The following is a 55,071-nucleotide window of genomic DNA, read 5'->3' as shown; positions in this document are numbered from 1 at the left end:
ATCCCCGATCCTGCCCAGCGTGACGGTCTCGACAGGGACTGCAGGGGCCGGTTCGGCCGACGCTACCGAGGCATCATTTGCCGGCACATTGGTCCGCATCCCCAGCCGCGCGAAGGCGCGCGCACCCGAAACGGTGTTGACCGGATGCGAGCTGTCGGTGAGGCTGGTCATGGATGTTAAGAACTCGTTACCTAAAACTGGCCTAGTGTCGGGGCGTTATAGTACCAGCGCCCTCCGGATGCTTCGGGAATGGGCTTTCTTGGTAAATCCCTCGCCACAAGCCACCCGCGAAAGGGCTTGCCCTCGTGAGCTACTCCGCCGCCGGACCTGAACGTCGGGAAGCGGGCGAGGACCGGCGGCACAATGCCATCTCGGTGGTGCTGACCCTCGCGGTGATCACCGCCTTCGTCATCCGCGTCTTCGTCAACGACGAGATGATGAACAGTGTCTGGCAGTACACGACCGAATACGGCGCGTTCTACGAGAAGATCCATCTCGGCACCTATCTCACGCTGCTGCTCGTCCCCGTCGTCCTGTTCAACCGGCCCTTCTATCTCGAGGGCGACGACATCGGGCGGTTCAAGGACCTGCTGCGGTTCAGCCTCCTGATCCTGCTGCTCATCGCCGTGCTGATCCTGCTTGGCCCCATGAGTGCGGGCGGGCTGTTTATCGACACCTATCTCGTCGCCGGGGCAGCGGGCCTCCTGATGCTGGCGCTGGCGCGCGACGGCCGGCGCGTCATCGGCGATACGATCCTGGTGTTCAGCCTGCTGAGCGCCATGGTCGGCATCATGGAATTTGCGACGCGAAGCCGGTTCCTGCCGAGCCAGCTTGTTGAGCTGACCTTCCGCCCCAACGGCCTCGCCGGCCACCCCCTCAACCTCGGCATGATCTCCGCCGCCTCGCTCGCCTTCGTAGCCCTGACCACCTGGAAGCCCTGGGTGAAGGTGCTCGCCATGGTCATCTTCCTCGTCGGCACTGCCGCATCGGGCGCCCGCTTCGCGCTGGTGCTGGCGGTGCTCGAAGTGCTGGCGCTCATCCTGTTCGTCCCGTGGGGCATGGAGCGCCGGAACGAGCGCAAGGCCAAGCTTGGCGTGCTCCTACTGGCGCTGGTCGGCGGCACCGGACTGTTCGCGGTGCTCGCGGCGGGCGGCGCGCTGGAGCGCTTCCAGGGCGGCATCGTCGACCAGAACTTCTTTGCCCGCACCGATATCTATTCGATCTTCTCGATGGTCGGCTGGCAGGACATCGTCTTCGGCGCCGACATGGACGCGATCATGAAGATCGTGAACGAGAAGCTGAACTTGCCCTTCATCGAGAGCTCGCCGGTCTACTTCACCTTCCTGCTCGGCGCACCGCTGGCCGCCGCTGTCTTCGTGCTGCTGTTCTGGCTCTACTGGCGGCTGCTGCGCCACGTGCCGCGACCGGCCTGGATCGGCGTCGCGGTGTTCCTGATCGCTGCACTCTCCAACAATACGCTGTCGTCGAAGACGCCGGTGATCGCGCTGTTCGTGATCCTGATCCTCGCCTACGCCCCGAGGCGAGGCGCGACACCTTCCGCCCGAGCGGTCTGAGGCTCCTTTGCCGCCACGACGGACTTGACCCGTCGCGCGCCAGGACCACGGCTGGCGCTGTCGATCGCCTCGAGCCGGCCAGCGCGGGTGAGCGTGTGTACGGCATGGCCGGGCCACGCCTCGCCTTCGCCGATCGGCGTGACGGGACCGAAGCGAACTTCGTCGTCGTTCAGCACCAGCAGCGCGGCGAGGCCGAGGCCGCCGCCATAGCTCGCCGACCCGTCCTGGAACGGCAGCAGCAGCTTGCCGTCCCGCTCGATGAAGCGGCCACCAGGCCGGGCCGCGCTGTGATCGATGCGAATGGGGTTCAGCCGGTGCGGCGCCCACGGACCGGTGATGGCAGGGGCCGACCAGGCGACCATGGTGTCCGATGCACTCCCCCGGCCAACCTGCTCGGTGCCGATAAGCCACAGCCGGCCATCGTGTTCGAGGAGGGTCATGTCGTTGAGCCGGCGACCGCTGACCAGCACCGCCGCACGCTCCCATTTGTGGGGAAAGGCGACAGCTCGGTACAGCACCAGCTCGCGGGCGGCGCTTGCTTCGGGGATCAGGTAGATCTCGTCGTCGCGCGCGAAGACCTGCGGATAAGAAAGATGGTGCGGCTCCGCGATCACCGGCACCGGCGTGCCGAAGCGGCCGTCCGGCCCAAGTTCGGCGACCGAGATGATCCCCTTGCCCTGGGCGTAGGGATACTCCTCGACGAACAGGTAGGGTTTCGCCTCGTGCTCGAAGGCAAAGGGATCGGCGTAAAACCGCGCGCCGTCATCCTTGAGTTCGATGAAGGCAGCGCCGCCGATCTGTCCCGTCTCGGCAATTCCGGGACCGTCGATGAAGCGGTAGGCCGTGCGCCAGTAGAACGGACGGCGTCGGGTCAGCTTGCGCCAGGTCCGGCGCCCGAGCGCGAACACCAGATGCCGCGCATAGCGTGAACCGAGCTCGCCGGCCTTGATGCCGCAATCGGGCTGCGGCTCGGCGATGGGCACGAGCAGGCCGGCGGCAAAGCGCTGGACGCACATTTCGATAAACGTGGCGACACCCGCCAGCATGCCGGAGGCGGCGCGGCCGAGCCAGACGCGATCGTCCAGCATCGGGCGGGCTATGGCCACTGCCTTGCGGTCCAGCCGGGCAACCAGCTGCGTGTCTGCTCCGCCGCCGAGCATGACGCTCAGCCCGGCAGTGAGATCGGGCTGGCCATTGAAATCGATAGTCAGATGCGGCGTGCTGCCCGCTTCGGCCCCGCCAACCAGATCGAGAACCAGATCGGGTTCGCCGGCAACGAGCTCGACCGGGGCGATGTCGCGGCGGGCGAGGGATTCCGCCGAGCGCCGGCCCTCGAGCCGGAGAATGGCATCAAGGGCACGGGTGTCGGCGTTCGCACGATGGTAGCGCACGGCGATCGCATAACCCGCGCGCATCAACCGTCGTAGTAGTTCTGATTGCCAGCTCCGCCAGTCATCTGGATTGCAGATGATTAAAATTGTAATCAAGTTGCAGACCACCCCTCAACGTCCAGTGGTGTTGGATATTGAGGAACGCGGATACCCACAACGACTGAATGTAGTCTGGGTAAATGCCCGTTCGGAATTAATCATATCTTAAGTGTCCGGGCGACACCCGTCGATTTTGGGCTAGAAAGTAACACAGGACGCGCCTGCGAAGCGCGAGACACTTGCGGTGTTTGCGACATGAACTTCGTCTCCCCCATTCCTCGGCCGAACCGGCAGAGGTTGCTGATCGTTTTCGGCACGCGCCCGGAGGCACTGAAGTGCTTCCCGGTGGCGCAGGCGGCGCTTCGCAGCCCGCATTTTGACACCCAAATCTGCGTAACCGCCCAGCATCGTGAGATGGTGGATCAGGTCATCGCACTGACCGGCATGCCGGTCGACTACGACCTCGACGTGATGTCGCCGGGCCAGAGCCTGTTCGACGTGACCGCCAAGGTGCTGAAAGGCATGGAGCGGGTACTTGATGAGGCCAAGCCCGATATCGTCATGGTGCAGGGCGACACGACCACGGCGATGACCGCCGCGCTCGCTGCCTTTTACAAGCGCATCCCCGTTGCCCATATCGAGGCTGGGCTTCGCAGCCACAATATCGACAGCCCCTTCCCCGAGGAGCTGAACCGGCTGATCGCCGGGAATATCGCCACCTGGCATTTCGCCCCGACCATCGAGGCCAAGCAGAACCTCGTCGCCGAGGGCAAGGATGCGGCGCGCATCTATGTCACCGGCAATACGGTGATCGACACGCTGCTGCACTTCTCGACGACGCTCGACGAGGACAAGTTGCTGAGCGCCGAACTGGGCGCCCGCTTCCCATTCCTCGATCAGAGCAAGAAGCTGATCCTCGTGACGGGCCACCGGCGCGAGAATTTCGATGGTGGGATCGATCGCATCTGTACTGCGCTCAAGGTGCTGGCGACGCGCGGCGACGTGCAAATCGTCTATCCCGTTCACCCGAACCCGAACGTGCGCAGCGTCGTCGAAGCGCAGCTCGGCGGCGTGCCGAACATCCACCTGATCGGACCGCAGGACTACCTGCCGTTCCTTTATCTGCAGAAGCGCAGCCACCTGGTGCTGACCGACAGCGGCGGCGTGCAGGAAGAGGCGCCCTCACTCGGCAAGCCCGTGCTCGTGATGCGCGAGAACACCGAGCGTCCCGAGGGCGTCGCCGCCGGCACCGCACGGCTGGTCGGCACCGATATTGAACAGATCACTTCCAACGCAATTCGTTTGCTGGACGACCCGGCCGCCTATCGCGGCATGGCCGAAACGCACAACCCATATGGCGACGGCCGGGCCAGCGCCCGTATCGTCGAGGAGCTCGCACGCCATGTCTGACCTGACCACCGTTTCCGTTATCGGCATGGGCTATATCGGCCTGCCCACCTGCGCCATGTTCGCAAGCAGGGGCATGGACGTGATCGGCATCGACGTGAACCCGGCGGTGGTCGAGAAGGTCAACCGCGGCGAGATCCACATCGTCGAACCCGATCTCGACGGCCTGATCCACAAGGTGGTGGCCAACGGTAATCTCCGCGCCTTCACTACGCCGCAGCCGGCCGATGCGTTCATCATCGCCGTGCCGACTCCGTTCGTTGCCAACCACAGGCCCGACGTCAGCTACGTGATGGCCGCCGCCCGGTCGATCGCGCCGGTGCTGAAGCGCGGCGACGTGGTGGTGCTGGAATCGACCTCGCCGGTCGGCACGACCCGCCAGATGACGGAAGAGCTGGCCCGCGTGCGCCCGGACCTCACCTTCCCGCTCGAAGCGGGCGAGGATGCCGACGTCATGGTGGCCTATAGCCCCGAGCGCGTGCTGCCGGGCAAGGTGCTGAGCGAGCTGATCAACAACCACCGTTCGATCGGCGGGCTGTCGAAGGCCTCGTCGGAACGCGCCGTGGCGCTCTATTCCAAGATCATCGTCGGCGACCTCTACATCACCACGGCCGAAAGCGCCGAGCTGGTGAAGCTGACCGAGAACGCCTTCCGCGACGTCAACATCGCTTTCGCCAACGAGCTGGCGACGGTGTGCCAGGAGCTATCGCTGAACGTTTGGGAAGTGATCGAGCTCGCCAACAAACACCCGCGCGTCAACATCCTGCAGCCGGGTCCGGGCGTCGGCGGTCACTGCATCGCGGTCGACCCCTATTTCATCATCGACGCGGTGCCCGAGCACACCCAGCTGATGCAGGCAGCGCGCCGGATCAACAACGCCCGCCCGCATACGGTGGTCGACGAGATCGTGTCGCTGCTCGAACCGGGCCGCCTGAATACGGTTGCGTGCCTCGGCCTCAGCTTCAAGCCCAACATCGACGACGTGCGCGAGAGCCCGGCTGTCGATGTGGTCAAGGCGCTGGCCGATGTCCCCAACATCCGGCTGATCGCGGCCGAGCCGCATATCGATGCGCTACCGCATGAGCTCGAGGGCAAGGGCATCATCTTTACCGATGCGCTGAGCGCTATCGATCGGGCGGAGATCGTGGTGCTGCTGGTCGACCATCGCCAGCTCGGCCTGATCGATCCCAAGGCACTGGAAGACAAGAAGCTGGTCGATACCCGCGGCCTGTGGACCTGGAAGAAGGCGCAGAAGCCCGACGCCCGCATCGAGGGCAAGAAGGCCCGCGAGGATCGCGAACGCGGCCATCCGCTGCGCCGCGCCTCCGATCGCCAGGCAGCCTGACCATGTCCGCCTGGTCCACCCACCTGCTGCTTACCGAGCGACGCCGGGAGTTTCTCGGCTCGCCCATGCATGTGTTGACCATGCCGGAGACGCTTGCCCTCGCCAACGAGGCGATGGTCGAGCGGAAGCCGCTGCACCACACGGTGATCAACGTCAGCAAGCTCGTGAACATGCGCAAGAACGCCGAGCTGATGGAAGACGTGGCGACCGCCGACGTGATCAATATCGATGGCGCCGGCGTCGTCTGGGGCGCGCGCCTGTTCGGGATCGACGTGCCGGAGCGCGTGGCCGGCGTCGACATCATGACCAACCTGTTCGAGCACTGCGCGCGGAACGGCTTCCGGCCGTACCTGCTGGGGGCCGAGCAATCCGTATTGGAGGCGGTCAGCGAGCGGCTGGCGAGGGAACATCCGCGGCTCGGGGTCGCCGGGATGCGCGATGGCTATTTCAAGCCCGAAGACGAGGCAGCAGTCATCGAGGCGATTAATGCCTCGGGCGCCGATTGCCTGTTCGTCGCCATGCCGACGCCGCGCAAGGAGCGCTTCCTCAAGAAGTATCGCGGCCGGCTGAAGCCGAACTTCGTCATGGGCGTCGGGGGCAGCTTCGATGTCTATGGCGGCAAGGTCGCGCGGGCCCCTGCGCTGGTGCAGAAGCTCGGGCTCGAGTGGCTGTTCCGCGTCGTGCAGGAGCCGGGGCGGCTGTGGCGCCGGTACTACGAGACCAACACGGCCTATGCCGGCCTGCTGTGGCGAGAATACTGGAACCGCCGACGCTCGGCGTGACGGACTCTGGGAGGAGGAGCAAGGGGCCCTGCGCGAGCGGGGCCTTTTGTTTTTTGGGTTACGCCATCCCGAGCTTGGATCGGACCTGGCCGATGATGGCGCGGGTCTCGGCCGGGTGCAGCAGGGACTGGAGGCCGAGGAAGACGAGGCCACCGGCTATGCTGCCGGCAGCGAGCTTGAACACCACCCACGCATCGCCCGTCAGCGCGGCTGCAACCCAGGCCGCGACGCCGGTGGCGACGGCCGTGCCGAGCGCAATGCCCAGCTCGCGATAGGGCAGCGGGATTGGCGTTAGCAGGCGACTGAGCAACATGCTGGCGAGGAGGCTCGCCAAGGCTCCGCCCAGCAGGGCCAGCGCGGCGCCGACCTCCGCCAGGTTCGGGATCAGAACGATCGACAGAACAATGGTCAGCGCCGAAGCCGGCAGCATGGCGACGATCAGCAGCCACGGCTTCTTGTGCGCGTGGAACATGTTCTCGAAGCCGAAGGACGAGAAGTTCGTGGCCAGCACGCCGAGAGCGATGATCGGGAACAGCTCGCCTACATGGGCATGATACTCGGCCGGCAGAAGCAGCACGCCGATCTCGTGGCTGAGCGCGATCAGCATGGCGACGATGGGGAAACACAGCCGCGCCATGAGGGCCATCTGGTGGCTGATGAACTCGGCCGCGGCGTGCTGGCCGTGGCTATCGAAGCGAGCCACCATTTCGGGGAAGGCGCCCATGTTGATAGCATTGGCAACGGTATCGATGGGCTGGCGCGCCAGCGCGTAAGTGGCGGCGAATACGGCGACCGCGCCGGCATCGTAGTAGAGCTTCAGCAGCACGCGTTCGGCATTGTTGATGCCGAAACCGACGACCGCCATGGCCATGAGCGGGATGCCGAGGGCAAAAAGCTCGCGATAGGTGAAGCGCGGTGGGCCCGCCACGACCCGGCCTGAAGCATACCAGAGGGCCACGACGCCGGCGCACAGGGTCGCGACGCTCGAGGCCAGCGACACCATGAGGAAGCTGTCATGGAAGATGGCGATCGCCGCGACCGGCAGGATCAGCTGCAAGATGGCGCGGAGGAATTCGAGCATCGAGTAGACGCTGTGCCGCTGCTGCATCTGCAACAGCGTCAGCCCGAAGCGGCTGACGGCGCCAACCGCCAGATAGACGCCGACCGCGATGGCGAAATCGACCCAGCGCTCGGGGACGATCAGGCCGGCAGCAACGGACGCAAGAACGAGGCCGGCAAGCGTGGTGACGAGAAGCACGCGGGCCGCCAGCATCACGCTGCCACGACTGATGTCGCCCTTGCCGCCCAACCGCAGCAGCGCAATCCGCAGCCAGTTGGTAACGGCGGAATCGGTGAGCTCGCCGACCGTGACGACGAGCGTGAGCAGGCCATACTCGGTGGTATCGATCAGCCGCGTGGCGATGACCAGCAGCAGGAGCGCCGACAGGCGCGTCAGCAGGATCGCCGGGGCATAGATAAGAGTGGAGCGCAGCAGCAAAGTGGATAGTCCGCGAGGCACTTGAGAGGCGTGCGTGGAGCCTTCCTTAGTCTTCGCGCGACCACGGCTCCAGCGCTATGCGCCGAGAGGGTAAATCGACGCAATTTTAGTAACCGAACGTTGCCGTAAACCTTTTCGGCAGGCTGTGCTTGGCCGCTTGGCCGAGCGCCGCTATGCGTCGTCTATGCTGCACAATCCCCAGTCGGCCAGAACGCTGAATGTCCTTGTCGCGACGCCCTCGGGCGGTGGCGGCCAAGGGGGTATCGACCGCATCATGACCTCGCTGCGCGACGAGCTCGAGCGGCAGGACAGCGGCGCGCTGCAGGCGACTTTCGCCGCAACGCGCGGGCCGGGACACGTCGCGCTCTCGCCGCTTTATCTCGGCGCGTTCCTGCTGCGCATGCTCGGTGGGCGGCTGGGCGGGCGCGTCGACCTCGTGCACATCAACCTCGCCAGCGAGGGCAGCACCTATCGGAAGCTCCAGATCGCGCGACTCGCGCGCTGGCTCGGCATCCCCTACGTCCTGCATCTGCACGGCGCCAACTATGCCGAGTTCTGGACGGGCGACGACAGCCACCTGAGCCGCTCCATCCGCGAGATGTTCGCGGGCGCGGCGCGGATCATCGTCCTCGGCCGGACATGGCGCGACCTGGTGATGCGCCGCGCCCCGGAGGCGGCGGACCGTATCGCCATCGTGCCCAATGCGACGCCACAACCCACCCTGCCGCATCGCGGTGGCGGTGACGTTCCGCACATCTTGTTCCTCGGCCGTATCGGCGATCGCAAGGGCACCCCGCAGCTGGGCGAAGCGCTCCATCGCATGCGCGACCTGCCCAACTGGCGCGCTACCATTGCCGGCGACGGCAACGTGGAGGCCGCACGGGCCAAGGCGATCGAGCTGGGGCTCGCCGATCGCGTCGACATTCCCGGCTGGGTCGGCCCCCAACAGGTCGCCGAGCTCATCGCATCCGCTGATGTGCTGGTGCTGCCCTCGTTCGCCGAGAACCTGCCGCTCTCGATCATCGAGGGCATGGCCTCGGGCCTCGCCATCGTCGCAACGCCCGTCGGCGCGGTGGGCGACATCATCTCGGACGGGAAAACCGGCCTGCTGGTCGAGCCCGGCGATGTCGACGGCCTGACAGAGGCGCTGACCCACACTGTCACCGATCCTGAGTTGCGCCGGCGGCTCGGCGCCGCGGCACAGGCTTTCCATCGCGAAAAACTCGACGTTGCCCCGTTCACGGCCGCCGTCGAACGCGTCTGGCTCGAGGCCGCGCGTTAACACTAAGGTAACCTTTCGGTACCCAGTCTCGCCGCCCGGTTCTAGGAAGAACATGAGGTGCTCGGGCGACTCCGACGCCGCAGGACGCAGGCGATGAGCATCGAAGCCACCAGTGCCAATACCGCTGTGCCAGCTCTTGTGGGCGGGCTCGCGGTTGGCGTGATCGGGCTGCGCTTCGTGACCGACAAGGCCGAATGGGATCGGCTCGTCGCGCTGGCTCCCACACCGCATCTGCCGCAGGATTTCGCCTATGGCGCCGGCAAGGCTGCGACGGGCTGGACGGTGACGCGCGTTGTCTTCGAGGCCTCTGGCCGCGCCATCGCCTTTGCCACTGTGCTGCATCTCCGCCGCTTCGGCGTGACGCTGCTCAACCGCATCAATCGCGGACCGGTGTTTCTCATTGAGCCTGCGGACGAGCAGGTACTGGCCGTCTACCGCGCCATCCGCAACCGCTGGGGCCGCATCTGGACCGCGCCGCTCTCGATCGCCCCTGCCCTTCCCACCGGGGAACAGAGCGACGCACTGCTGCGTCGCGCCGGCTACCTGCTGCGCCATCGGCAATCCTGGCAATCGGGCCGCATCGACCTGACTGTCGGCGAGGACGCACTGTGGAGCCGCATGGCCTCGACTTTCCGCAACCGCACGCGCCAGGCCGAAAAGGCCGGCGCGGAACTGCGCATCGCCGGCGATGCCGCAACGTTCGAATGGATGATCGCGCGGCATATCGAGAACATGGCCGAAAAAGGATTCGATGCAGCCAGCCCAGTGCTGCTCCGGACGCTCCGTGAGACGTCGCCAGACAACGTCACCGTGTTTCAGCTGATGCAGGCGGGCGAGGCCGTGGCGGGGATGTCGGTTGTCCGCTTCGGTAACCATGCCGAGTACCACATCGGTTGGTTCGGGCCGGAAGGCCGTAAGTTGAACGCGGGCAACTTCCTGATGTGGAACGTGATGCGCGAACTGAAGCGGCGCGGCGTCGCGATCTTCGACGTCGGCGGGCTGAAGCCGGGCGACGGCTATACGCGCTTCAAGCGCACGATGAAGCCGGACGAATACCAGCTCGCCGGCGAGTGGATGAGTTTCTAGGGCAGTTTTTGATGGTCGCGCCTCCGAACGCAAGGTTCGTAGAGCGCATCGTTGGCGGAGAGGGACCGATGAGCCTGATGGATGTGGCGCGTGGCGCCTATGTGCGAAGCCCCACTTTCCTGCGCCGCGGGCTGGCGCCGCTGGTATCGCTGGTGCCGACCGGGCTGAAATTCGGCCGGACCTACAAGCACTGGCGCAAGCGCATCGCGCGCGCCCACGCCGACAACTCCTGGGCCGCGGCCGAGCATCTCACCGCGCTTCGCGAGTCAGTGCAGCGCGCCCACGCCTCGAGCCCGTTCTATCGCGACATGCTCGACAAGGCCCTGGGTGCCGGCTTCGATCTGTCGAGGTTCGAACTGGCCGACCTCGAACGCCTGCCGATCCTTCGCAAGGAAGAAATGCGGGCCGCCGGCGATGGTGCATTGACCGTGCCCCGCGCTACGGCCGACCGCGGCGACACCAGTGGTTCGAATGGCGAAAAGCCGTTCTCGTTCTACCTCGACAAGGACCGCAGCGCCCGCGAGATGGCCTTTGTCTACGACAACTGGAGCCGGGTGGGCTTCACCGAGTCGACGCCCAAGGCCGTGCTGCGCGGCTTCGGCCTCGATCCCAAGGGCATGTACATCACCGAATGGGAGCCGGCCCTGCGTGAGCTGCGCCTGTCGGTGTTTCCGATGTCGCCCGAGGATGTCGGGCACTATCTCGACCTGATCGACCAGCACAAGATCCGGTATCTTTACGGTTATCCCTCGGCGATGGAGCTGATGGCCCGGCATATGTGCCGCATCGGGCGCCAGCCCAAGCTGCCGCTCAAAGGGATCATGCCGATCTCCGAGCCGCTCTACCCGCACCAGCGACGCTGTATCACCGAGGTGTTCGGGCCGGTGCCGTTCGCCAATTTCTACGGCCTGAGCGAAAAGGTCCTCTTCGCTCGCGAGATCGACAACGAGGGTCGCTACGAATTCGAGCCGCTCTACGGCGTCGCTGAACTCGTGGACGAAGACGGGATCCGTATCACCGAGCCGGGCCGCGAAGGCCGTCTGATCGGCACCAGCCTGACCAGCAAGGCCATGCCGTTCTTCCGCTACGACACCGAGGATCGCGCGACGCTCGTCGCCCTGCCCTCGGACGCCAACGGCCAGCGGCTGCGCGTCGAGCGACTGATCCCCCGCCGCAAGCCGGATTTCCTCGTTTCGGCAACAGGCAATCGCGTCGTGACCATCGACTTCACGCCGGAAAACCCGCGCTACTTCCAGGGTATCGAGGAATACCAGTTCTACCAGGATCGCCCGGGCTACTGCACCATTCGCTACATCCCGACCGAAGACGGCACCGAGCAGGATGCACTGCGTGTGGCGACTGGCCTCGGCGAGCGCGCCCACAGCCAGATCATCTTCAACGCTGTCAAGGTCGACCGGCTCGCCGGTGGCCGCGCCGGAAAGCGCGCCTTCATCGACCAGCGGCTGGACATTTCGAAGTACTAGCGCGACGGGGGCAAAGTCCCGTCGCGCATTACATCCCGAGCGCCTTCAGCATCTTCGCATCCGGTACCGCCGGCCCGGTCGGCAGAATGACCGTCATCCCGTAAGGGTTGGAATACTCCCAGATCGCCCAGGGGATGTCGTGGCGCTCGGCGTCGGTGCGCAGTGCCGCGAGGTATCGCCGCCGGTCCGCATCGAAGGCACCCATCCGGCCATCGGCGGACATGAGGATGGCACCGAACTCGCCCATGAACAGCCGGGAGGTCGGGATGGAATTCACCTTGGCCCAGGCAACGGCCTCGCCGACCCGTGCCACCATTTGCGCTTCGCCCCACCCCTCGGCAAAATACTCGGCGATAAAGGGCGCCACCGCCTGGAGGTTGCGCGCCTGTTCGGCGGGATCGAGCCCGGCAATGTCCATCTGCGTTTCCAGCATGGTCACCACCGAGTCCGGCGTGCCTTCGCTGGCCGGCCACGGCAGGCCGGAGGCGAAGCCACCCTCGGTCTCCGAGCGCTGATGGGTGAATGAATGCGGCTCGTACATATGGAAGCTATAGAGCAGGTTCGGATCGTCGAACGAGGGGACAAGGTCGGTCAGCCCGGTGATGCTGCCTCCGCAGGCGCCGGTGACGACAATGCTGATCTCGGCGCTGATGGCGCGGATCGTCGCCACCGTCTCAGCCATGATGGTCTGCCAGTCATCGCTGCCGCTTGCATCGCAGGGGTAGTGCGCCGGCTCGTTATAGGGCTCGAAGATCACCCGGTCGGTTCCCAGCGGCAGCAGCATCTTCGCTACGTCGGCGGTCATCGCGACATAGCGCGCGCTCTCGGGCGTGTCGGCGGGGGCATTGATCACGTCGACGCCATACTGCGCGACCTGCGTGACCGAGTGGAGGTTGAACACCACCGTGAGGTCGGCCGCGAGGAGCTTCTTCGTCGCCTCCGAAAGCACCGCCAGCGCCTCCTGTCGGCGCTCGCCGTCAGTCGCGAGCAGCGGGCCGGGATCGACTGTCAATCGGACGAAGTCGAAGCCGAGGGCCTTGATCGCCGCGAACGGATCACCGGCGGGCCAATCGGTCGCCGGACGATCGTTTGCCAGCCACTCGTCGACCGTCCGGTACGGCGGCCAGCGATAGCTGCCATCAGTCGCGAGCGGCGACCAGTTGAGCCACTGGTGCAGCCCGACACCGCGATGCAGCACCGGCGGAGTCGAGACCGCGGCGGTGACGCTCAGCAACAGGGCGACGAGTGTGGCGGCTAGGCGCAGCATCGGAATCTCCATCTCAGGCTCCGATGTTAACCGCCTGATGCAAAAGGCAGGTTTCACCGTCGGCAGAAATCGGCGGCATGGTGTATCAGAGGTCAAAAGCGGATCGTGGAATGAAGCTCGGCTGGTATATCAACCGCCTGCGCAGCATGGAGCCGGCCGAAGTGGCGCACCGCTTCGTCGAGGCGGCGAAGAAGCGCGCCTCGCGCGGCCGCCACGAGGGCTGGGAGCGCTACCCTGCCCCGCTCCGCATCGTGCCCATACCGGGTGTGCGCGAGCGCATTCGCGGGGCCGGTCCAGATCACCGGGCGGCGATCGGCGCGGCTGCGGCAGACATCCTAGCCGGACGCTTCGGCGCCCTCGGCCGCCAATGGCCGGATCGTTCGCCGGACAACCTGTTCCCCCCGGAGTTGTGGCGGCTCGATCCCGTGACCGGCGGGCTGTGGCCGGGGCCGAACGCTTACGCGTTCGACATCGATTTCCGCCACGACGGCAGCCTCGGCGACATCAAGTATGTGTGGGAGATCAACCGGCTGCAGTTCCTTGTTGCCCTGGCGGCTGAGGCCATGCTGACCGAGCGACGCGAGCCGATCGTCGCCATCGAGGCCGCGATTGCCAGCTGGCATGCCGCCAATCCACCCTTCCGCGGTGTCGGCTGGGCCTCGGGCATCGAGGTCGCACTGCGCGCCATCAGCCTGATCCTCGTCGCCGGCATTGCCGGCCCGCAAGTGTCGCGCCAATGCACCCGGCAGATCGGCGAGATTCTTGCCGCGAGTGCGTTCTGGCTGCCCCGCTACCCTTCGAAATACTCCTCCGCCAACAATCACCTCGTCGCCGAGCTGACCGGCGAATACCTGCTGGCACACACCCTCGACCACAGCACAAGGCATGCCGGGGCCAAGCTCGTCGCCGAGACGTTCCGCCAGATCCTGCCCGATGGCACGCCCGCCGAGCAGACCCCGACCTATGGCGCCTTCACCGCCGAGATGATCCTCCTCGCCGCCTCGATCGGCGGCACCACCGGCCATCCCTTCCCGCGCGCCCCTCTCGATCGGCTTGGGGCCTTCGCCGATTTCGTCGTCGCGCTGGGGCAACCGACGCCCGGCTATGGCGACGATGACGAAGGCCGCGTGCTGACCCTCGGCCCGGAGCCGGATTATGCCGCCTCAGTGGCGTCGGCCATCGCCGTTCTCCTCGGCCGGCCCGGCCCAGCCCCGCGCCCCGGCGACCTCCGGGCGCTGATCTTCGGCGCGCCACCGCTGGTCGCCAGCCGCCGCAAGGGCCTGACCACCTTCCCGGATGGCGGGCTCAGCGTCTGGCATGGTCGCACGAACGGCCGAGACGCCCGGCTGGTGCTCGATCATGGTCCGCTCGGCTACCTCTCGATCGCCGCCCATGGCCATGCCGACGCGCTGTCGCTGACCCTCAGCCTCGACGGCGAGCCGGTGCTGGTCGATCCCGGCACCTATCTCTACGGCTCAGGTGGCGCATGGCGCAGCTGGTTCCGCTCAACCCCGGCGCACAATACGCTGAACCTCGAGGGCCAGAGCCAGAGCACGATGTCGGGCGCCTTCAACTGGTCGCACAAGGCCATAGCCCGGCTTGATGAATCGGGGAATGAACCTAACACTTGGCTGCGGATGAGCCACGACGGCTACCTCAAGCGCTTCGGCCGCCGCCATCAGCGCACCATCGAAATCCATCCCGGCCGGATCGCGGTGACCGACCAGCTGCTCGGCGGCCCGCCCCTCGACGCGGAAATCGTGTTCCAGCTGGCGCCCGGACTGGTAGCCGAGGCGGACGGCAGCTCGGTGCTGGTGCGCCGCAACGAAGACCGCCTGCTGCGGCTCGATTTCCCCAGCTCGCACATCGCAATCGCCATTGGCGAGGACCGTCCCGATGGCGGCTGGGGCTCGCCGCGCTTCGGGCAAAAGCTCCCGGCCGCCCGGCTGAGCTGGCGCGGCCCGGTCGGCGAAGGCGCCGTCACCACCTGGCTCACCCCGCTCGCCCCTTCCGCGCTTGACACCCACCCCACCCAAACCTAATAAGGCCGCGCGCCACGCGCCGCCGGCCGGTCCTCAACCCGCCCGCAACCGGGGCGGAGTAGCTCAGTTGGTTAGAGCAGCGGAATCATAATCCGTGTGTCGGGGGTTCAAATCCCTCCTCCGCTACCATCATAAAAGCCGACACATCCAAGCCCATGAGGCTGGACAGGTGTCCGCGGGTCTTCACTTCATACTCTTCTCCTGCCTTTCTTGGGCGCACTACAACGCTTTCGACCAGTGACCGGAAGGTGCCGGCAATCTCCAGATCGGCAGCGCTTCCTTGTTGGCGATGATCGCGGCCAATGCCTCCAAGTTGTCAGCGAACCGCTGGACGGCCTGCGGATGCAGCTCGACAACGTTGGTCACGGTGTCGGCGGTGGCCAGTTCCGCTTCTATACGGTTCTTCTCTTTACGGGCCGGCACTAGGATAGCAGCGGCCTCCGCATCTGAGATGAGGCCTCTTGCGATTGATGCCACGGTGCGGGCGATCTCGGTGTTCGCAGTTGCCATACATACCGATCTGCACGGTATCCATGCGTCCGCCATTGACGCAGTTCATTTCGATGCCGCGAAACTCAAGCATCTTGCGGATGCCCGGCTCGATCAGCGATGTCGCGCGAGATGCAATCGGGGGACTCGGCGATCAAAACGTCGAAGCCATGGCCACGCTTAGCCGTAGCGGATACGGCGCCAGCGATGTGGTCGCTGTCCAGCGTCGCAATACGCAGCTGATTGTGTACGTGTTCTGACAACGACGGAGCTGGAACGAAAGCCTGAGCTCCAACGTTCCCAACGTGACCTTTCTGGTCCACAGACCCCATGCCCTCGGGGACCTGTCGCCGCTCCGCCACCCGCGGGGCGGCTTTCTTCCTTGTGGGGGTCTAGGAACATGCAAATGAGCACTGAAAGTCTGTTGATCATACTCCTCGTCGGCCTGATCGCTGGGTGGCTGGCCGGCCTGATCGTGAAGGGTTCTGGACTTGGCTTAATCGGCGACATGGCCGTCGGTATTGTCGGGGCATTGATCGGTAGCTGGCTGCTCCCGCAACTTGGCATCGCCTTAGGATCCGGCGTGGTCGCGGCCATAGTGAGTGCGACTATCGGTGCAGTCATCCTTCTCGTCATCATCGGCCTCGTGCGGCGCGGCGGTGGCGGTGGACTGTTTCGACGACGTTAGCCTTGTGGGTTCGCAACGTCCGCTTTGGCCAAGGCCGTCACTCATCAATCTCTAGTCGGCGGCGGATTCCTCGACCTTGTCCAAGTCACTCATCGACAGGCCGGCACGCTTGAGACCTTGATGCAGGCCAAGCGCCTGTAGCCTTCGTCTCAGTCCCTCAGAGCGTCTCCGCTTCTCGAGCGCACGCCGCAAAACGTACCCGGTTGACGCCGTCATTCTACGCGTGCCCCCTATTGACGGGCATAAGTCTCGAGCGGGTATTTGCTACCGAGCGCGTAACGATGCGTGGGGCAATTTGATGCCAGAATAGTGCTCTCGACTTCGGAACAGGCGCCTATGACCCCGATCTGGCATGCCCTAGCTACCAATCTCGCAGTAGCCGCTCTTTTCTTTGCCTTGTGGGCTCTTGCCCAGCCCCTACTCGAAGATCAGCGGCGGCCGGCGAGACACCTCGCTTTGGGTGTCAGTATGGGAATCGGAGCGGTCACCTCGATGCTTTTGTCGGTGGAGCTGCAGCCGGGCATGTTCGTCGATCTTCGCTCCTCGATGATAGCGGTCGCAGGGTTCTTCGGTGGCCCCGTAGCCGCGCTGGTGGCAGGCGCCATGGCCGCACTCTACCGAGTGTCGGTGGGAGGACCAGGAGCAGTTGCTGGTCTCACTGTCATCGGGCTGGCGGCGCTGATCGGCATCGCGGGCTCGCTGCTTCGCCGTGGCAAGCCGGTGACGGCAGGCGGTATCCTTGCGCTGGGAGCGGCGGTCTCAATCATCAACTTTGTCGCCATCTCGTCCTTACCAATCGCGGCAGAGGTCGTGTCCCGGTTCGGCATCTCCTTGTCGCTGTTGGCCTTCGTTGCGACGGTCGTCGCCGGGCTGTTCATCCATGTAGGGAGCAGGCTGGCCAGAGACCGTGTGCTGCTGCGCGCTGCCCTCACTCAGGCTCCCGACTTCCACTACTTGAAGGACCCGGCCAGTCGGTTTACCGCAGTGAACCAGAGCGTGACGACCTTCAATGGTTATGCCCGACCCGCCGACATGATCGGCAAGACCGACTTCGACCTGACCGACGCCGAAAGGGCCGAGCGGCTCTATGCAAAGGAACAGGAGATCATGCGGACCGGTCGGCCGCAGCTCGATCTTGAAGAAAGACTAGTCGACGACGAAGGCACTGAGCAGTGGTTTTCCACCTCGAAGGTGCCGTTGCGGGACGCTGATGGCGAAATCATCGGGCTGGCTGGCGTCACGCGGGACATTACTGCCCGTCGGCGCCTGGAGGCGGAGCTAACAGATAGCCGGAACCTGTTGTCGTACGCCGTGTCGGAGATGTCGGACGGTCTGGCGATGTTCGATCGCGCGGGACACCTAGTCTACTGCAATGACCGCTACCGCTCGATGTTTCCGCTCACTTCGGAGGAGCGAAGGTTGGGCTCCAACATCCGCGATATTCTCAAAGCGGTGGTCGAAAAGGGCGAGCAGTTGAACCTCGGCGACCCCGACAAGTGGATTAATGACGTGATCACCTCCATGCAGGTCAACGGTGAAGAGCAGGTGAGCTTGCTCGATGGCCGCTGGTTGCAGGTCCGAACGCGACCGACCCTTGACGGAGCGTCCTTGGTGGTCGTGTCCGACGTGACGAGCATGAAGAAGGCGGAAGCCGAGCTGATGACGCTCACCGGCCAGCTCCAGGTCCTTGCTAGCACTGATGCGCTGACCGGGCTGATGAACCGGCGCGCCTTTGACGCGGCAATCGGCGAGGAAGTGGAGCGTAGCGAGCGCAACCGCAGGCCTCTCAGCTTAGTCCTCTGCGACGTGGACCGCTTCAAGACATATAATGACGACTACGGGCACCAGGCGGGGGACGAGTGTCTGAGGGCTGTTGCGCGCTGTCTCAAGGGGGCGCTGCTTCGTCACGACGATATGGCTGTTCGCTATGGCGGCGAGGAATTCGCTGCCCTGCTGCCCAACACTGACGAGGACAGCGCCAACATCATCGCGGAGCGTGTCCGCAGCTCCTTGTTCGATCTCGGGCTGCAGCACACCAGAAGCGAGCATGGCGTCGTCACAGTCAGTGCGGGCATCTCGACCTACCCAGGCCGAGCTCGTCGCCGAAGTGCAGAGCAGTTGGTCGCCCGGGCGGACGTCGCACTCTACGATGCCAAGGCCGCAGGACGGAACCGGGTAACCGGGTGGCGGCCGACCCCCGAAGCAAGGAGGGCCCGACTCTCGGGATAGGAGGGGTTTGGCGATGGCTGCCTTACGCTAGAACCGGTGCCCGACCAGGGCGCGCTGTTCTAGTAACAACAGTTAGTACCCGGATGGGACCACGTGGAAAGGCGCTAATCGACCATCCGGACGCCCGTGCCTAGCGGAGAAGCCCGTCTCGTTCGAATTCGGCCCAGCCGAGGAGCTTGAAGCGATCCTCTTCATCCTGACCTTCAGGGGGTGGTGTGCCCGCAGTGTCAGCCTTCTCGGCTCGCGTGACCTGTGCCTTCCACGCTGCGCGTCGTCTGTTTTCTCGCGCAGCCTTCGCGTCATCCTCGCGCCATTGCTCGATCAAGGCTCGGTCCAGAATGTCCTCCACCACCCGAGGGTCGAAAACATGGAATGTAACCTTTCTGGCGCGGCCGCGGAGTTTAACTGTTCGTGTGCCGGCGCTGGGCAAGCGGCCATCCTTGAGCCACCGGTGCCTCTCGGTCGATTTGATCGACAGGATGTCCTCAACTTCGCGCGGGAGGACGGGCTTTTTCTCAACGCCCTCCAGCACCTTCGCGACTATAGCCGATGCTTCTTCGAACTCGCGCCCCCTTTCCTCGGGCATGACAAGCGTCAATTCCCGTGACCGAACCGACAGTGCTTTCTTTGCAGAGTTGGGAAGCCGGGCGCGGACCTCGAGAAAGACCCCCTTAGACCTGACCGAGGAGCCCATCGTCGCCGCATAGGACAAAGGCCAACAATTCTGAAGTTGGTTGGTCGCGTCGCTCTTCGCTCTCTGCTTCATGGGTATGTGAGGGGGGTGGGCCGAGTTATCTAGTCGTTGGCCGCGGTGAGAGGAGGCTTGTCTGTCCTCTCGCGAGCAGCGAGCTGTTCTTCGAGGGCCCGAAACCAATAGTCCTTCTCGCGTCCAAAGGGCCGACCGTCTCGCTCCCAAAGGTGGTAGGCCACCCGCCGCACGCTTTGCTCGAAGTCGAGATCAACGAATTTGTCGGTATCGTGGTACATGGTTTGGCTCCACTTCTGAACGGACTTTGCATGAACGATCCGCCAGAGTGTTCGCAGCCGCTAGTCGAACCGATTGGCGGCCGGTGGATCGCTGGCCGGAAACGACTCGTCTGAGGCCTCGTCGAGCGCCGTCCATGGCCGTTTTGGGCGGTCCCGCATTGCTTCGGGGCCGGCAGCCCGGACCTGGACGTCGCTTTCGCGGGTCCCGACGGCCTTCGCGTCACGGAAGGCGGCTTTGGGTTTCTTGTCGGGAGGAACGGTGAGAAGCATGCTGCGACCATTGTTGTTGAGACAAATCAATGAAACGTGCGGCGAAAAGGTTGCTGTCGGCCGCTAGCGCCCCCTGCAAACCGATAGGCGTCTAACTTTCGTCGTCAGCCGCAACGCCTGGCCGCCGCCGTTGTCTACGGAACCCGTTGGCTTCGACGAGGTTACGCTTGTGAGTGTCGAGACGCGTCACCCGGACGTGGTGGTATGGCGAGCCTTGTGGTTTTTCGGTTCCCCCTGGGGTCAACAAAATCGCAGACGAGCGCTTTTCTTACCCGCTCTGCACTCCAACCCCAAGCTCGGGGACCTTTACGGGGCGGCTCGTTTGCCGCGGATTCGGTCAGGTCCCACCCAAGGAGAAAAACATTGAGAACAATTACAGGGCTTTTTGATAGCCACGACCAGGCCGAACAGGCAGTGCGCGCACTCCGGGATGCGGGCATTTCGAGCGACGACATTTCAATCGTGGCCAACAATGCGGAGGGCCGCCACGGCGCCGATGACAGCGACAGCGTTGCCGAAGGCGCTGGTGCCGGTGCCGGCGTGGGGGCCGTTGTAGGCGGCACCGGTGGGTTGCTAGCCGGGCTCGGCATGCTGGCGATCCCCGGCGTGGGGCCTGTAGTGGCCGGCGGCTGGCTTATCGCCACCGCGATCGGCGCAGTAACCGGCGCCGCAGTGGGCGGCGCAGCTGGCGGCATCATTGGGGCTTTGACCGAGGCTGGCGTCGATGAGCGCGATGCGCACGTCTATGCCGAAGGCATTCGCCGCGGCGGTACGCTCGTTACCGCCCGCGTCGACGACAATCGTGCCGATGCCGCTGCGGCCATTCTGCGCCACGCCAACCACGTCGACATCGAAGCCCGCCGACGGGACTACGAGGCCGAAGGTTGGGAAGGGTTCGACGAGAACTCCGAACCCTACCAGCCCGACCAGATCCGGGATTATCGAGCGGGCCTGGTCCCGCCCCCGGTCTTTCGCAATTAATGCCACAGGCCTGTATGCGCTTCGGCGCATGCAGGCCACTCGCCCCTCAAGGCAATCAATCAGCTTCGACTTGAGGGGTAGGAAGGCCAAAAACCGCTCGTGTCGGCTCACGGTTTGGAAGAGGCAACAAACCCGGGGACACGGAACACCGTCATAGTCCGTGCATCCGGTTCGCATACTGCAATCCTACGACTGCGCCTTTGATCGAGGGCAACGAGGCCAGTGGCAACACTACGGCCGCAAAACTCATGCCAAGAAGGTAAACCCAAGGTGGAACGCCGCCTCCGTCCCCCTGGAAGTGAAACAGTCCGATGACCAGGATGTGGCCCACGATTGTGATCGCAATGTAGGCGGGCAAATCATCGGCCTGTGCCCTTCCTAGTTCCAGGTCGCAACTGGAGCATCGGTCGGCGACCTTCAGATATTTGCGGTAGAGACGGCCCATACCGCACCGAGGGCACCTACAGCGCAGGCCGTTTACAATAGCCGGCCACAGCTCCCGCTTCGTGTCCTCGGTCAAGGACGTTTGTCCCCGTTTGGCCGGGTCTCCTGCTCGATGCCGTGACGCCTGCGTAGGTCCCGCCGAAAAGCCTCCGGCAAACTCACCTTGTTGAGAATGTCCAACACGACCTGCTGCTGCGTCATCGGGTGCTCTTCCCTCGGCAGTCCGCGCGCCCGTGCGATTGCCTGGCTGACGGTATCGCGAACGCTCGGCGCTGGGGGCTTGTGAGGTAGTTTCGGTCGGCTCATCAATGCCACCGATCCGCATCCCGCGGGTTCCGGCGCTGCATCTCGTTCTCGTAGACCTCGAGTGCCATCGGACTTTCGATTATCTCTATCAGGCGGCCGAGTGCTTCCTGCGCGCTGATGCCGCTGTCGGACGGCAGGTAGTCGTAAAGCACGTCGGACACCATCACGACGATGTCGTCGGCGCTCACCGGGTCATGGCCGAGCTTTTCCTTCACTTCGGTGAGGTGGCGGTGCATGGACCGCTTTTTGTTTGGTGAGGGCGTCACTGCCGACATGGCGAACTCGGGTACATCATTCACACAATGGCGGGGCTACGAGTCAGTTCCAGGTCCGAACGATTTGCACACACGCAAGACTATTGCGATTTAGCAACCGCCGAACCGGTTCCATTCGCCCACTGCTCCGCCGGCGGCGGGAATGACGTGCTAGCGATCATGTTGCGCAGGTGCGTATGCCGCGGCAGAACCCACCCTCTCCAATGCTTGCCTCGCCTCTCCTACAAAGGAAGCGCGTGCCGCGAGTCGTAACGACGCCTCTGCCGAGGGGTATCAATGTTAGCAGAATGAGTGCCCCGCTAACTCCCTATTCCTTTGACTTCAGGCGATGTCGAGCGCTGTTAGTGCACAGCAAGCCCGCAGAAAGCATCCTCTCTCACGTGTCGAGAGTCAGCCGGACCCAACAGGTCAGGCCGCGTGATCTGCTTTGTCCGAGATGCCGCAGGGGACCTGCGGCAGCTTGCCAGGAGGCCCGATGGCTAACCCTTCAGAAGTGACTCGTGGCAGGCATCGCAAGACGACTTGGTGGCTGACCGCTTTCGCCCTCATCGTTTGCGCGGTCGGCCTTTCGATTTGGATCGGGTCCGCGCTCTCTACCTTCTGGTGACAGCAATGAAGAGGTTCTTCTTCCATGTTCGGCGCAACAATGTGCTTTTCGAGGATACTCGGGGCAAGGCCTTGTCCGGCCTGCCGGCAGCGCGGGCCTGGGCTATGACCGACGCACGGTCCCTCATCAATGAGGACGCCCTCGACGGTGACCTTTCGACCTACTGGATAGATATTGCGGACGCGTCCGGCACACGGCTGGCCACGATGCCTATTGCCGGGGTCGCAGAACAACGGGTTGGCTTGAATGAGTGAGGTCAAACATCGGAACTCATCGCTGCAGTCAGCTGCAAAACGAACGGCAAAGGCGGCGACGGGGCCATTCTCCGAGCCTCTTGGCGGTTGGAACATTGAGGCGGCGCGCCTCCGTGGTCTGCTTGCTTCTTCGCATCTCAGCTCGGCCCAGCGTGCCGAGGCTCATATGAAGGCGGCAATACTGCTGTCGAATGTTCGCCAGTACGAGCGCGAGATGTGCATAGCGCTCGCTGGGCTTCCGCATCACAGCCTGATCGACGACCTGATGAAGTCGTACAGTCGGCTCGCCTCCCAGCTGGAAGGCGTCATCTAGCGGCCGCGACATGATAGCGAAGCGGCTCTCGCAAGGGGAGCGGGGTTGCCCCTGTCACAGTGCGACTGTTGGGTGACCTTTAGGTCCCGTCAACATCTTCGACAGCGTCGTCGCGTTCTTGATCGCGTATCCGTCGAAGTCGTTGTTGAAGTAAATCCACACGCGCTTGGCCTTGGCTTTGCGGATTCGACAAGCCCAGTCAGTCAGTTCGTCGTGGCTGTAATCATGGCGATACCACCTCTCGACACCGTGAAACCGGATGTAGATGTCGTCCGCCGTTTTGATCACTTGGTCCGGCAGGCGCGGCCCGCTGCAGGAGCAGAAGATCGTCCCTGCCGCCTGGAATGCCGCGTAGACCTGTTCATTCCACCAGCTCGGGTGGCGAAACTCGACCACGTTGCGCCGTGCAGGATCCAACTGGTCCAGGATATTGTGCAACCGGGCGGGCGAGTAATGGTAGCTGGGCGGCAGCTGGAACAGGAAGCAGCCCATCCGGGGCCCCAGCAGGTCGGCGATGTACCCAAAGTCCCTAACGAGGGTCTCGGTGTTCTCGAACTTCCTGAGATGCGTGATGAGTTCCGAAGCTTTGACGGTGTAGACCATCGGCCGGCCTTCGGCCTGCTTACGCCAGGACTCCACGGTCCTGAGAGTCGGCCAGGAATAAAATGGCGCGTTCAGTTCGACCGTGCTGAAGTGGTCGGCATAGTGGGAGAACCAGTCCTTGGTCGGCAACTGCGTCGGATAGAAGCTGCCTTTCAGATGCCAATAGAACCAGCCTGAGCACCCGACATTCAGGGCCGGCGGTGTCGAGGCCTGTGGCGCGATCCCCAACTCTGCCGCGCGCAAGCGGGCGTTGTGCATCTTGCCCGCCCGCAAGACCGCAATCTCGCGTTGCTTGTTGCGCTTTTCAGCTTTCTTTGCGCGGCGCTCGTCGGCCGTCAGGCTGGGCTGAGTCATCCCTGATGAACCAGACGGGATCGAAATAGTTCACAGTTGGCGCAAGCGGGGCCGATATGGGATTGCAGTGGTGGCTCCTTAATCGGCTTCGACAGAATCGGCCGGGGAACTTCACCGCGGACGCTCTCAGGTGGGATCAACATGGCCCGCGGGGTTGCGTTCCCGCCAATGGAAATGGGTGCGTCGGGCACTCGGCTCATTCCAATAACTCGGCTTCCTCGATGAATTTGGCAACGTAACCGCGCGAGCTGAGTTGCCCTCTCTCCACCTACGAGGAGAATGACATGTTCTTGCGCGTCGATCGGCGGATTACCGAACTGCCGCCGCCTAAGAAGCAGGCTGCGCTCGATCGCTTCCGGACCCTCGCCAGCTGGCGACGGGAGCGGGTGTGGCCGATGGCGGCAACGCCTTGCCTCGAGGCCACCACCGCCCGTCAGGGCAACAGCCTGATCATTACCTGGATGTTCGAGGCGGGTCCTATATCGATGGCCATTAACCCCACCGGTGCGCCGGCAGATATGGCCTGCGTTATCGACGGGCCCCTCGTTTCCACGGGCAGCTTCTCGCACGTTGGCGACGTGCTGCGCCTCGGCCCCTGGTCCGCAGTCTCGTGGTAGCGTTGCGGCGTACCAAATCTGCGGATCGAAAGCAGGCGTAACGCGTTGAAGTTGCTCCAGAGTTCCTGGCGATTCAGTACCCGAGACAGGAGACGCAAATGGGTTTCGACGGAGTTGGTTGGCTGGCTGCGATCATTATCGGCGGCTTGGCGGGTTGGCTTGCAAGCCGGTTCATGAATGCCGGAAGTGGCGTGTTCCTGAACATCGTTTTGGGTATCGTCGGTGCGATTGTGGCGAGCTTGCTGCTCGGCCTGCTGGGCATCTCGTTCGGCGGATGGCTGGGATATCTGGTGGCGGGGTTCATCGGCGCCTGCATTCTGATAGCCCTTGGCCGCGCATTCTCCGGCCGGCGCGTGTAGCAGCGTGGCCGCTACGTGGAGCGGCCACAGCTCCCCTCAGATACCTGGCGGTCGCGTCGATTCGACTCGTATTGCCACAATCGGGGGCTGTCCCGATATCGTTGCTGGGCTCACCGGGGGCATCTGGCTTTGCCGGGTGGCTTGGTGTTCCTACGCCGGTCCTGATGTTCACCCAGTTCATCGACGAAGTTGGGGTCTTCCGCGGAAACATGCCAGCGAACGACGGCATAACCAAACAACTGGAGGAACTTCATAGGTGGGCCGCTGTACTCAAGACTCTCCGGCCAGCGCAGGAAGGCATTGACAGAAGGACGGCCTGAGCGGCTTTGACTCAAGGGGGCCATCGCTGGGAGTCCGCTTTGCGCCTGAAGCCGACGGTCGTATTTCGGAGCATCGCGGCGTGCGTCGATGGGGTGCCGCTATCGGGCGATCACAAGATATATCGGCTCGATCGCAACCCTTTGGACCGTTGGAGCTTGCTTAAGTGGCGCCGCTTGTGGCGCACATAAGTAAGGACAACCCATGGGAAATTCTCTGGACTATCCTCATCGGCTTCGTCGCCGGCGTGATCGCCAAATTCATCGTGCCAGGACCCAACGAACCCTCCGGTTTCGTTCTTACCGCGATACTCGGAATTGTGGGGGCCGTCCTCGCCTCCTATGTGGGTCAGGCGCTGGGTTGGTACTCGGCCGGCGAGGGTGCCGGTCTTATTGGGGCAGTCCTCGGGGCCATCGTCGTCCTGCTGATCTGGGGCGCTGTGTCCCGCCGTCGCGCGTAAGGAGGCTGTCATGGCCAATCGAATGCCATCAATGCTGGCGCTGCTGGGCCTCCTCGCGGTCGCCGGATATCAGAACCGCGACAAGATCTCGGATGCGCTCAAGGGACTCCAGTCGAAAACTCCCGGAAGCGCACCGGGAGGCGGCCTCGAGGGCCTTCTGGGTGGACTGGGTGGATTGCTCGGTGGGGCCGGAGGCAGCGGTGGCCTAGCCGGCGGACTCGGTGAACTTCTCAACACCTTCAAGAATTCAGGGCAGGCCGAAACCGCAGATTCCTGGGTAGATCCGAGCGTTCCGACCAAGGGCCTTTCCACGCAAGAGGTGGAACAGGCGATAGGCGAAGAAAACCTTGCCGAACTCTCTCGGGCCACCGGCCTGACACGAGAGGACCTGCTCGCTCGCCTCGCGACGGCCATTCCCGATACGGTGGACAAGATGACTCCTGACGGCCGTATGCCAAGCGAGGATGAGGCGCGACGGTTCTTTGCCTAGCGACGAGAAGGGAAAGCGCATCTCGTACCATCCCCTACCGGCGAGGCGCGATCATGGATGACCGGCTTGAGCGGCCAGCCCGACGGCTGGCTCTAGTTTCCGCTGTGAGCCGGGCGGAGATACCCGCAGTCCCACCAAACGGATCGGCCGACATGTCACAAACGACGCGAACTATCGTCACCGACTTCAATCCCGTAGTCCGCGGTCCCTCACCAGGTCATGACTCCGTGGCACCGTCATCCGAGGTGTGCGGCATTCCCGAATGGGTACTGTAGAGCCTCACACCGAGTTCGGTGATTTCGAGAAGTACCAGTCTGATGGCATCGCTAACCGGTGCAAGCTCGGAGGCGGCCTTCGGACTTTTCGCGGCCACCTCGGTGACGGTTTCGTTGAATGCGCTGATGTCGTTGTAGATCGACCCTGCGGTCTCCTCCACGGCCGTCAGTTGCGCCTCGTCAGCCGGATTCTGGCGACTGGCAGCGGCCAGCAGAGTCAGGCGGGCCGCCTCGGCATTCCACTTGTGGATGTTCGCTCCGAAGTGCTGCAGCCGCTCGACAATTTCCTCGTTTGTGGACATTGCAACCTCATTGATGACCGTTGTTCAACGGGTCGTCGAGCCAATGGATGCACCCCACGTCTGAATGATTTCGGTGGCAGAGCTGCGCTATTCGCTCAGCATCTCCAGTAATCGGCGGAATGATGTCTCCAGGTCAGCAATCCGCGGATTGGCCGGCTCGCCGGCAAGAGCCGCGTGAAGTTGATCCATTGCTCTGCGGATTTCGGCGGCCAGCGCTCGCTTCTGCTGAACCACCAAGAGCAGTTCTGTTTCGGTGCTGAGCCGGGAGGCCTGTTTGGCAGCAAGGCGAGCCGCCGCCAGATTCCACCGACTGAACATGGGAACAAGCGGCGCAAGTATCGCCCTTGCCTGTTGGTTGGCTACGGCGCCAGCGGAACGTGTTCGTTGCGTGGTCTTCTCATGCATCAAGTCGGTCTAGAAGGTCTGCCGCCGCGGCGCATTACCTTAGGTTAAGCCAGCTATCGTCGCAGCTTTTCGAGGTGCAGGTAGGTTGGATCGAACTGCCCCAGCTCACGCAGCAACGGCCAGTCGACGATCTCGACGAAGCCATCCTCCCATTCGAGCGCACCGGTGCGCCGCAGCCGCTGCAGGGTCCGGTTCGTGTGCACGATTGACAGCCCCAGGGCATCGCCGAACTGGGCCTGGGTCAGGGGAAACGGATAGCTCTGTGAGCGGGCCAGTCCAGCCATCTGCGCTCGGACAAACTGCTCGCAGAAGAGGTGCGCCATCTGTTCATCCGCGGTCAGCCGACCCTTCGTCACCATCCACTGGCGGTGAATTGCGCCGTCGAGCAGTGTAAGCAGCCAGAGCACCCTCGTCAGGTGCGGGTAGGTCTCGGTGATCCGCATCAAACTCTTGTGCGGAAAGGTCACCACCTCGCAGTCCGTGATGGCGGTCACTGAGTGATCCATCACCTGTAAGGGAAATGAGTGGAGGTCGACGAAGTCGCCGGGGATATGGAGGCCGGTGATCTGCCGCCCGCCATCCTCAACTGTCGAGTACCTCGCCGTCATTCCCGCTACGACCAGCGTGCTGAAGCTGGGGCGCTCGCCTTGCGTGACAAGATCCTCGCCGGCCGCAAAAATATGGGCTGTGCCGGCGGCGGAAAGGATGGCTGCCCGTTCCTCATCCGACAGGTCATCTCTCACCGACACCATGGAGAAGAATGGGCCGAAGGTGCTGAGGTCTGGTTTTGCCATGCTATTGTGCGTCTGGGGCTTGGCCGCTGATGACCTGGAGTTCGTAGTCTAGCGACACGTCGAACTGAGGTCCCTCGGCGGTGCGAACGTGGATGGAGAGTTTGCGCTCGTCGCCGTTCGACGGGAGGTTGTCCCGGGCCATTTCGGTGAGTGCAAGCGTAGCCTGCAGCCTGGCGGCGGCAGAATCGGGAAGATCGATCCCGGTATCGTCGCGCGACAGGTCAGCCCCATCGCGGACGTCGAAGAAATAGATCATTTCAATCCCGAGTGAAGCGCACCTGCCCAACTGCTGGTGCGTCAGGGAAACGGGTGTTGGCGGCATGCGTTCCTTCGTGCTGCATCCACGCGCGGATCAGCTGACGCACGGGACGTTGAGCTTCATCGCAGCGAGGCGCCATCTTTTTTCGGTCCAGTACCCAGACCGCACACGGGTGGCATCGCGGTAAGCCCGACACGTCGTACTGGGTTTCTTCTTTAGTGGCCATTTAGCCCTCGAGCTCGAGAACGGACGGAATCGCAACTCGACTGCCCTTCGGGTGGTCGAGCGAACAAACCGAACCCGGCGAGTGAGGTGCCCCACTCGGCCGGGTTGATTGAGAGGAAGGGTCAAGCTGCTAGTGCAGGTCCGCCGTGCCGTTGCCGTCGCCAATGGCCTTGACGGTTTCGTCATAGACCTTGGCAGCGCCATCCTTGCCTTTCTCGTAAAGTTCGGCGACGCGGGACTTGCCCTCCTCATAGACGTCGGCGGCGACGTCGATGGCTTTGCCCCTGACCTCGTCGGCCAGTTCGCCCACCGCGCTGTCTTCCTGATCGGTGTGCGGCAGCGCCGCACCGAGTGCGGCGCCGGCCGCAAAGGCCAGTGCACCGGCGACCAGCGGCTGGTTCTGGAACGAGTCCATGATCACGCGAGTGGCGCGGTCGGTCTGGTGCTGGGCACTGCTACCCAGGTGCTGGGCTTGGTGCTGAACATTTCCCAGCACATCGCCAACCTGATGGCGCAGGTCGTGCCAGGCCTGCGAGGCCCAGCCGGCCGCTTCATCGATCCGGTTGCCCGCTTCGTCCTGGAAGTCCTGGATCCGATGCCCGGTTTCATCGAGAAAGCCGCCGAACTTCCGGCCCGCGTCGTCGATGAATTCGCCTGCGCGGTGGCCGAGTTCGTTGGACTCGGCCTTATATCTCTTTCCGCCGGCGTCTTCGAATTCGCTGTACCAGGTACCGGTATCGTCGGCTGCATGGCTCACGCGGCGAAGGCCGCCTGAGACAGTTGCATAGGCATAGTCGCCCCTGCTGCGGCTCGGTTGCGCAACGGAGGCAGGCGCCGAGAGCTTGGGTCCCTGCCCGGTCATAAGCCAGACAAGACTGATCCCGAGGAGTGCCGCCGGCAGCGGGTTATTCGATACCGTCTGGCCAAGGTTGGCGGCAAAGTGCTGGCCGCCGTCCTTGCTGTAGCTCAGCAGCTCGTCCACCAGTTGCCCGGGGGACAGCCGATCCTTGATTTCGCCGATGCGGTTTTCGATGCGCTGGCGCTGCTGTTCAACTTCCTGCTCCAGCTGGGCAGAATCTTTTCCGTAGCTGCTCATCACAGGCTCTCCTTAACGACCTCGGCATCGCGCGCGAGGGAATGGGTTGTGCGGTCGAGATCGAAGGTGGTCGCCTTCCAGGCCTCGAGGCTCTTCGAAATGTAGCTCCAGGCGATGATGCCGACGACGCCGGCCACCACGATGGAGGCAATGAAACCTGATGCCTGCTCGGACATCCCAATGGCGACGAGCATCCATGAGAGCCCGATCACCAGTGCCGATAGAAAGACGCCGACGGCGCCGATGGCGAGGACGCCTCCAATGGCCAGGCCCTTAGAGGCTGCCAGCACATCGCCGAGTTTTTCGGACGCCTCGGTCTTGGCCAGCTGGATTTCCTTGCGGAACAGTCCGGAAATGTCGCCGGCGAGCCCGCCGAGCAGATCCGTGAGGGTGTGGGGTCGCTCAGTATCCGCCATTTCGGCCTCCCTCGTTGAACACGGCGGCCGAGGGGTTCGAACCCGACTGCATTGAGCTTTGGCCCGACCCCGGAGGGTTCGCCCCGTAGCTCGGACCGGACGGGTTCGACGCTGGGGTCGACGTTGAGTCGGGCTTGCGCGAAGCGGAGGCGAGGACGAAGCGGGAGGCAATGAAGCCAAGCAGTGCAGCCGCGCCCATGAAGGCCGCAGGCTGCTTCCTGCCGAAGTCCTGCGCGATGCCGATGATCTGGTCGACATCGTTGTCGCGTACAGTGGACGTCAGCTTGTCAGCGCCATCGGCAAGCATCCGCACATAGCGGCCGCCCGGCTCGCCCTTGGTCTCCAGCTCTCCAGCCACTTTTTGCAGGGCACCGCTGACGCCGCCCAACTGGTCGGCGAGCAGATCCTTCTGGTCCGAGGCAATCCCCTTTGCCTTCTCGGTGGCGTCAGCAAGCTGCGTGACCGCTTCCTCGCCGATAGCGGCGGCCTGCTGTTTCACTTCATCGCCAAGCTGCGTGAGATCCGACTGTGCCGTATCGGCGAGCGATGCAGCATCGTCCCGAATGCGCTCCGGGCTGAAATCGTTATCGTTGGGATAGTTGGGGGCGCTCATGGCACTGCTCCTTTGGATGCACGGGGGCTGTCGAAGAAGACGCCGCGCCGTGCCTGGTCAGATTCAACTTGTCGAATGCGACAACGTTCCGGTGGCGTCGGAACTCAATTTCGTCGCCCCGACGGAACGATCGGTCGGCAGCGACGCTAGGCTCGAAAGACGCGCATCCGCGAGCCAAGGAGTTCCCATGCCCAAGACCCCAAAGTCGACGATCGCATACGGCGACCAGACCATCGTGCGCGGCGAAGGCGGCGAAACGCATCAGCGGGTCGAGGAGGGCTATGACATTCTCACCACCCAGCAGGGCATGCCTGTTGCCGACGACCAGAACACGCTGAAGCAGGGCGCGCGCGGCCCGGCCCTGATTGAGGACGCGCATTTCCGCGAGAAGATCTTCCACTTCGACCACGAGCGTATTCCTGAGCGCGTGGTGCATGCCCGCGGATACGGCGCGCACGGGTTCTTTGAGACTTATGAGCCGCTAAGCGAACTCACCCGCGCCGACCTGTTCCAGCGTGCTGGTGAAAGAACACCGGTGTTCGTGCGGTTCTCGACTGTCGCCGGCAACAAGGGTTCGTTCGACCTGGCGCGCGATGTCCGTGGCTTTGCCGTGAAATTCTACACCCAGGAGGGCAATTGGGACCTCGTCGGCAACAATATCCCGGTGTTCTTCATCCAGGACGCCATCAAGTTTCCCGACATCATCCACTCGGTGAAGGACGAACCTGACAAGGCCTTCCCCCAGGCGGCGAGTGCCCACGACAACTTCTGGGACTTCATCTCGCTCACCCCCGAGTCGATGCACATGATCATGTGGACGATGTCGGACCGGGCCATCCCCCGCTCCTTCCGCTTCATGGAAGGCTTCGGCGTCCACACCTTCAGGCTGATCAACGCCAAGGGCAAATCAACCTTCGTCAAGTTTCACTGGAAGCCCAAGCTGGGGATGCAATCGGTCGTCTGGAACGAGGCGGTGAAGATCAACGGCGCCGATCCCGACTTCCATCGGCGTGACCTATGGAATGCGATCCAGTCCGGCGATTTCCCGGAGTGGGAGCTGTGCCTCCAGACCTTTGACCAGAAATTCGCCGACGCGTTCGACTTCGATGTGCTCGACCCCACCAAGCTGATCCCCGAGGAACTGTTACCGGCAACACCGGTCGGCCGGCTCGTGCTCGACCGCATGCCGGACAATTTCTTCGCGGAGACCGAGCAGGTGGCGTTCATGACGCAGAACATCGTGCCCGGCATCGATTTCTCCAACGATCCGCTGCTGCAGGGCCGGAATTTCTCCTACCTCGACACCCAGCTGAAGCGGTTGGGTGGGCCAAACTTCACGCACCTGCCGATAAATGCGCCGAAATGCCCGTTCCACAATTTCCAGCAGGATGGCCACATGGCGTTCCACAACCCCAAGGGTCGGGCCAACTACGAGCCCAACTCATGGGGCACCGAGATTGGTGGGCCGCGCGAAACCGAGGCGGGATTTCAGACCTTTCCCGAGGACGCCGATGGCCCCAAGCAGCGCCTGCGCTCAGAGAGCTTCGCCGACCACTACAGCCAGGCGCGGCAGTTCTACATCAGTCAGTCCCTCATCGAGCAGCGACACATTGGCGGTGCACTGGTGTTCGAGCTGAGCAAGGTCGAGGTGCCGGCGATCCGCGAGCGCGTTGTCTCGCACCTGATGAACATCGACGACGGCCTGGCCCAGACTGTCGCAGATGGTCTCGGCCTGACGTCGCTACCAAAGGTGGCACCTCCGACCGTTGCTCCGCGCACCGACCTCCCCCCTTCCGACGCCCTCAGCATTCTCAAGAACCCGCCGGGAACGTTCAAAGGCCGGAAGCTTGGCGTGCTGATCACCGATGGCGTAGATGCTTCGCTGCTCGACACCCTCAGCGCCGCTGTGACCGCAGTAGGTGGCACGATGGAACTGATCGCGCCGAGCGTAGGCGGGATAACCGCAGCGGACGGAACAATTCTCTCCGCGCATCACAAGATCGACGGTGGACCCTCCGTGCTGTTCGACGCAGTGGCGGTTCTACCCGGCGACGAAGGCGTCCTGTCTCTGCTCAAGCTGCCGGCCGCTCGAGACTTCGTCTCGGACGCCTACGCCCACTACAAGTTCATCGGCTTTTCCCCGCCGGCAGAGAAGCTCTTTGCCAAGGTTGGACTGCCCGACGATCTCGACGACGGGTTCGTTGCCCTGACGGGCAGTGACGCAGACGCGTTCATCGACACATGCGGCGACCTCAGGTTCTGGGACCGACCAGACGGGGCGTAGCCTTGGAGGCACCTCGAACCGCCAGTTGCAGGTCCGAGCGGAACCGATCGTCCCCCCAGGACTTCTGCCAGCGGCGCTGGCTCAAAACCAAGAAGAAGGAAGAAGAAAATGAAAAAGCTGATCCTTGCCTCATTGGCAGTTTTCACACTGAGCAGCGGCACCGTTCTGGCTCAGAGTGACGCCGCCACCGCTGTTGGCGGCACAGCCGGTGGCGTCAGTGGCGCTGTTGCCGGCGGGCTGATTTTCGGGCCCATCGGAGCGATCATTGGCGGCTTCACTGGTGCCGTGATCGGCGCGACCGTCGTATCCGAATCCTCGATCGAGTATGCACGGCTGAATCCGACGGAACCCGTGATCATCGAGGGTGACATCGATGTGGGCTACGTCGTTCCCGAAACCATCGTCCTCCATCCGATCGACGGTGATCCAGGGTACGCATACTTCTATACGAATGACCGGCTGTACTTCGTCGAACTCAGCAACCGCACGGTGGTCTATTCACCGGGTGTAGTGGTCGCCGAGAAGTAAGCTCCACAAGTGACGGCGCCGGCCCATCGCCTGCGCCGTCAAACTTTGCGGCAGCGGGGCCGGGGGCCAAGCCAGGTCGCCATCGATATTGGCGCTGTGGGGAAACGCGGGACACCTGCCCCACTTAACAAACTGAGATGCAAAGTCTGCGCCGTCGTGACAGGCTCCTGTCAAAACAGGAGGACAAGCATGGATCGCGAGTGGTGGGTGGGCAGAGTTCTGCCGGGATTTGTTGGGGCGGCTATTTTCTTCGTCTTGCTGCTGATCTGGAACGGCGTGACCGGGGGGACAGTGGTCAACGCCTTCGGCGGTGCCCGATCCGCCCAGATTGCCGCATTGCAGCTACAGTCCGGCCCTGCCGGACCAAAGGGGGATGTCGGCCCTGCCGGCGCCAAAGGTGATACCGGTGCAGCGGGTCCCGCTGGACCTGTCGGTGAAACCGGCCCAGTCGGCCCGGCCGGCAGCGTGGGACCGGTCGGCCCCGCCGGACCCAAGGGTGATTCCGGCCCAATTGGTCCTAAAGGAAACACTGGCCCAACAGGACCCGCTGGTCCTAAGGGCGACGCCGGTCCCACTGGACCCAAGGGCGATGTAGGTCCAGTTGGACCCGCCGGGCCAAAGGGCGACCCGGGCGTGGCCGGTCCCAAGGGCGATGCTGGTCCTCCGGGCCCCAAGGGAGACCCTGGGCCCATCGGTCCTGCAGGACCGATGGGGGAAATCGTTCCGGCAACGCCGCAGCAGTGACGGACTGCCTCGGTAGAGCGGCGTTGCTCTTCCAACTGGGAAAGGCGATGACGCCTCTATCCTGAGCCTCCGGTGCGAGCGAGAGAGGCCCGCTCGCGCCCGGCCCAGTTGCCCTCGTCGTGGCTACTCACGAGCGGACGAACTCGGCCGCCCATGCTTGTTGCATCCGGCCCGTTTCGTCCGGCGCCCAGACTTGGGACTGCCGAGTGTTGTCGGTGAATATTTCTGCGTAGCGTATTGCGCTCGTTGTCGCTTCGTCGACGGTCTCAAATGGGCCGAAGGACTTGCCCTCACAGTCGACCCACCATTGGTCAGTGCTACGAACGACCAAAAACCATCGTGTCTTCATTGGAGATCCAAGCAGGGCATTGCGAGTCCTCTGCCGAGGGCTCGGCTACTCGGTGCTGATCCATGTGGGTGAGGGCGAGAAACCAGCAGGGCTAGTGGGCTGGCTTTGGCGCTGGTTTCTCGCCCTCTGCGAGGCCGGCCAGAATGACCGTTTCAGATGAGCCGTCCGCCACTTTGGACGCAGGCTTGGCTGCGTGGCGACCGGCTCAGATGCTGCTATAGCACCACGAACCTTTGATCTGGCTGACACGAGCTACACCCAGGGCTGAGGGGGTTCTGCACCCGGCCAAGTGGCCCGGTGCGCGTTGCCTAAGTTAGCAATTGGATCGTGTAGAACAGGCCGAGAAACGGCATCACGAAGGCCCAGACAAGGCATGCCATGCCGAGCAGCACGAAAAGGAAACCAACCGCCGCCTTGCGCAAAACCAGCGTTGGGGACACGGACTTTTCACTCGGTAGCCGTTTCAGCACGCGCAGGTCATCCCAGGTGTCGGAGTGGATCGATGTCGGGCGTCATGCGCCCTGGCCCGGAGGTCGTGGCGCAACGTCCCGGTCGTTCCCGCACTATACTAGGCATTTCCTGTTAGGGCGCTGACGGTCAGGAGGTGGTAGCTGTCAGGTGGCGGGCCTTCTGAAGATCGGCAGTTGAGAAGTACGGTCAACGAGGTCTCTGAGACGGCAGCAGTTTGACAGCCTTTTCAAAGGTGAGCTGCGCTAAGCTGGGTCATGTACCCAAGAGCCCTCCGCGTAACCCTGCTCATCGGAGCCATCGCCTTTGCGATGTCGCTCATGCCGTCGCTCGCCGCAGAAAAAGATGCCGCGTCGAGCAACAACGGCTCCAACGCATCGGCCGGACAGGGAAGCAACAAGTCTGAGAGCAAGTCGCCGCCCGGCCAACTCAAGAAGGACGTCCTGCCGGACACCGATATCGACGCAACCCGCGTCCTTCCACAAGTGGACGCGGACGCTGCTCTATCGCTGGTCGAACTGCGCGCCGCGGTGGCCGCATTGTCTGCCGGCCGCGTGCTTGACGTCACCCTGGTGAGTATCAATGGCAGTTGGGTGTACGACGTCACGGTCCTCGAAGAGGGCAACATCGCTCTCCACCTTTTTGTTGATGCCAGAACCGGCCTTCAAGTGGAGCACTAGGTTGAGAATCCTTATCGCGGAAGACGACCAGCGCATCGCTGAACCACTGTACACCACGCTCACACACGCGGGCTTCCTCGTTGAAGTCGAGGCGGACGGCGAAGAGGCCTGGCACAGGGGCAATACCGAGAACTTCGACACGATCATCCTCGATTTGGGACTCCCTACACTCGACGGACTCAGCATTCTCAAGCGATGGCGCAACTCGGACCGGCGCTCGCCCGTCCTCGTGCTCACAGCTCGAGGCCGTTGGGAGGAAAAGGTCGAAGCGATCGAGGCCGGAGCCGACGACTACGTCGTCAAGCCGTTCCAGATGGAAGAGCTGCTCGCAAGAGTGCGCGCGGTCGTGCGGCGGGCCAATGGCCTCGCTTCCTCGCGCATCCCGTTCAAGGGCTATGTGCTCGATAGCCGCTCGATGCAGGTGAGCAAGGAGGGCGTTCCGGTCGAACTGACGCCGCTCGAGTTGCGGCTTGTCATGCACCTCCTGCACCATCGCAATCAGGTAGTCTCACAGCTGGATCTGACCGATCACCTTTACGATCAGGCTGCCGACCGCGACCCCAACGCCGTCGAGCAATTGGTGGCTCGCGTGCGCAAGCGGCTCGGTGCCGAAGTGATCGAGACGCGGCGCGGGTTTGGCTACATCATCGCCGAGGAGCCCGCCCGTTGAGGCCAGGCTCCCTTCGGCTTCGGCTCGTTCTCGGTGCGACGCTGTGGAGCGTTCTGGCCCTCGGCTTGGCGGCAACCGCTATCATCCTGATCTTTGCTGACACCGTGCGCCGCGATCAGTTCGAGGATCTCGGCTCCAGCTTGGATGTATTGACAGCCGAGCTCGCCCGAAGCGCCCCTGCCCCCGACGATGCTCTATATGATCCGCGCTACCGCGCCCCGGCTGGCGGCCTTTACTACCAGGTCGAGTCGCTTGATACGAACGAGGTTCTTCGCTCCCGATCTATGTGGGATGAACAGCTCACTCTGCCGGTTCCGCCCCCCGGCGAAGACTTGCTCACCACCGCCAAGGGCCCCGACAAGCAGACGCTGTCAGTGCTCGTGCGAGATGTGCAGTTCACCACCGGTGACGGTGCACCCCGCGTTCTCCGCGTCGCTGTGGCCGAAGACGTGGCCCTGCGGGGACATAGTGTCGAGGAGTTTTCGTCCCAGATCATTGTCGCTATGCTTACGGTCGCCGGTGTCCTGTTTCTGGCCGTCATCCTGATCATTCGGCTCGGCCTGAAACCAGTCCGGGCCATTGAGCGCGGCATCGAGCAGATCAGGGCAGGACAAGCGACACGGCTGGATGAGGCCGTTCCACTCGAATTCGGGCCTCTGGTCAGGGAGGTCAACTCCTTGCTCGAGGTACACGAAAGAGGCGTACGGCTGACCCGCGAACGCGCCGACGATTTGGCACACGGACTGAAGACCCCACTCGCAGTGATGCAGGCGACCGCAGAGCGCTTGCGGGGTGCCGGCGACACCTCCAATGCGTCGGCGCTGGAGTTACTCAGCGAAGAGATGGCAGCGCGCATAGATTATCAGTTGCGGCTGACCCACCTGCGTATCCGCAACGACAGCCACGGGCTTGCCACCTCGCTGGATGGAGCGCTCATTCGCAGCGTTGCCGTAGTTCGCAAAACCGGCCGCGGGGCCGATCTCTTTTGGCACCTCAGCGCCGATCGGGTTTCAGCGGATATCGACAGCCACGATCTGATGGAGCTCGTCGGAGCGCTCCTGGAAAACGCGGCAAAATGGGCGAGGTCCGAAGTGTCGGTAAGCTGCGGCCCGCACAACGGCCTCGCCCGGTTTATTGTGGCCGACGACGGACCAGGGCTTGATGACGGTCAGATCGAGCAACTTGGGGAGCGCGGCAAGCGGCTCGACGAGACAAGATCTGGCACCGGCTTCGGCATCGCAATCGCGAAGGAGATCATTCGCTTGAACTCAGGCACCGTTACGTTCGAGCGATCACAGCCGAGCGGACTAAGGGTGGTGGTGACCTTGCCGCTCGGTGTCCAACCTGACAAATAGCTGTTGCTGCCTGACAGTCTATCTAAAGCATTGTTATTACATGGCTTTTTGGAACTAATCGCTGGATCTCGCGTTCTCCTGTGATCAAACTAGGAGAACCACAAATGGCTACGATAATTGACAATGGCGGCGGTGGTGGCGGCGCCGGTGCCATGATCGCCGGCATCCTCATCGTCGTTGTGCTCGTCGTGGGCTTCTTTGTCTTCGTGAACAACAACGGCGGCTCGCAGACCATCGATGTGGATGTGCCCAAGGTAAATGTCGACGTCGTCCCGGATGGACAGTAGCCAACCTCGCCCCCGGCACTGACACCGCTGTTTTCGCCGCCCCATCCCAGAACGGACTCGTCATGGCTCGACCGCTCTATCTCGCTCTTCTGTACTTCGTATGCCTTAGCGCCTGGACGGCGGCATACCTGCTCTAGGGGCGGACGGCTCGGTTGGCCTAAGCGCTCCATTCCGCTTCAGGCGCGGTCCATTGGCGATGCGATAACCGGCCATAAGAAGCCGGCACAAGCTCCCGGTATCTGCAACACCTGGAGCTCCTGAAGCAGCAGGCATCTTATCGGGCCTGCTGCCCACGTGCTTCTTGGTAGGACTTGAGGATTGATGCCATGTTGAAGGCCCTTGTCATCCTGCCGGAGCGCGCCGCGGAAGCGGTTGCGGCTGCTGAAAGGCTGGTGGAGCTGTCAAGCGAACAGCTCGCGGTGTCTCAGGAGATTGTGAAGGGACTGGACCTAACCGGCGAGCTTCCTCACGCCCTGCTCAAGCGCCTCGTCCGCGGTCAGTCGGAGATCAGAAAAGTTAGAGCTTCGTTCAAGGGCTTCGCAACACCAAGTAATTGAAGGGTGGGCGAGGACCTCGATTGGCGGGGGTGATGCTTATTCGGGGTCCTCGCCCTTGCGAGGCCGGCTCGTGAGCCGAAGAAGCAGGAGTGGCGTTCCATACTTCTTGTGCCGTGCATCCATTCTACGACCAAGAGTCGGGCATGCAGAGGATCCACGGCATGCGGAAACATTAGCAAGCGCCACCTGCAAATTGGCTGACGTGGATGGCGCATGGCTTCGCGGGGCGGCGGTGTAAGGCAGCAGACTCTAGCTCGAAACGGTGCTCTCACGAATGGCACCCCAGCCGGCCACGTCCGACGCACTGAACATTGCCAAGACCATCCGGGTCTCTCCCGCTGGTCCCAACGGCGCGGTTAGGTCACGGGCCGAGCACTCAGCAGGCCGGTTTGCATGCTCGGAACCTTGGGAAACCAGCCAAGTTAAGACCCTAAGCGCAGCTTTCGCCAACAAGACGGTCCAGCAATGCAAAGCAAGTTCCCCAAACCTCCATTCCCCAAGCAAAGCCAGCCCTATCCCGGGCTTACCGGCAAGATGGACCCAGTGCCCGACCACGGCGAGGAGAGTTATGTCGGCTCCCACCGCCTCGAGGGCAAGAAGGCACTGGTTACCGGCGGTGACTCGGGTATCGGCCGAGCCGTTGCCATTGCCTTTGCGCGGGAAGGCGCTGATGTCGCCATCTCCTACCTCAATGAGGACCAGGACGCCGAGGAGGTGCAGGCCGTTATCAACGCCAGCGGGCAGAAATGCCTGTTGCTTCCCGGCGACCTCGCCGACCCCGAACATTGCCGAAACCTGATTGCGAGCACCGTCGAAGCGTTCGGAGGTATCGACGTGCTGGTCAACAATGCCGCTCGCCAAGGCTACTTCGAGAGCATCGAGGAGATACCAGACGAAGAGTGGGAGAAGACTCTCGCGGTGAACATCTCTGCAATGTTCTACCTCACCAAGGCGGCGGTGCCGCACATGAAGCCAGGCGCATCCATAATCAACACTGCATCCAAGCAAGCCGACGAACCCAGCCCGGAGCTGCTGGCTTATGCCGTGACCAAGGGCGCGATCCAGAACTTCAGCGCCGGCCTCTGTCAGCTGCTGGCCAAGAAAGGTATCCGGGTCAACACCGTGGCGCCCGGGCCGGTGTGGACGCCGCTGGGGCCGGCCACGCTGCCGGAGCAGAACGTGGCAGATTTCGGCAAGCAGGTCCCTTTCAAGCGCCCTGCTCAACCGAGCGAGCTGGCGCCACCCTATGTGATGCTGGCGAGCGATGAGGCCAGCTACATCTCCGGTGCGACCATCGCCGTAACCGGCGGCAAGCCGGTGATGTAGAGGCTGCACAGTTGAGCATCGTACAGCATGGTGAGTTCCCGGAATGTGGACACTGAAGAAGTTTGGGTTTGCATGGGTGACGCTGGGGTTTCTGGCGATCAGTCTCGCTGGCCACTGGGTGTTCGGCTGGTTCGCTTACCTCGACGAGCAATCGGCGCTCGGGGCCTCGCCCAGCGTGGGCGGATATGCGGTCGAGATGTTGCGCGACACCTTCGAGAACTGGCAGTCCGAGTTTCTGCAATTGCTCTGGCAGGTAGTTGGGCTCACCATTCTCCTGCATGTGGGATCGCCGCAGTCGAAGGACAGTGAGGACCGGTCCGAAGCCAAGCTCGATGCGATCCTTCGCCGAGTTGATCCTGAGGCAGAAAAGACTTTGAGCGAGATCGAACGGCGATATCCATCCGCGTGAGCCGCTGTCGTCGCCGTTCGACACCCTTCAATGAAGGCTCGTCCAACCGGCTCGAGCCTTCTCGCACTTGAGACTGAAGCTACGCGGCGTGGGAGTCCGGCGGCAGGTCTAGCTGACAGCCACAAAGGAAGGAGCCCCGACTTTTCCCAGGCGGAGGGATCGGGCCTTTTGTTCTAGTGCCGGGCGGGGCGCGACGTGTTGGCCTCCACGAGAGCCCCGGCCAGCTGCCGAGGCGGCCTCCTAGATAGGCTTGCTGTCGTCCGAGCTGACCTCGCACGCAGAAATGTCATCGCTGATACCAACGGGTATTGGCCTAGCTCCGCAATCGGGCGACGACCATGAAGCGTTCATCCCGAACGTTCGCGCCCCACAGCATCGGGTCGCTGCCAAGGTCTTCTGCCTGAACAATCTCCACGCTCTCCGGGAGCGCAGTCTCGACCTGCTTCCGATGCAGGCCGAGCCCTGTGTGCCAAAACCCCTCGACCAGAACCAGTTGTCCACCTTGTCGCAGTAGATCGGTCCAGCGACTTAAAGCCAAAGCGACGTCGGGTAGAGCCCAGAGGATGTGCCTGCCCAGGACGACGTCAAAACGCTGGTCGCCGCACTGTGGGTGGGCAGCATCACCGACCTTGAACGTGATCTGTCGGTCGGATGCGGACGCCTTCTTTTGGGCTTCCTCGATCATGCGAGGCGAGGAATCTATGCCCGTAACGCCGTATCCTAAATCAGCCAGCAGAAGGCTGAGTGAGCCCGTGCCGCATCCCACGTCGAGCGCTAGGCCGGCACCGGACAGATGAACCCCAAGTCGCTGCCGCCAGCGATCCCTTACCAGCGGATCGCGCAGTCCATGATCAGCCGCATCGTCAAAACTCGATGCTTCGGCGTCCCAGTAAGCGCTGTTGGGCACTGCTTGAATCTCCATAAGCGGATCATTCTGCGGATGATGTGCTTTGCTGCAAGGGGGCAAACGCCGGTCATACCGAGTCTGTGTCGATGCACTATTCCCTGTCTCTGGAGGCGTCCCGCTCGCCCTGGGTCGGCCGTCCTCTTCGGCACCTCGGCGCCGTTTGCCTATGACGGGGGAAGCAGCGATTGGGTTTTTGCGGGCTACGTGAGCCACTCATGGACGGTCCAGGCACCCGCTGTAGCCAGCACGACCACCCCTGCGACACGGCCCAAGCATCAACATCCATCCGAGCCATACCTGCCCCTAAGCACCCTTGTACCCCCAAAGCTTGGAGTTGGGCATGCGCCGAAGAGCTGGGCCAGCAGGTCGACTGGCACCTCGATTTCCTCAGAACCTGGGTGATTTCAAGGACGCCCTTAGTCGCCGATCGCTGCTAAACGGCCGATGGAATGGAAACTTGCGGTTCGATCAGCATTGAGGTTGTGAGGCTCAGTGCGGAGTGAAGGATGCCCAAGTACTTTTTCAAGCTCATCGACCAGGGCGAAGTCTTTCACGACAGCGAAGGGCAGATGCTTGAGGATGACGAGGTCGCCCGGCACGAGGCCGGCATAGCTCTAAGCGAGATTGCCCGTGAGGTACTGGCAGTAGACGGGCTGGCGCATGAGTTCGAGATTGTGGTCTCGAATGAGAAGGGCGAGGTCGTCTGGACCACAAAGCTGGATTTCGAAGCCGTCGCTGGTTCCGCTCACCAGTAGCTTAGCGCGCTGGCAAGCGCCTGCCCGGGGGAGAAGCATTGCGTTGAAGCGACGCCGGCATCGCTTCCAGTTCCTCGAGAGTAAACCTCCGACCGTTCTTGTCGACGATGCTGACGACTTTGCCGCCGGCCTGTCGAACAGAGCCCCGGCAGACACAACGTCGGCGATTGAGTCGAGGGTCCTCGAAGCATAACCGCTTAACATTTGATATCGCAGGTCAAACTCCACGGAGCCGTTGAGGCCTGACCTTTGAAATTCGCGAGCCCAGGAACTGAACCGGTTCCTGCAGGTTGCAAACGTGCGGTTCGGCGATTGCAGTTCAGGATCGCAGGGGAGCCATGAGGTTTATCGTAGCCGGTGGGCCCCGTCCTTCACGATGACAACGCGAGGCGACCATGCCAACACCCCATACGAGGCGCAAAGCAATTACCGGCGATGGCAAACCCACGGGGAGGGGCACTGCGGGCCAGGACGACGTCTACGATCCTCACCCCGCTAACGAAGAGCACGCGGATCGAATCCCACGTCCCGGGGGCGACGCACAGCACGAGGACCGGGACATCGGCCCAAACAATGCGGTGCACAACGGGCACGCCGGCCGGAAGCCCAAAAACGCTGAGACCTGAGGATGCGAGTGTTCCCCAACGTCACCGTCGAGATCGATGCGAAACATTCGGCGCTGCTGGAATCGTGGCTGTTGGGGCACGGCCGCATACCTGGGGTGCTTCCTGACCACTCAGCGGGCCGTGTGCGCTATCTGGTCAAGGAAGCTCGGCCGGAGGAAATCAAGGACATAGCCTCGATCGGAGCCGAGGTCCTCGAGCGAATCAAGCATTAGAGGGTCGGGGTGCCAATCTGGGGTTCACCAGTGGTCAGGATCGCCACCTTGATCTCGGCGGTGCCTACGGCGGACCGGCAAGCTGATGCGGCCCATCCATCTTGTTCCCAGCAAGGCGGGCGTCATCGGCGCCAACTAGGTGATGGCCCAGCTAGCGCGGACATAGTGCGCGGTGACGAGCCTTCAACGCATGTGTTCTGGCGACTGCCTGTCAGTCGCAGCGCTGACTTCGGGTGGCTGGTAGTCGTCGATCCGGCGGTCGTCGGTTGCCAAGCCAGTTAGCCGCTTCGCAGTAGCCTTGCGCTGATTGTCGCTGATGCCAAGGCCCGAAGCATGGCCTCACGCCACAATGATATCTGAGTTTCGGCTGCGGTGACCAAGACGGTCCTCCACTACCAAGCTTTTCAAAGACTTATAAGTCCGTGTCGTCTGCCTTAGCCTCTCGCTAGCTCAGGTGCATGTTGCGCACTACCGAGCCGCTGCTTGTGGAGCCGCCTCAACCTCATTGGCCCTTGCCGCCACGTCGCGAGTTCAAGGCGTTGCGCTGGCCGATCTCCACGTCGCGGACCGAGTAAGCCCGCCCCGAGTACCTCCTCCGTCAGCGCGCAACGTCTCGAGCAGAAAGACGAAGGTCCGCTTGCGCCAAGAGCAGACATTCGCTCGGCCGAAGCTAAGCGTCGCGGGTCAACGTCCTTTGCACTGCCTCAGCCCAGCCGGTCACCGAACGCGCGCGTTCAAGTGGCGCCATCTGCGGAGTGAAGCGCCGGGCAAGTGACCAGTCCCGTGCAAACTCGGCCTGATCTGGCCATATGCCTGACCGATGCCCGGCGAGCCACGCTGCCCCGAGCGCGGTCGTTTCCAGATTGTGCGAGAGGTCCACCGGCGCGTTCAACAGGTCGGCCAGCCGCTGCACGAACCAGTGGGAGTTGGTCATCCCGCCATCGGCGCGCAGCAACGTGTCGCCCCGGTCCGGCCAGTCGCTTCGCATTGCCGCGAGAAGATCGCCGGTCTGGAACGCAACGGAATCAAGTGCCGCCTTTGCGATCTCGGCAGGACCAGTCGCCCGGGTCAGCCCGAACAAGGCGCCCCGCGCCTCGGGGTCCCACCATGGCGCCCCGAGCCCGACAAAAGCCGGCACAAGATAGACAGCCTGCGCCGGATCGGCCTGTACCGCCAGAGCGCCGCTATCGGCTGCCTTGCGAATGATCTTCAGGCCGTCCCGCAGCCATTGCACTGCTGCGCCGGCAACAAATATCGATCCTTCCAAGGCGTAGCTGGTCTTGCCGTCCAGCCGGTAGGCAATCGTGGTCAGCAGCCGGTTGCTGGATGCAACACGCTTGCTGCCGGTATTGAGCAGGGCAAAGCACCCGGTTCCGTAAGTCGCCTTGAGCATGCCGGGGGTGAAGCAGGCCTGCCCGATGGTCGCCGCATGCTGGTCGCCAGCCACCCCCAGGATCGGAATGCTAGCGCCCAACACAGTGGTGGTACCGAAATCCGCCGCGCAATCGAAAACCTCCGGCAGCATTGCCCGCGGTATGCCCAGCAGACCCAGCAGCTCGTCGTCCCACGCGTTCGTATCGATATTGTAGAGGAGCGTGCGGCTGGCATTGGTGGCATCTGTCGCATGCACCTGGCCGCCGGTCAGGCGCCAGATCAGGAACGTGTCTATTGTTCCAAAGCAGACTTCTCCGCGCGTCGCCCGTTCGCGCAGCCCCGGCACATTCTCCAGCAGCCAGGCAAGCTTGCTGCCCGAGAAATAGGGATCGAGGAGCAGCCCGGTTTTCCTGGTGAACGTCTCTTCGAGTCCGCGCTGCCTGAGCGCCTGACAGAGCGCCGTGCCACGCCGGTCCTGCCAGACGATGGCGTTGTGAAGCGGCGCCCCCGTGGCCCGGTCCCATACCACCGCGGTCTCGCGTTGGTTGGTCAGCCCGATGGCCGCAATCTGAGCCGGCCTGATCCTTGCCTTGCGTATCGCAGCGCGACAGGTGGAGACCACTGAAGCCCAGATCGCCTCCGGGTCATGCTCCACCCATCCAGAGGCAGGGTAGAGCTGGGGAAATTCCTTCTGGGCAGTCGCCAACACTTGCTGCCGGCCGTCGAACAGGATGGCGCGCGAGGACGTAGTGCCTTGGTCGATGGCAAGTACATAGCCGCTCATTGCAGCCCTCATGGTTCGAAAAAATGCCGGGGCCAGCGGGGCCCCGGCACTGTGTCATCAGCTACGACCAGCGGTCACTGGGTGGCGTTCGCGTCGGCCCAGCTCTTCAGCAAGTCATCGTAGTTGATGGTCACGCCCTGTTCCTTCTCGTTGGCGATGGCGAGCTGTGGGGCGACGTTGCCCTTTGCCACGGCATCGGCATTCCAGAAGGCCAGGTCATGCTCCTCGGCCAGCTTGGGGCCGATATCACCCTGGACGCCAGCACGTTCCAGACGCTCCAGCACGCTTTCCTGCTCGGCGCAGAGCGAATCCATCGCTGCCTGGGGGGTCTTGGCGCCAGACGATGCATCGCCGATTGCCTGCCACCAGAGCTGCGCGAGCTTGGGATAATCCGGCACGTTGGTGCCGGTCGGGGACCACTGCACGCGTGCCGGCGAGCGGTAGAACTCGATCAGGCCACCGAGCTTAGGAGCCCGCTCGGTGAAGCTCGGATGCCGAATCGTCGATTCACGCGCGAAGGTCAGGCCGAAATGGGTCTTCTTCACGTCGACAGTCAGCGAGGTCACGAACTGCGCATAGAGCCATGCGGCCTGGGCGCGGTCGACCGGGGTCGACTTGAGGATCGTCCACGATCCCACGTCCTGGTAGCCCAGCTTCATGCCATCCTTCCAGTAGACCCCGTGCGGCGACGGAGCGAAGCGCCACTTCGGCGACCCGTCCGCGTTGACGACCGGCAGGCCTTCCTTCACGAAGTCGGCGGTGAAGGCCGTGTAGGTGAACATCTGCTGAGCGATCTTGCCCTGGCTCGGCACCGGACCCGATTCCGAGAAGGTCATGCCCTGTGCTTCCGGCGGCGCATAGGCCTTCATCCAGTCGAGATACTTCTGGATTGAGTAGACCGCTGCAGGGCCGTTGGTGTCACCACCGCGGGCTACGCAGGAGCCGACCGGACGACTATTCTCGTCAACCTTGATGCCCCATTCATCGACCGGACGGCCGTTGGGGAGCCCGAGATCGCCGTTGCCGGCCATCGACAGCCAGGCGTCGGTGAAGCGCCAGCCGAGCGAGGGATCCTTCTTGCCGTAGTCCATGTGGCCATAGACCGGGCCTTCGCCCATGTCGCGGCCGGTAAAGAACTCGGCAATATCCTCGTAGGCCGACCAGTTGACTGGGACGCCGAGGTCGTAACCGTACTTGGCCTTGAAGTCGGCCTTGGCCTTCTCGTCGTTGAACCAGTCGTAGCGGAAGAAGTAGAGGTTGGCGAACTGCTGATCCGGCAACTGATAGAGATCGCCGTCCGGAGCAGTAGTGAAGGCCGTCCCGATAAAATCGTCGAGCTTGAGGTTCGGGTTGGTGACCGAAGCGCCTTCGCCGGCCATCCAGTCGGTCAGGCTGCGGGCCTGCTGATAGCGCCAGTGAGTGCCAATCAGGTCCGAGTCGTTGATGTAGGCGTCATAGATGTTCTCGCCTGTCTGCATCTGGGTCTGCAGCTTCTCGACCACATCGCCTTCGCCGATCAGGTCGTGCGTGACCTTGATTCCAGTGAGGGCCGTGAAGGCCGCCGCGAGAACCTGAGACTCGTATTGATGCGTGGTCAGGGTTTCCGAGACCACCTTGATGTCCATGCCGACATACGGCTTGGCGGCGTCCAGGAACCACTGCAGCTCCGCCTCCTGCTCGGCGCGGCTCAGCGTCGACAGATCGCCGATCTCGGCATCGAGGAATTTCTTCCCCTCCTCGATGCTCTGCGCCCATGCCGGGCTTGCGGCCAGCAGCAGGACAACTGCCGCCGTCGATGTTAGAAGATACCGTCGCATTGTGATCCTCCCATGGATATTTTGCGATCGGGACGGCCGTCTAGCCACGGTCGTCCCAGCCTCGTCTCCCCTAGACAAACCGGAACACGCAGAAAGCGTAGACCAGCGATAGGGGAAGAGCCCACCAAAGGTCCGGGCCAACCAGCCCGAGCCAGGCAAGATGAATGAAGGCGCTGCCAAGCAGCGAGATGAACAGGCGGTCGCCGCGCGTTGTCTCGAATCTGAGGATGCCGTAGCGGGGATTGCCGCCGGGCGAGAAGTATTCCCACACCGCCATGCCGACCAGCAGGGCGAAGATGCCGGCGAAAAACAACGCCGTCGGCACTGTCCAGGCCATCCAGGAAAAGTTCATCACACCCTCCCCAGGGCGAAGCCCTTGGCGATGTAGTTGCGGACGAAATAGATCACCAGCGCCCCCGGGATGATGGTCAGCACGCCGGCCGCCGCCAGCACGCCCCAGTCCATGCCCGAGGCCGAGACCGTGCGCGTCATGATCGCCGAAATTGGCTTGGCGGCGGTGGTCGTCAGCGTGCGGGCGATCAGTAGTTCCACCCACGAGAACATGAAGGTGAAGAAGCAGGCGACGCCGATGCCCGAGGCGATCAGCGGCATGAAGATGCGCAGGAAGAAGCGCGGGAACGAATAGCCGTCGATATAGGCCGTCTCGTCGATTTCCTTGGGCACGCCCGACATGAACCCTTCGAGGATCCACACCGCCAGCGGCACGTTGAACAGGCAATGCGCCAGCGCCACCGCGATGTGCGTATCGATGAGCCCGAAGGCCGAGTAGAGCTGGAAGAACGGCAGCACGAACACCGCCGGTGGTGCCATGCGGTTGGTGAGCAGCCAGAAGAACAGGTGCTTGTCGCCGAGGAACCGGTAGCGCGAGAAGGCGTACGCAGCGGGCAACGCCACGCTCACCGAGATGACGGTGTTGAGCACCACGTAGATGATGGAGTTGATGTAGCCGTTGTACCAGCTCGGGTCCGTGAAGATCACGATGTAGTTGTGCAGCGTGAAATTGGCCGGAAACAGCGTGAAGGCCGATGTGATCTCCTGGTTGGTTTTGAAGCTCATGTTGACGAGCCAGTAGATCGGCAGCAGCAGGAAGACGATGTAGAGCGTCGGCACCAGCCAGGCGATCGATGGAGCGTTGCGACGTGCCCGGCGCAGCCCGCTGCGTTCCATTGTGGCCACCGGCGCAGCGGCACTGATGTCGGTCCGCTGGACCTTGAATGTCTTGCCGCTGTCGCTCACCGCGTCCGCTCCTGCCCGTAGTTGGTCATGACCGTGTAGAAGACCCAGCTGAGCAGCAGCACGATCAGGAAATAGACCAGCGACATCGCCGCGGCCGGCCCGACGTCGAACTGCCCGATGGCCATCTTCACCAGGTCGATGGAGAGGAACGTTGTCTCGTTCCCCGGCCCGCCACCGGTCACCACGAACGGCTCGGTGTAGATCATGAAGCTGTCCATGAAGCGCAGCAGCACGGCGATGAGCAGCACACGGTGCATCTTGGGCAACTGGATGTAGCGGAAGACGCTCCAGCGCGAGGCGCCGTCGATCTTGGCGGCCTGGTAATAGGCGTCGGGGATCGAGACCAGCCCGGCATAGCAGAGCAGCACCACCAGCGACGTCCAGTGCCACACGTCCATGATGATGACGGTGATCCAAGCCGCGATGGGATTCTGCACGTAGTTGTAGTCGATGCCCATAGCGTCGAGGGTGTGGCCGAGAAGGCCGATATCGACGCGCCCGAACACCTGCCAGATCGTGCCCACGACGTTCCACGGGATCAGCAGCGGCAGGGCCATCAACACCAGGCACACCGGTACCGCCCAACCCTTCTTGGGCATGTTGAGCGCGATGAAGATGCCGAGCGGCACCTGGATCGCGAGAATGATCGCCGAGAACACCAGGTTGCGCGCCAGAGCCTCCCAGAAGCGGCTCGAGTGCAGCAGGTCTTCGAACCACTCGAGCCCGACCCAGAAGAACTGGTTGTTCCCGAACGTGTCCTGCACAGAGTAGTTGACCACCGTCATCAGCGGGATGATCGCCGAAAAGGCGACCAGCACCAGCACCGGCAGCACCATGAACCAGGCCTTGTTGTTCCAGGTTTTCTCCATGGTCAGGCCTCCAGATCCAGGCGCCACGAGTCGGCGTAAAGGTTGATGCCCTTGGGGTCGAAGCTGATGTGCGGCTCCCCCGGGATCTCGGTATGCTCAGGCACGATCATCGCCAGCTCTTGGCCTTCGAGCGCTGCGCGCACGATCTTGTGCCGGCCGATATCCTCGACCTTGCGGATGGCGACAGGCATGCCCTCTCGTCCGAGTTTCACGTACTCCGGACGAATGCCGAGTTCGGTCTTTGATCCAGCGCCGATACTCGCACCGCCCTGCAATTCGATCCGTGTCGAGCCCAGCACCGCCGCTTTGCCGTCGAGCCTCACCGGCATGACGTTCATGCCCGGCGAACCGATGAAATAGCCGACGAAGGTGTGCTTGGGCCGTTCGAACAGTTCGCTCGGCGAGCCGATCTGGACGATCTGGCCCTCGTACATGACCACCACCGTATCGGCGAATGTCAGCGCCTCGGTCTGGTCGTGCGTCACATACACCATGGTGAAGCCGAAGCGGCGATGCAGCTGCTTCAGCTGGCTGCGCAGGACCCATTTCATGTGCGGGTCGATGACGGTCAGCGGCTCGTCGAAGAGGATGGCGTTGACGTCCGAGCGCACCAGCCCACGCCCCAGCGAAATCTTCTGCTTCTGGTCGGCCGTGAGCCCGCGTGCCCGCCGGTTGGCACGATCGCCCAACCCGATCATCTCGATGATCTCTTTGACCCGGCGATCGACCTCCGCTTCGGGAACCTTGCGGTTGCGCAGTGGGAAGGCGAGGTTCTCTGCCACAGTCATCGTGTCGTAGATCACCGGGAACTGGAACACCTGCGCGATGTTGCGGTGCTCAGTCGGCAGCTCCGTCACATCCTCGCCATCGAACAGTATCTTGCCGTGGCTCGGATGGATAAGGCCGGAGATGAGGCTGAGCAGGGTGGTCTTGCCGCAACCCGAGGGGCCGAGCAGCGCATAGGCGCCGCCATCGTTCCAACTGTGATGCACTTCCTTCAGCGCATAGTCGGCGTCGCTCTTCGGATGCGGCAGGTACGAGTGCTTGATGTGCTCGAGATCAATCCGTGCCATCTATGCCGCCTCTTTGAGATTGGTGCTCACCGCGCGACCTGTTTGGTCGAACACCATCAGGTGCCGGGGGTCGATAAAGACATCGACCATCGTGTCGGCCTCAAAGTCGTGGATGCCCGGCGCGAGCATCACCCAGCGAGCATCGGCGAACAGCAGGTGCACGAAGCTTTCCGAGCCGGTGATCTCGGTTACCACCACGCGGGCCGGCACCGACACCGCCTCTGCGCTCGGTCGCTCAAGAGAGAGATGGTGGGGCTGGAATCCGATCGTGTAGAGGCCATCGGCACTGCCGAGGAGGGTAGCCGGTACAGGAAGGGCAACCCCACCATCGAGGAGGAAGCGGTCCGCGTGCTTCTGCAGCACGATGGTATTCAGCGGCGGGTCGGAGAATGTGCGGGCGGTGAGCAGGTCCGCCGGCGCCCGGAACACATCGAGGGTCGGCCCGAACTGGGTCACCCTGCCCTCCGATAGTGTCGCGGTGTTGCCACCGAGCAGCAGCGCCTCGGTCGGCTCGGTGGTGGCGTAGACGAAGATCGACCCGGACTGGGCGAAGATCCGCGGCAGCTCGGCCCGCAGTTCCTCGCGGAGCTTGTAGTCGAGATTGGCGAGCGGCTCGTCGAGCAACACAATGCTGGCATTCTTGACGATCGCCCGCGCCAGCGCGGCGCGTTGCTGCTGCCCGCCGGAGAGACTGAGTGGCGTGCGGTCGAGATACGGCCCGAGCCGCATTAGCTCGGCGGCTTCCCGCACCTTGGCGTCGATCTGCTCGCGCGACTGGCCGGCGACGCGCAGTGGCGAAGCAATGTTCTCATAGACCGTCATCGCCGGATAATTGATGAACTGCTGGAACACCATGGCGATATTGCGCTTCTGCGGAGCGACGCCCGTAACGTCGGCACCATCGAACCAGATCGAACCGCTGGTTGGCTTGTCGAGCCCGGCCATCAGCCTGATAAGGCTGGTCTTGCCCGACAGGGTCGGCCCCAGCAGCACGTTGAGCGTGCCGTGTTGAAGGGTCAGCGACACATCTCGGATGTGTATCTCCGCGCCGACCTGCTTTGAGACATTTCTGAACTCGAGCACTGTGCGTCCCCTCAGCCTGTCGCCATCTGGCGGCCGGCACCCTGCGCCATGAAGGCGCTGAGCGCCGCCACGTCGATGGCCTTGCCATGCAGGCCCCGCTTGGTCCGGCGCCAGAGTACGTCGTCGCTGCTCATGGCCCACTCGCGGTCCATCAGATAGGCGATCTCCGCCTCGTAGAGGTCGTCGCCGAAATGCTGCCCGAGATCGGCATAACTGCGGGCGATGCCGAGGATGGTGCGCGAAAGCGTCCCATAGAGACGCACCAGCCTCCTGGCGTAATCCAGGTCGAGAAAAGGATAGTCGCGCTTCAGATCTGCAACGACATCGGCATAGCCGTTGGGCGGGAAATCGCCGCCGGGGAGCGTGGCCTTGCCGGTCCAGCTCCCGCCCTTGGCGCCGATCAGCGCCTCGACCTTTTCGAGGGTCGACTCCGCCAATTTGCGATAGGTCGTGAGCTTGCCGCCGATGACATTGATCAGCGGGGCATCGCCCTTGTGTCCCGACGTTTTCAGCACATAGTCGCGCGTCGTTTCCTGCGCCTTGGAGGCGCCATCGGCGTAGAGCGGGCGCACGCCCGAATAGCTCCAGACAACATCCTCCTTGCGGAGCGGCCGCTCGAAATACGTGCTGGCGATGCCACAGAGATAGTCGATCTCATCCTCGGTGATCCGTACATCCCTGGGGTCCCCGTCATAGTCTCGATCCGTGGTGCCGATCAGGGTGAATTCGCCCTCGTAAGGGATGGCGAAAATAATGCGCCCGTCGGCGTTCTGGAACATGTAGCAGCGGTCGTGGTCGTAGAGTTTCCTGACCACGATATGGCTGCCCTGCACCAATCGGACGTTGCCCACCCGGTTCTGCCCCAGGGTGCCGGATAGCACCTGATCGACCCATGGGCCCGACGCGTTTATCAGCAGTTTCGCCCGGACCGTCTCGCGCTGGCCGCTGGCGCTGTCGCTCAGGCCGACGTGCCAGATGCCGCCGTCGTTGCGGGCCGACGTCACCGTCGTCCGCGTCCGGATCGTCGCTCCTCGATCGGCGGCGTCGCGGGCATTGAGCGCGACCAGCCGTGCATCATTGACCCAGCAGTCGGAAAACTCGAAGGCCCGCTCGAATTGCGCTTTCAGCGCCTTACCGGCGGGGTCGGTGCGGAGCTTTACATCCCTGGTCGCCGGCAGCAGTTTGCGACCACCCAGTGTGTCATAAACGAATAGCCCGAGCCGCAGGAACCACGCCGGCCGCAGGCCCTTGTGATGCGGCAGAACGATGCGCAGGGGCCAGATGATATGCGGCGCCGAGGCCCACAGCACCTCGCGCTCCATCAGCGCCTCGCGCACCAGCCTGAACTCATAGTGCTCGAGGTAGCGTAGGCCGCCGTGGATGAGCTTGGTTGCCGCTGAAGACGTGCCGCTGGCGAGATCGTTCATCTCGGCAAGGAACACGGAATAGCCACGGCCCGCGGCGTCCCGGGCGATTCCGCACCCATTTATGCCGCCGCCAATGACAAAGATGTCATGGACCAAGTCGCCGACCAATTCGCTAACCCTCCCGAGCTTCCCGCCGGTTTGTCCCAGCTGTTGAAAGCAGACGAAGCTAATGCGAAACAAAAACGAATGTCAATCGAAACCAAAGCGCGCCTTGCGACTGGCAGAAGTCGATGAACTTTCAGCGGCTTAGGAGTGACGTTTCGATCAGTTGGACGTCTGACTCAGTGCAGATTCGGCGAATGGACTGCGGGGTGCAGCGGTCGGTGATGAAGCTGTCCACCTGGCTCAGGTGGGCGATCCGCACCGGCGCCGTACGTTCGAACTTGGTCGAGTCCGACACGAGTATGACGTGTCGCGCATTGGCGATGATGGCCTGGGCGACCTTCACTTCGCGGTAGTCGAAATCAAGCAGTGCGCCATCTCCGTCGATGGCCGAGGCGCCAATCACCGCGTAATCCACCTTGAACTGCTGGATGAAATCGACAGCCGCCTCGCCCACGACGCCACCGTCTGAAGCGCGCACGATCCCCCCGGTGATGGCTACTTCAAACTTTGGAAAAACCCGCATCCTATTGGCAACATTGATATTATTCGTAATGATCATGAGGTCGGTGTGGTCCAGGAGGGCTTGGCTGACCGCCTCTGTGGTGGTTCCAATATTGATGAACAGCGAGGCGTTGTTGGGAATGAGGGCCGCTGCCGCACGCCCGATGGCATCCTTTTCCTCGGATGCGATCTGCCGCCGCGACTCGTACTGCATGTTCTCGACCCCGGACGGAAATACCGCGCCGCCATGCATGCGCTTCAACGTTCCTGCCGCGCAGATATCATTGAGGTCCTTGCGAATAGTCTGTGGGCTGACCCCGAAATGCACCACGAGCTGCTCGACATGCACCCGGCCCTGCGCCCGCGCCAAATCCACAATCTGTCTCTGTCGCTCCGAGATCACAGCTACCTCATTCGCCTTTCGTTTTGACTTTCATATGCCAAAACCGAAAGTGGTGCAAAGGGCACTAGCCGCGCGATCGAACGCGAGAACGTCGGTGTAGGGCGAGAACGCGCCGCCAATAGCCGCACTCGGCACTAAGGCTTCGGTGGGTTCGCTTCGTGACGGAGGCGTTCGGGGTCGCAAAGAAGAACGGCCGATACAGTGATCGGCCGTTCGGTGTTGCTTGCGCGATGTCAGCGTACGGCGAACTGAATGGCTTGGCTGCCCACAATATACCAGGTGACGAACAGCGCGTTGATGAACGCGCCAGGCAGGTAGCTGCCCGTCCGCCGCCAGGCGAACGTCGACAGGAAGGCAACGATGGCCAGAAGCGGCACGAACTGCATGCCGATCACGGTGGTCAGCGACTCGGTCGTGCTGAACAAGTGGCCGGTAAACAGCAGCGTCAGATACTGGAAGCCCAGGAACAGGATGAAGCCGACAATCATCACCGCGATGTTGGAAAAATACTGCGCTACCCGGCTATCAGTGGCCACCGACATGCCGATATGGAGGCCACGCACCGCTAGTACGAAGTAGATGGTGAAGGGCACCAGATAGACCAAGCCGATCTTGGCTCGCACCAGATCGAGAGGCTTCAGCGCCACGACCCAGAAGCGGAAATCCACCTTGAACAGGAAATCGGTAGCGGCCACGAAGATGTAGCCAACGCCGACCGTGGCGAGAGCGATGAGGACCGAGCCCCAGATGTCGCCGCGACCTTCCACCTTGTCGCCCTTGAACACGAGGCCGAGGCCCACGACGATGATGCCATTCAGCACCGCCCACATGGCGATCTGGCTGGTAAAGCTCTGCGGCAGGATGGCCGAGGCCGGGAAGACCAGCGTCGCCCAGCTGAAGAAGGGGTAATAGCTCAGCACCGGAATCAAGGTGGCGAGGGCAAAATGCAGCCACCACTTGCCGGTACGCTTGGCATAGGCAGTGCCCGTGGGCTGCTTGCGCAGGTGGGCGAAGACCTGGGTCTTGAGCAGCATGTCGAAGGTGCCGGCGAGCAACACGACGAAACCGACCAGCGCAATCAGCGTGCCGATTTCCTTCCAGAACCAGATCTGGTCACCGGGCGGAAGCGGATTGGCGCCCACCAGCGTCTGGTCGAACCAGGCGATGGCATCGCCGATGGCCTCGGGGGAAATGTGGTTGCCGGGATGGGTGGTGATGGGCTGCTGCAGGACGCGGGCGGTGCCGTCGGCAATGTTGCCATAGACCTGGCCGATCACGACCGGATCGGTGACACCGAAAGCGGTCTGCAACTTTGGGCTCCCAGGCAGATCCTGAGCGCGTTCGACGCCCCACATGAAGCCCGAAAATTCGTCAAACCTGGAGAAGACAACGGCGAGATTGCGCGGCCACGAGGGGTCTGCCTCCTTGGCGAAAGGCGCACCGGTGCTCGACCCCTGCAGCACGACGGCTTTATAGGCGTCCGGCATGGCTGCGGCGGCAGCAAGTACTGTCCAGCCGCCCATGGAATGGCCTTCAAGGCCGATATTGTCGGTGTCCACGAAGTCCAGCGACCGCAGATAGGCAAGGCCCCCGGG

59 protein-coding genes and 1 tRNA gene (2 of these 60 cut by a window edge) are annotated in these 55,071 nt (G+C 63.0%); 30 read left to right on the top strand and 30 right to left on the bottom strand.

Annotated features, from left to right (window positions below; all coding sequences use genetic code 11):
* Positions 1-171, bottom strand: the 5' end (the start) of a protein-coding gene (locus ACOYW5_RS21980; protein WP_423067011.1) for a GumC family protein. The gene continues 1,377 nt to the left of window position 1, outside the view; the window shows 171 of its 1,548 coding nt (coding positions 1-171); the start codon lies at positions 169-171; its stop codon lies off the left edge, out of view.
* A 134-nt stretch (positions 172-305) separates the two neighbouring features.
* Between ACOYW5_RS21980 and ACOYW5_RS21975 the strand changes: the two genes are divergently transcribed.
* Positions 306-1,574 carry a VpsF family polysaccharide biosynthesis protein gene (locus ACOYW5_RS21975; RefSeq protein WP_423067010.1) on the top strand — a complete coding sequence of 423 codons (1,269 nt, stop codon included), beginning with the start codon at positions 306-308 and terminating at the stop codon, positions 1,572-1,574.
* Here ACOYW5_RS21975 and ACOYW5_RS21970 read toward each other — a convergent pair.
* Positions 1,529-2,989: a glucosamine inositolphosphorylceramide transferase family protein gene (locus ACOYW5_RS21970; RefSeq protein ID WP_423067009.1), complete on the bottom strand. Its 1,461-nt coding sequence runs from the start codon at positions 2,987-2,989 to the stop codon at positions 1,529-1,531. The two genes, ACOYW5_RS21975 and ACOYW5_RS21970, sit on opposite strands and share 46 nt — an antisense overlap.
* A 270-nt stretch (positions 2,990-3,259) precedes the next feature.
* Here ACOYW5_RS21970 and wecB point away from each other — a divergent pair, with 270 nt between their 5' ends.
* The 3 genes from wecB to ACOYW5_RS21955 are packed head-to-tail and all read left to right on the top strand — an operon-like array spanning position 3,260 to position 6,538.
* On the top strand, positions 3,260-4,414 hold the full coding sequence (wecB, locus tag ACOYW5_RS21965; protein WP_423067008.1) for a non-hydrolyzing UDP-N-acetylglucosamine 2-epimerase: 1,155 nt from the start codon (positions 3,260-3,262) through the stop codon (positions 4,412-4,414).
* Positions 4,407-5,756: a UDP-N-acetyl-D-mannosamine dehydrogenase gene (gene wecC / locus ACOYW5_RS21960; RefSeq protein ID WP_423067007.1), complete on the top strand. Its 1,350-nt coding sequence runs from the start codon at positions 4,407-4,409 to the stop codon at positions 5,754-5,756. The genes wecB and wecC overlap by 8 nt, the downstream gene beginning before the upstream one ends.
* A gap of 2 nt (positions 5,757-5,758) precedes the next feature.
* Positions 5,759-6,538 (top strand): WecB/TagA/CpsF family glycosyltransferase, encoded by a 780-nt coding sequence (locus ACOYW5_RS21955; RefSeq protein WP_423067006.1) that lies wholly within the window; start codon positions 5,759-5,761, stop codon positions 6,536-6,538.
* Positions 6,539-6,596: 58 nt separating this feature from the next.
* Here the strand turns inward: ACOYW5_RS21955 and ACOYW5_RS21950 are convergent, their stop codons facing one another.
* Entirely contained in the window at positions 6,597-8,036 is a 1,440-nt protein-coding gene (locus tag ACOYW5_RS21950; RefSeq protein WP_423067005.1) for a lipopolysaccharide biosynthesis protein, read from the bottom strand.
* Between the two features lie 184 nt (positions 8,037-8,220).
* Here ACOYW5_RS21950 and ACOYW5_RS21945 point away from each other — a divergent pair, with 184 nt between their 5' ends.
* The 3 genes from ACOYW5_RS21945 to ACOYW5_RS21935 all read left to right on the top strand — a co-directional run bounded on the left by ACOYW5_RS21945 (position 8,221) and on the right by ACOYW5_RS21935 (position 11,888).
* Positions 8,221-9,318, top strand: coding sequence for a glycosyltransferase family 4 protein (locus ACOYW5_RS21945; RefSeq protein WP_423067004.1), 1,098 nt, complete (start codon positions 8,221-8,223; stop codon positions 9,316-9,318).
* 93 nt (positions 9,319-9,411) lie between these two features.
* Positions 9,412-10,404 carry a lipid II:glycine glycyltransferase FemX gene (locus ACOYW5_RS21940; protein ID WP_423067003.1) on the top strand — a complete coding sequence of 331 codons (993 nt, stop codon included), beginning with the start codon at positions 9,412-9,414 and terminating at the stop codon, positions 10,402-10,404.
* A 68-nt stretch (positions 10,405-10,472) separates the two neighbouring features.
* Positions 10,473-11,888, top strand: coding sequence for a hypothetical protein (locus tag ACOYW5_RS21935; RefSeq protein WP_423067002.1), 1,416 nt, complete (start codon positions 10,473-10,475; stop codon positions 11,886-11,888).
* 28 nt (positions 11,889-11,916) lie between these two features.
* On the opposite strand, the gene ACOYW5_RS21930 is transcribed toward ACOYW5_RS21935, so the two are convergent.
* Positions 11,917-13,155, bottom strand: a complete 1,239-nt coding sequence (locus tag ACOYW5_RS21930) for a glycoside hydrolase family 5 protein (RefSeq protein ID WP_423067001.1) — start codon at positions 13,153-13,155, stop codon at positions 11,917-11,919.
* A 110-nt stretch (positions 13,156-13,265) separates the two neighbouring features.
* Here ACOYW5_RS21930 and ACOYW5_RS21925 point away from each other — a divergent pair, with 110 nt between their 5' ends.
* The gene (locus ACOYW5_RS21925) at positions 13,266-15,197 is read left to right on the top strand and encodes a heparinase II/III family protein (RefSeq protein WP_423067000.1); all 1,932 of its coding nucleotides are present in this window, start codon (positions 13,266-13,268) and stop codon (positions 15,195-15,197) included.
* Positions 15,198-15,249: 52 nt separating this feature from the next.
* Positions 15,250-15,326 (top strand) — tRNA-Met (locus ACOYW5_RS21920).
* Between the two features lie 90 nt (positions 15,327-15,416).
* Here ACOYW5_RS21920 and ACOYW5_RS21915 read toward each other — a convergent pair.
* Complete coding sequence (locus ACOYW5_RS21915; protein WP_423066999.1) at positions 15,417-15,707, bottom strand: hypothetical protein; 291 nt, start codon at positions 15,705-15,707, stop codon at positions 15,417-15,419.
* A gap of 35 nt (positions 15,708-15,742) precedes the next feature.
* Here ACOYW5_RS21915 and ACOYW5_RS21910 point away from each other — a divergent pair, with 35 nt between their 5' ends.
* The 3 genes from ACOYW5_RS21910 to ACOYW5_RS21900 all read left to right on the top strand — a co-directional run bounded on the left by ACOYW5_RS21910 (position 15,743) and on the right by ACOYW5_RS21900 (position 18,603).
* Positions 15,743-15,946 carry a hypothetical protein gene (locus ACOYW5_RS21910; RefSeq protein WP_423066998.1) on the top strand — a complete coding sequence of 68 codons (204 nt, stop codon included), beginning with the start codon at positions 15,743-15,745 and terminating at the stop codon, positions 15,944-15,946.
* Between the two features lie 140 nt (positions 15,947-16,086).
* Complete coding sequence (locus ACOYW5_RS21905) at positions 16,087-16,374, top strand: GlsB/YeaQ/YmgE family stress response membrane protein (RefSeq protein WP_423066997.1); 288 nt, start codon at positions 16,087-16,089, stop codon at positions 16,372-16,374.
* Positions 16,375-16,710: 336 nt separating this feature from the next.
* Positions 16,711-18,603, top strand: a complete 1,893-nt coding sequence (locus ACOYW5_RS21900) for a diguanylate cyclase (protein ID WP_423066996.1) — start codon at positions 16,711-16,713, stop codon at positions 18,601-18,603.
* A gap of 130 nt (positions 18,604-18,733) precedes the next feature.
* Here ACOYW5_RS21900 and ACOYW5_RS21895 read toward each other — a convergent pair whose 3' ends face one another.
* The 3 genes from ACOYW5_RS21895 to ACOYW5_RS21885 are packed head-to-tail and all read right to left on the bottom strand — an operon-like array spanning position 18,734 to position 19,860.
* Positions 18,734-19,369 (bottom strand): hypothetical protein, encoded by a 636-nt coding sequence (locus ACOYW5_RS21895; RefSeq protein WP_423066995.1) that lies wholly within the window; start codon positions 19,367-19,369, stop codon positions 18,734-18,736.
* Between the two features lie 29 nt (positions 19,370-19,398).
* A complete protein-coding gene (locus ACOYW5_RS21890) occupies positions 19,399-19,590 on the bottom strand; it encodes a DUF2934 domain-containing protein (protein WP_423066994.1) in 192 nt (63 codons plus the stop codon).
* Positions 19,591-19,650: 60 nt separating this feature from the next.
* Entirely contained in the window at positions 19,651-19,860 is a 210-nt protein-coding gene (locus ACOYW5_RS21885; protein WP_423066993.1) for a hypothetical protein, read from the bottom strand.
* A gap of 363 nt (positions 19,861-20,223) precedes the next feature.
* Here ACOYW5_RS21885 and ACOYW5_RS21880 point away from each other — a divergent pair, with 363 nt between their 5' ends.
* Positions 20,224-20,841, top strand: a complete 618-nt coding sequence (locus tag ACOYW5_RS21880) for a general stress protein (RefSeq protein WP_423066992.1) — start codon at positions 20,224-20,226, stop codon at positions 20,839-20,841.
* 151 nt (positions 20,842-20,992) lie between these two features.
* Here the strand turns inward: ACOYW5_RS21880 and ACOYW5_RS21875 are convergent, their stop codons facing one another.
* Entirely contained in the window at positions 20,993-21,286 is a 294-nt protein-coding gene (locus tag ACOYW5_RS21875; protein ID WP_423066991.1) for a DUF983 domain-containing protein, read from the bottom strand.
* A 304-nt stretch (positions 21,287-21,590) separates the two neighbouring features.
* Entirely contained in the window at positions 21,591-21,827 is a 237-nt protein-coding gene (locus ACOYW5_RS21870) for a hypothetical protein (RefSeq protein WP_423066990.1), read from the bottom strand.
* Between the two features lie 651 nt (positions 21,828-22,478).
* Between ACOYW5_RS21870 and ACOYW5_RS21865 the strand changes: the two genes are divergently transcribed.
* Both ACOYW5_RS21865 and ACOYW5_RS21860 read left to right on the top strand, forming a co-directional pair.
* Positions 22,479-22,727: a DUF6894 family protein gene (locus tag ACOYW5_RS21865; RefSeq protein WP_423066989.1), complete on the top strand. Its 249-nt coding sequence runs from the start codon at positions 22,479-22,481 to the stop codon at positions 22,725-22,727.
* Positions 22,720-23,040, top strand: a complete 321-nt coding sequence (locus ACOYW5_RS21860) for a hypothetical protein (RefSeq protein ID WP_423066988.1) — start codon at positions 22,720-22,722, stop codon at positions 23,038-23,040. The genes ACOYW5_RS21865 and ACOYW5_RS21860 overlap by 8 nt, the downstream gene beginning before the upstream one ends.
* Before the next feature lie 54 nt (positions 23,041-23,094).
* On the opposite strand, the gene ACOYW5_RS21855 is transcribed toward ACOYW5_RS21860, so the two are convergent.
* On the bottom strand, positions 23,095-23,997 hold the full coding sequence (locus ACOYW5_RS21855) for a DUF72 domain-containing protein (protein WP_423066987.1): 903 nt from the start codon (positions 23,995-23,997) through the stop codon (positions 23,095-23,097).
* A 284-nt stretch (positions 23,998-24,281) separates the two neighbouring features.
* On the opposite strand from ACOYW5_RS21855, the gene ACOYW5_RS21850 reads away from it, so the two are divergent.
* From ACOYW5_RS21850 to ACOYW5_RS21835, 4 genes are all read left to right on the top strand, one after another.
* Entirely contained in the window at positions 24,282-24,614 is a 333-nt protein-coding gene (locus ACOYW5_RS21850) for a hypothetical protein (RefSeq protein ID WP_423066986.1), read from the top strand.
* Between the two features lie 98 nt (positions 24,615-24,712).
* Complete coding sequence (locus ACOYW5_RS21845; RefSeq protein ID WP_423066985.1) at positions 24,713-24,973, top strand: GlsB/YeaQ/YmgE family stress response membrane protein; 261 nt, start codon at positions 24,713-24,715, stop codon at positions 24,971-24,973.
* Positions 24,974-25,457: 484 nt separating this feature from the next.
* Positions 25,458-25,751 carry a GlsB/YeaQ/YmgE family stress response membrane protein gene (locus tag ACOYW5_RS21840; protein ID WP_423066984.1) on the top strand — a complete coding sequence of 98 codons (294 nt, stop codon included), beginning with the start codon at positions 25,458-25,460 and terminating at the stop codon, positions 25,749-25,751.
* 31 nt (positions 25,752-25,782) lie between these two features.
* Positions 25,783-26,241: a YidB family protein gene (locus ACOYW5_RS21835; protein WP_423066983.1), complete on the top strand. Its 459-nt coding sequence runs from the start codon at positions 25,783-25,785 to the stop codon at positions 26,239-26,241.
* A gap of 217 nt (positions 26,242-26,458) precedes the next feature.
* Here ACOYW5_RS21835 and ACOYW5_RS21830 read toward each other — a convergent pair whose 3' ends face one another.
* The 7 genes from ACOYW5_RS21830 to ACOYW5_RS21800 all read right to left on the bottom strand — a co-directional run bounded on the left by ACOYW5_RS21830 (position 26,459) and on the right by ACOYW5_RS21800 (position 30,626).
* A complete protein-coding gene (locus ACOYW5_RS21830; RefSeq protein WP_423066982.1) occupies positions 26,459-26,818 on the bottom strand; it encodes a hypothetical protein in 360 nt (119 codons plus the stop codon).
* 87 nt (positions 26,819-26,905) lie between these two features.
* Positions 26,906-27,223, bottom strand: coding sequence for a hypothetical protein (locus ACOYW5_RS21825; protein ID WP_423066981.1), 318 nt, complete (start codon positions 27,221-27,223; stop codon positions 26,906-26,908).
* A 53-nt stretch (positions 27,224-27,276) separates the two neighbouring features.
* On the bottom strand, positions 27,277-28,017 hold the full coding sequence (locus ACOYW5_RS21820; RefSeq protein WP_423066980.1) for a Crp/Fnr family transcriptional regulator: 741 nt from the start codon (positions 28,015-28,017) through the stop codon (positions 27,277-27,279).
* 1 nt (position 28,018) lies between these two features.
* Positions 28,019-28,273, bottom strand: a complete 255-nt coding sequence (locus ACOYW5_RS21815; protein ID WP_423066979.1) for a DUF6894 family protein — start codon at positions 28,271-28,273, stop codon at positions 28,019-28,021.
* Positions 28,274-28,631: 358 nt separating this feature from the next.
* Positions 28,632-29,597: a DUF3618 domain-containing protein gene (locus ACOYW5_RS21810; protein ID WP_423066978.1), complete on the bottom strand. Its 966-nt coding sequence runs from the start codon at positions 29,595-29,597 to the stop codon at positions 28,632-28,634.
* A complete protein-coding gene (locus ACOYW5_RS21805) occupies positions 29,597-30,013 on the bottom strand; it encodes a phage holin family protein (protein ID WP_423066977.1) in 417 nt (138 codons plus the stop codon). Before ACOYW5_RS21805 ends, ACOYW5_RS21810 begins: the two co-directional genes overlap by 1 nt.
* A complete protein-coding gene (locus tag ACOYW5_RS21800) occupies positions 30,000-30,626 on the bottom strand; it encodes a hypothetical protein (protein WP_423066976.1) in 627 nt (208 codons plus the stop codon). The genes ACOYW5_RS21805 and ACOYW5_RS21800 overlap by 14 nt, the downstream gene beginning before the upstream one ends.
* A gap of 187 nt (positions 30,627-30,813) precedes the next feature.
* Between ACOYW5_RS21800 and ACOYW5_RS21795 the strand changes: the two genes are divergently transcribed.
* A complete protein-coding gene (locus ACOYW5_RS21795) occupies positions 30,814-32,910 on the top strand; it encodes a catalase (RefSeq protein ID WP_423066975.1) in 2,097 nt (698 codons plus the stop codon).
* A 108-nt stretch (positions 32,911-33,018) separates the two neighbouring features.
* Positions 33,019-33,438, top strand: coding sequence for a DUF1236 domain-containing protein (locus ACOYW5_RS21790; protein ID WP_423066974.1), 420 nt, complete (start codon positions 33,019-33,021; stop codon positions 33,436-33,438).
* A 1,401-nt stretch (positions 33,439-34,839) separates the two neighbouring features.
* Here the strand turns inward: ACOYW5_RS21790 and ACOYW5_RS21785 are convergent.
* On the bottom strand, positions 34,840-34,971 hold the full coding sequence (locus ACOYW5_RS21785; RefSeq protein ID WP_423066973.1) for a hypothetical protein: 132 nt from the start codon (positions 34,969-34,971) through the stop codon (positions 34,840-34,842).
* Between the two features lie 339 nt (positions 34,972-35,310).
* On the opposite strand from ACOYW5_RS21785, the gene ACOYW5_RS21780 reads away from it, so the two are divergent.
* The 7 genes from ACOYW5_RS21780 (at position 35,311) to ACOYW5_RS21750 (ending at position 40,283) form a co-directional block, all read left to right on the top strand.
* A complete protein-coding gene (locus ACOYW5_RS21780) occupies positions 35,311-35,679 on the top strand; it encodes a PepSY domain-containing protein (protein WP_423066972.1) in 369 nt (122 codons plus the stop codon).
* A gap of 1 nt (position 35,680) precedes the next feature.
* Positions 35,681-36,349, top strand: a complete 669-nt coding sequence (locus ACOYW5_RS21775; protein ID WP_423066971.1) for a response regulator transcription factor — start codon at positions 35,681-35,683, stop codon at positions 36,347-36,349.
* 65 nt (positions 36,350-36,414) lie between these two features.
* A complete protein-coding gene (locus ACOYW5_RS21770) occupies positions 36,415-37,704 on the top strand; it encodes an ATP-binding protein (protein WP_423066970.1) in 1,290 nt (429 codons plus the stop codon).
* Positions 37,705-37,808: 104 nt separating this feature from the next.
* On the top strand, positions 37,809-37,991 hold the full coding sequence (locus tag ACOYW5_RS21765) for a hypothetical protein (protein ID WP_423066969.1): 183 nt from the start codon (positions 37,809-37,811) through the stop codon (positions 37,989-37,991).
* 326 nt (positions 37,992-38,317) lie between these two features.
* Positions 38,318-38,548: a hypothetical protein gene (locus tag ACOYW5_RS21760; RefSeq protein WP_423066968.1), complete on the top strand. Its 231-nt coding sequence runs from the start codon at positions 38,318-38,320 to the stop codon at positions 38,546-38,548.
* 465 nt (positions 38,549-39,013) lie between these two features.
* A complete protein-coding gene (locus ACOYW5_RS21755) occupies positions 39,014-39,874 on the top strand; it encodes an SDR family oxidoreductase (protein WP_423066967.1) in 861 nt (286 codons plus the stop codon).
* Between the two features lie 43 nt (positions 39,875-39,917).
* A complete protein-coding gene (locus ACOYW5_RS21750) occupies positions 39,918-40,283 on the top strand; it encodes a DUF6766 family protein (RefSeq protein ID WP_423066966.1) in 366 nt (121 codons plus the stop codon).
* Positions 40,284-40,596: 313 nt separating this feature from the next.
* Here the strand turns inward: ACOYW5_RS21750 and ACOYW5_RS21745 are convergent, their stop codons facing one another.
* On the bottom strand, positions 40,597-41,205 hold the full coding sequence (locus tag ACOYW5_RS21745; protein ID WP_423066965.1) for a class I SAM-dependent methyltransferase: 609 nt from the start codon (positions 41,203-41,205) through the stop codon (positions 40,597-40,599).
* 491 nt (positions 41,206-41,696) lie between these two features.
* Here ACOYW5_RS21745 and ACOYW5_RS21740 point away from each other — a divergent pair, with 491 nt between their 5' ends.
* Both ACOYW5_RS21740 and ACOYW5_RS21735 read left to right on the top strand, forming a co-directional pair.
* Positions 41,697-41,945 (top strand): DUF6894 family protein, encoded by a 249-nt coding sequence (locus ACOYW5_RS21740; RefSeq protein ID WP_423066964.1) that lies wholly within the window; start codon positions 41,697-41,699, stop codon positions 41,943-41,945.
* Positions 41,946-42,579: 634 nt separating this feature from the next.
* Positions 42,580-42,783, top strand: a complete 204-nt coding sequence (locus ACOYW5_RS21735; protein ID WP_423066963.1) for a hypothetical protein — start codon at positions 42,580-42,582, stop codon at positions 42,781-42,783.
* 670 nt (positions 42,784-43,453) lie between these two features.
* On the opposite strand, the gene glpK is transcribed toward ACOYW5_RS21735, so the two are convergent.
* The 10 genes from glpK to ACOYW5_RS21685 form a co-directional block, all read right to left on the bottom strand.
* A complete protein-coding gene (gene glpK / locus ACOYW5_RS21730) occupies positions 43,454-44,941 on the bottom strand; it encodes a glycerol kinase GlpK (RefSeq protein ID WP_423066962.1) in 1,488 nt (495 codons plus the stop codon).
* A gap of 74 nt (positions 44,942-45,015) precedes the next feature.
* On the bottom strand, positions 45,016-46,758 hold the full coding sequence (locus ACOYW5_RS21725) for an extracellular solute-binding protein (RefSeq protein WP_423066961.1): 1,743 nt from the start codon (positions 46,756-46,758) through the stop codon (positions 45,016-45,018).
* 70 nt (positions 46,759-46,828) lie between these two features.
* On the bottom strand, positions 46,829-47,110 hold the full coding sequence (locus tag ACOYW5_RS21720) for a DUF2160 domain-containing protein (protein WP_423066960.1): 282 nt from the start codon (positions 47,108-47,110) through the stop codon (positions 46,829-46,831).
* On the bottom strand, positions 47,110-47,946 hold the full coding sequence (locus ACOYW5_RS21715) for a carbohydrate ABC transporter permease (RefSeq protein WP_423069528.1): 837 nt from the start codon (positions 47,944-47,946) through the stop codon (positions 47,110-47,112). Before ACOYW5_RS21715 ends, ACOYW5_RS21720 begins: the two co-directional genes overlap by 1 nt.
* 65 nt (positions 47,947-48,011) lie before the next feature.
* Positions 48,012-48,884: a carbohydrate ABC transporter permease gene (locus ACOYW5_RS21710; protein WP_423066959.1), complete on the bottom strand. Its 873-nt coding sequence runs from the start codon at positions 48,882-48,884 to the stop codon at positions 48,012-48,014.
* Positions 48,885-48,886: 2 nt separating this feature from the next.
* Positions 48,887-49,957 carry an ABC transporter ATP-binding protein gene (locus ACOYW5_RS21705; RefSeq protein ID WP_423066958.1) on the bottom strand — a complete coding sequence of 357 codons (1,071 nt, stop codon included), beginning with the start codon at positions 49,955-49,957 and terminating at the stop codon, positions 48,887-48,889.
* A complete protein-coding gene (locus tag ACOYW5_RS21700) occupies positions 49,958-51,040 on the bottom strand; it encodes an ABC transporter ATP-binding protein (RefSeq protein WP_423066957.1) in 1,083 nt (360 codons plus the stop codon). It lies immediately after the preceding gene.
* Between the two features lie 11 nt (positions 51,041-51,051).
* On the bottom strand, positions 51,052-52,575 hold the full coding sequence (gene glpD, locus ACOYW5_RS21695; protein WP_423066956.1) for a glycerol-3-phosphate dehydrogenase: 1,524 nt from the start codon (positions 52,573-52,575) through the stop codon (positions 51,052-51,054).
* A 130-nt stretch (positions 52,576-52,705) separates the two neighbouring features.
* On the bottom strand, positions 52,706-53,476 hold the full coding sequence (locus ACOYW5_RS21690) for a DeoR/GlpR family DNA-binding transcription regulator (RefSeq protein WP_423066955.1): 771 nt from the start codon (positions 53,474-53,476) through the stop codon (positions 52,706-52,708).
* Positions 53,477-53,709: 233 nt separating this feature from the next.
* Positions 53,710-55,071 carry the 3' portion of an alpha/beta hydrolase family protein gene (locus tag ACOYW5_RS21685; protein ID WP_423066954.1) on the bottom strand. Its footprint extends 342 nt past the window's final position, so only the last 1,362 of its 1,704 coding nucleotides appear in the window; the start codon falls outside the window, past its right edge; the stop codon is at positions 53,710-53,712.

The organism is Devosia sp. CN2-171 (genome assembly GCF_049354815.1).
Classification (GTDB): domain Bacteria; phylum Pseudomonadota; class Alphaproteobacteria; order Rhizobiales; family Devosiaceae; genus Devosia_A.
Note: the sequence above shows the minus strand (reverse complement) of the source record. Positions and strands in the feature narration are given on the sequence as shown.

Excerpts from the sequence above, each read along its gene's own strand:
- ACOYW5_RS21815 (WP_423066979.1), bottom strand. The coding sequence starts at position 28,273 with ATGATCTATTTCTTCGACGTCCGCGATGGGGCTGACCTGTCGCGCGAC.
- ACOYW5_RS21830 (WP_423066982.1), bottom strand. The coding sequence starts at position 26,818 with ATGTCCACAAACGAGGAAATTGTCGAGCGGCTGCAGCACTTCGGAGCG.
- ACOYW5_RS21760 (WP_423066968.1), top strand. The coding sequence starts at position 38,318 with ATGTTGAAGGCCCTTGTCATCCTGCCGGAGCGCGCCGCGGAAGCGGTT.
- ACOYW5_RS21710 (WP_423066959.1), bottom strand. The coding sequence starts at position 48,884 with ATGGAGAAAACCTGGAACAACAAGGCCTGGTTCATGGTGCTGCCGGTG.
- ACOYW5_RS21940 (WP_423067003.1), top strand. The coding sequence starts at position 9,412 with ATGAGCATCGAAGCCACCAGTGCCAATACCGCTGTGCCAGCTCTTGTG.
- ACOYW5_RS21740 (WP_423066964.1), top strand. The coding sequence starts at position 41,697 with ATGCCCAAGTACTTTTTCAAGCTCATCGACCAGGGCGAAGTCTTTCAC.
- ACOYW5_RS21755 (WP_423066967.1), top strand. The coding sequence starts at position 39,014 with ATGCAAAGCAAGTTCCCCAAACCTCCATTCCCCAAGCAAAGCCAGCCC.
- ACOYW5_RS21870 (WP_423066990.1), bottom strand. The coding sequence starts at position 21,827 with ATGCACCGCCACCTCACCGAAGTGAAGGAAAAGCTCGGCCATGACCCG.
- ACOYW5_RS21765 (WP_423066969.1), top strand. The coding sequence starts at position 37,809 with ATGGCTACGATAATTGACAATGGCGGCGGTGGTGGCGGCGCCGGTGCC.
- ACOYW5_RS21895 (WP_423066995.1), bottom strand. The coding sequence starts at position 19,369 with ATGAAGCAGAGAGCGAAGAGCGACGCGACCAACCAACTTCAGAATTGT.
- ACOYW5_RS21790 (WP_423066974.1), top strand. The coding sequence starts at position 33,019 with ATGAAAAAGCTGATCCTTGCCTCATTGGCAGTTTTCACACTGAGCAGC.
- glpK (WP_423066962.1), bottom strand. The coding sequence starts at position 44,941 with ATGAGCGGCTATGTACTTGCCATCGACCAAGGCACTACGTCCTCGCGC.
- wecB (WP_423067008.1), top strand. The coding sequence starts at position 3,260 with ATGAACTTCGTCTCCCCCATTCCTCGGCCGAACCGGCAGAGGTTGCTG.
- wecC (WP_423067007.1), top strand. The coding sequence starts at position 4,407 with ATGTCTGACCTGACCACCGTTTCCGTTATCGGCATGGGCTATATCGGC.
- ACOYW5_RS21930 (WP_423067001.1), bottom strand. The coding sequence starts at position 13,155 with ATGCTGCGCCTAGCCGCCACACTCGTCGCCCTGTTGCTGAGCGTCACC.
- ACOYW5_RS21855 (WP_423066987.1), bottom strand. The coding sequence starts at position 23,997 with ATGACTCAGCCCAGCCTGACGGCCGACGAGCGCCGCGCAAAGAAAGCT.
- ACOYW5_RS21915 (WP_423066999.1), bottom strand. The coding sequence starts at position 15,707 with ATGGCAACTGCGAACACCGAGATCGCCCGCACCGTGGCATCAATCGCA.
- ACOYW5_RS21885 (WP_423066993.1), bottom strand. The coding sequence starts at position 19,860 with ATGCTTCTCACCGTTCCTCCCGACAAGAAACCCAAAGCCGCCTTCCGT.
- ACOYW5_RS21925 (WP_423067000.1), top strand. The coding sequence starts at position 13,266 with ATGAAGCTCGGCTGGTATATCAACCGCCTGCGCAGCATGGAGCCGGCC.
- ACOYW5_RS21750 (WP_423066966.1), top strand. The coding sequence starts at position 39,918 with ATGTGGACACTGAAGAAGTTTGGGTTTGCATGGGTGACGCTGGGGTTT.
- ACOYW5_RS21955 (WP_423067006.1), top strand. The coding sequence starts at position 5,759 with ATGTCCGCCTGGTCCACCCACCTGCTGCTTACCGAGCGACGCCGGGAG.
- ACOYW5_RS21745 (WP_423066965.1), bottom strand. The coding sequence starts at position 41,205 with ATGGAGATTCAAGCAGTGCCCAACAGCGCTTACTGGGACGCCGAAGCA.
- ACOYW5_RS21875 (WP_423066991.1), bottom strand. The coding sequence starts at position 21,286 with ATGGGCCGTCTCTACCGCAAATATCTGAAGGTCGCCGACCGATGCTCC.
- ACOYW5_RS21860 (WP_423066988.1), top strand. The coding sequence starts at position 22,720 with ATGAGTGAGGTCAAACATCGGAACTCATCGCTGCAGTCAGCTGCAAAA.
- ACOYW5_RS21825 (WP_423066981.1), bottom strand. The coding sequence starts at position 27,223 with ATGCATGAGAAGACCACGCAACGAACACGTTCCGCTGGCGCCGTAGCC.
- ACOYW5_RS21850 (WP_423066986.1), top strand. The coding sequence starts at position 24,282 with ATGTTCTTGCGCGTCGATCGGCGGATTACCGAACTGCCGCCGCCTAAG.
- ACOYW5_RS21715 (WP_423069528.1), bottom strand. The coding sequence starts at position 47,946 with ATGGAACGCAGCGGGCTGCGCCGGGCACGTCGCAACGCTCCATCGATC.
- ACOYW5_RS21805 (WP_423066977.1), bottom strand. The coding sequence starts at position 30,013 with ATGGCGGATACTGAGCGACCCCACACCCTCACGGATCTGCTCGGCGGG.
- ACOYW5_RS21945 (WP_423067004.1), top strand. The coding sequence starts at position 8,221 with ATGCTGCACAATCCCCAGTCGGCCAGAACGCTGAATGTCCTTGTCGCG.
- ACOYW5_RS21720 (WP_423066960.1), bottom strand. The coding sequence starts at position 47,110 with ATGAACTTTTCCTGGATGGCCTGGACAGTGCCGACGGCGTTGTTTTTC.
- ACOYW5_RS21810 (WP_423066978.1), bottom strand. The coding sequence starts at position 29,597 with ATGAGCAGCTACGGAAAAGATTCTGCCCAGCTGGAGCAGGAAGTTGAA.
- ACOYW5_RS21705 (WP_423066958.1), bottom strand. The coding sequence starts at position 49,957 with ATGGCACGGATTGATCTCGAGCACATCAAGCACTCGTACCTGCCGCAT.
- ACOYW5_RS21970 (WP_423067009.1), bottom strand. The coding sequence starts at position 2,989 with ATGCGCGCGGGTTATGCGATCGCCGTGCGCTACCATCGTGCGAACGCC.
- ACOYW5_RS21795 (WP_423066975.1), top strand. The coding sequence starts at position 30,814 with ATGCCCAAGACCCCAAAGTCGACGATCGCATACGGCGACCAGACCATC.
- ACOYW5_RS21845 (WP_423066985.1), top strand. The coding sequence starts at position 24,713 with ATGGGTTTCGACGGAGTTGGTTGGCTGGCTGCGATCATTATCGGCGGC.
- ACOYW5_RS21865 (WP_423066989.1), top strand. The coding sequence starts at position 22,479 with ATGAAGAGGTTCTTCTTCCATGTTCGGCGCAACAATGTGCTTTTCGAG.
- ACOYW5_RS21935 (WP_423067002.1), top strand. The coding sequence starts at position 10,473 with ATGAGCCTGATGGATGTGGCGCGTGGCGCCTATGTGCGAAGCCCCACT.
- ACOYW5_RS21835 (WP_423066983.1), top strand. The coding sequence starts at position 25,783 with ATGCTGGCGCTGCTGGGCCTCCTCGCGGTCGCCGGATATCAGAACCGC.
- ACOYW5_RS21900 (WP_423066996.1), top strand. The coding sequence starts at position 16,711 with ATGACCCCGATCTGGCATGCCCTAGCTACCAATCTCGCAGTAGCCGCT.
- ACOYW5_RS21780 (WP_423066972.1), top strand. The coding sequence starts at position 35,311 with ATGTCGCTCATGCCGTCGCTCGCCGCAGAAAAAGATGCCGCGTCGAGC.
- ACOYW5_RS21820 (WP_423066980.1), bottom strand. The coding sequence starts at position 28,017 with ATGGCAAAACCAGACCTCAGCACCTTCGGCCCATTCTTCTCCATGGTG.
- ACOYW5_RS21800 (WP_423066976.1), bottom strand. The coding sequence starts at position 30,626 with ATGAGCGCCCCCAACTATCCCAACGATAACGATTTCAGCCCGGAGCGC.
- ACOYW5_RS21905 (WP_423066997.1), top strand. The coding sequence starts at position 16,087 with ATGCAAATGAGCACTGAAAGTCTGTTGATCATACTCCTCGTCGGCCTG.
- ACOYW5_RS21725 (WP_423066961.1), bottom strand. The coding sequence starts at position 46,758 with ATGCGACGGTATCTTCTAACATCGACGGCGGCAGTTGTCCTGCTGCTG.
- ACOYW5_RS21890 (WP_423066994.1), bottom strand. The coding sequence starts at position 19,590 with ATGTACCACGATACCGACAAATTCGTTGATCTCGACTTCGAGCAAAGC.